This is a genomic window from Mariniphaga sediminis, assembly GCF_003573545.1.
Classification (GTDB): domain Bacteria; phylum Bacteroidota; class Bacteroidia; order Bacteroidales; family Prolixibacteraceae; genus Mariniphaga; species Mariniphaga sediminis.
This window is the reverse complement of record NZ_QWET01000002.1, coordinates 1-57671: the sequence shown is the minus strand read 5'-3', so window position 1 is coordinate 57671 and position 57671 is coordinate 1. Positions and strand designations below refer to the sequence as shown.

Here is a 57671-nt window from a genome sequence, read left to right as displayed (position 1 = left end):
TCAAAACGGCTCAGTATAAAAATTTCCCTGCATTGTGGTGGAAGTTTTTCGATTTGAAGGTTTATCTGTTCTTCCAGTTCTTTGGCCAAAATATTTCCAACGGGATAATCGGGAGAAAGTGGCTGCCTGATTTTCAGTTCGACTACCGTTATATCCTCCACCAAAAGTGTCTTGTTTTTTCTTTTTTCCCTTTCCAGGTAGTTGATGCAGGCGTTGTGTACCGACCTGAAAAGGTAACCCGACATGGAAGTTTTTATGGAAATTTTTTCCCGGTTTTGCCAAAAATCGAGGAAAAAATCTTTTACAATGTCCTCGGCTGTCTCCAGTTGTTTGGTGTAGTCGAATGCGTAAGTACACAATCGGGGATAGTAGGTTTTAAATACCAGTTCAAAGGATTTGTGGTTTCCCTTCTTTAATGAGTCGACCAATGTTTTCTCCAGTACATTCATAAGTATAGTTAAGCCTGCTACAATGAATGACGAAGTTAGGGTAAGTCGCCAATAAATCCAATGATGATTTCGATATTTTTTTTTCGAATAGTAGCTATTTGTCTCAGTTTTAGATGGGTGGGTTACTTCTTCTGTTTTTTGTTTTTTACAAGCTCCTCACGCACCATGGTGTGGCCACATTCCGGGCATTTAATTTCGGTACATTTTATTCCCTGTTTATGGGGGATTTTGTGCCCGCATTTCACGCAAAGACAATAACCGCCGGGGCCATAGGCTCCCCCCTTATTCCTGCCCCTGTGGCCGCCAGTTCCCATTCCTTTTCCCGGTGTCATTTTAAATGTTTTTGTTTGTTTTTTTAGACTATTTGTCTGCAATAAATGTCAAATTTTAACTAAAAAAACTTTTCGGCTTCTCAATATTGAGAGGCCTGAAAAGTGATGAGTTTCCATAATTTCAGGAAGCAAAACCCACTTGTTCAATCTTCATTCTTGGCTTTGCGGATTTTTTTCAATTCCTTTTCAATTCTCATTAGTTGGTCTTTTAATACCCACACTTCATTTTGGAGCAATGTTTCGTCTGAGCTGTTCTGACAAAGATTTTTGGGATAGTTCCAATAAGGATTTCTCCATCTGAATCTAAAACCTCGTCTGCCAACACGTCCGGACCCACTGTGGAATCCACGCCTGAAATTTCTGGATTTACTCTCTGAAATGTCATGGGTACTTCCGGTGCATCTGCCAAGCTGCTTCCCTGTCATCCGGCCTGCACCCATTGGTCCTGTTCTGTTTAATCCTGGCATAATAACCTCCATTTTTAATTAATACACTACAAATATAATGAACTTATGTTTGAAACAAAAGGCTTTTTGCTTGAATTTGAAAATGTTTTTGGAAAAGGCGTAAGTTTCCCATCTCCGGTATCGTTTTTTTTTGTCAAAAGAACCGGTTACGGAAGTTAATTTCAGCGAGTGCGTTGGATAAACAAAAAATTCACCCGTTGATTATGGCTCAGCGGGTGAATCCATTGGGTATTTTATTCGAATTGCACCTTCCCAAAGAACTCGGGGCGATGGTAATCCGGATTTTCAGTTTTGATGGGGTTCCACGTAACATAATGCATCACAGCTGTTTCTTCTCCGCATTTGTAAAAATTGGCTTCTGCATTCAATCCTTTAAAGGTTTTCAGGTTGCTGTAAGCAAAAGATTCAATCGGAATCCGAATCATCATTTCCCATTCAAAGTTTCCTGATTTGTCATTGAACGGAGCGCTTCCCAGCGACGATTTAATATCAATCTTTTCAATAATTTTTGGATCGACAAATTTCCGGTTGCCTCTTCCCGGGCCATAGCCAAGGTGGATGGTGCCAATACAGCTAAACTCGAAATTGTAATAATTTTTCTCTCCGGGCGAAATGAAAAATTCCACACAACTGTCTTTGTAAACATCACCGTTAGTGCGGGTTTCCCTGGCCCTGATGTGTTTTTCTTTTACATAGTATTTTAGCCAGATTTCATCTCCTGTGTGCCCTATCCGAAAATTGACTTTCGGCATATAACTAAAATCTTTCCAGTTTAAAATCTGAATAGGATTGGAAACACAATGCTTCTCCAGTAAATGTTCTGCTTCAGAGAAACTAACCGACTTCTGAGTTTTAATTTCTTTTACGAAAAGCTGATTCATATTTATTAAGTTTTGTAAACGGTAAATGTAAGTAATTTTTAAGAACCTCCTGCATCTTTAACGTCACTCTAACAGGATAAATGCAGTAAAACCATTGAGAGACATCACTGCAATTTTTCCTGTTTTTGCTGACAATATTTATAGAAGAAGGGCGGGCTTTCCAGGCAAAATTTATTAATCGAATTGATTTTAATATCATTTTGTCTTTTATTTTTATTCGTATATTTATTGAACCCGTATGTTTTACATGCGGACAGAAAAGAGAAAAAATGCTGGAAATTACAGTCATATGTTTTACCGCCTTTTTTACTGCCATACTTACCTTTTTTTCCGGGTTTGGATTGGGAACCATTTTAATGCCTGTATTCGCCCTGTTTTTTCCGGTGGAGATTGCCATTGCCTTAACCGGCGTCGTACATTTTGCCAATAATATTTTCAAAATGGGCCTGGTAGGGAAAATGGCCAGCAGGCCGGTTCTAATCAGGTTTGGTATTCCGGCTGTTATGGCATCTTTTATTGGAGCATGGCTGTTACTAAAAATAACCGGTTTACCTTCTGTTTATGAATATGAGCTTTGGGGTAGAATGTTTCAGATAACACCGGTGAAGCTAATCATTGCCGTTCTTTTGTTGTTCTTTTCCGTGTCTGAAATTTTGCCGGCGATGCAAAAGATCCAGATGGGAGGTAACAGGTTGATTTTTGGCGGTTTGTTGAGTGGTTTTTTCGGGGGGCTGGCAGGTGTTCAGGGGGCTTTGCGGAGTGCTTTTCTTATAAAAAGCGGGCTTTCCAAAGAAGCATTTATTGCCACCGGGGTAATTATTGCGTCGTTGGTTGACATTACAAGGTTGTCGGTTTATGCTTCGCGATTTACGACTTCCGGCTTGTCTGAGAATTTGACATTGCTTGTTTCTGCAACTCTTGCTGCCATTGCCGGCGCTTTTGCCGGGAGCAGGCTGCTCAAAAAAGTAACTTTCCGGTTCGTTCAGGTTTTAGTGGCTGTAATGCTTACTTTTATTTCCATTGGTTTGGGTGCAGGACTCATTTAAAATGAGGGTATTATGAATTCAATAAAAAAGATTGGAGCGTGGCTTTGGAGTTCGGACAATGACAACCGATCGATGATTCCGCGTATTATAGTGGGGCTGGTTTTCCTCTCCGAAGGCATTCAGAAGTTTCTTTATCCTGAAATGGTAGGAGTAGGCCGCTTTGAAAATATCGGTTTCGAAAACCCGGAATTCTGGGCATATTTTGTTGCAAGCTTCGAGGTTGTTTGCGGAGTATTCATACTAACCGGACTGCTGACAAGGCTCGCAACTATTCCGTTGTTAACAATTATGGCAACAGCCCTGATTACAACAAAAATCCCCATTCTGCTGAATGAAGGATTCTGGTTTATGGCCCATGCTGCCCGTACGGATTTTGCCATGGCCATGTTGCTTATTTTTCTGCTGGTAAACGGGCCGGGGAAGTTTTCAGCAGATTACAAATTTTTTCATTTTCCCTTTTCCGGTACATAAAATGCTCTGGAAGAATCTTTCTTTTCTAAGTATTTTATGTTCTTTACTCGTGTCTGATACTCAGTCTGGTTACTTTTATGCCTGCTAACTTCCCCGTTTTTTTACGTCATTTCCTGCTATGAATTTTGCCCTTGTTCAGGCAGGATTTTGGCTATGGCCCGTTTTTCTGGTTACCCTGTTACTTTCAGATTATAACCTGGATTTTTAGTTTAACAGGTGTTTATAGTTGCCGTTGAGTAAATTGGGCAGGTAATTGGCAATTAATCCCAATGCTTTTTCGTCATCTATTTTTTGGGGAGTAATAACTTCCTGTCTTTTTACTTCGTCAGCATTCAGGACGGCGTCGTTAATTTCGGTGGGAACAGTGCTCCATGTTTTCTTTATGGGCCTGACGCCAAATCCTTTTTGTGAACAGCCGTAGCATACTTCAAAAAAAGATGTAGTGGCTATGTAAACAACTCCTTTGGCAGTACTACGCTTTACTACAGTAACCGGTTTGTCAGAGCCCTCATAGGTCAGGTTCCAAACTTTTTCAACTGATTTATCAGGCGTTACATTTTCAACGGCCTCTATCTCATAGTTTATAATTTTAGTGCTAAAATCAATGGCATTGGCAAGAGCCGGGAGAAAGAGGCAACAAAGGACGAACAAACTCAATACATTTAATTTTTTCATGGTTTCCAATTTTAATTAAAAAAATAGTTTTTGTTATTCTGAACATAGAATGAGACGACCGGATTGGAAAATCGTTACAAAAAAATCTTGATTTTATTAAAAAAAGCATATTTTTCCGGTTTTGATCTGTAATGAAGAAATTATGAAGTTTGCTGAGCTTATAAACCGCCGTTATTCCGTCAGGAGTTATAAAGACACGCCTGTAGATGATAAAAAAATACTGCAAATACTGGAGGCAGCCAGACTGGCGCCATCGGCTGTAAATTTTCAACCATGGCATTTTATTGTGATAAAAAAAACGGAGAATTTGGTCAAATTACATAATGCTTATCAACGCGACTGGTTTAAAACAGCGCCGGTTGTTATCTTGGCCTGTGCCGATCATTCGCAATCGTGGAAAAGGAGTATTGACGGGAAAGATTCAGCAGAAATTGACGTTGCCATTGCCATTGACCACCTGACCCTTCAGGCAGCCGAACTGGGATTGGGGACCTGCTGGGTGTGCAATTTTGATACGCAGCGCAGTGCGGAGGCATTGAAACTTCCGGGTTATATTGTGCCGGTAGCTATGATACCGTTAGGTTATCCGGAAGAAGAAAAAATTCCTCCCAAGAAACGTAAACAGTTGGAAGAAATCGTTCATTGGGAAGAATTTAAGCAGCATTATTCGTAGCGCTTTTCCATGTAGGTTGTCCCAAAGGCTGGGAAAATTCTACACATTCAATTTAGAATTGCCGGCAGGTTTTACCGGTGAAATTTTTCTGAGATAAATTTTAGTCCGTCGTATAGCCCTGTGCGCCAGTATTCCCATCGGTGAGCACCGTCGCGTACACGGTATTCATGAGGAATACCCAGGTTGCGCATTTTTACATGAAGAGCCGAATTGCCTTTGTAAAGAAAATCATCGTCGCCACAGTCAATGTAAAACCGGATGGATTTTAGTTTGTCTGCATCCACGGTTTCCAGCAGGTGCAGCGGACTGTAAGATTTCCAGTAATCGGTCACTTTGCCGTCAGTCGGTTTCGGACCAAAAATATTTCCGAAATAACGCTCGTATGCACTACCGGTTAGTATTTCTTCATCGGTAAATGTGCCGGCGCTGAGAGCAACGCATGACGAAAACAGGTCAGGGTGTCGCATGGAAAGCAAGAGAGCGCCGTTTCCTCCCATGGAAAGTCCGGCAATGGCCCTGAATTCCTTTTTGCTGCGAATGCGGTATTCTTTTTCAATATGTGGTATAAATTCTTCGGTAAACATGTCTTCCCACGGATCATCGCCGTTGTGGCTGTTCACGTACCACGAAACTTTCCCATCAGGCATTACAATAATGCAGGGAGGAAAATCGCCGTTTTCAATTCCCCGATCGGCAATGGAATTTGCTTCGCCAAACTGAATCCAGCCTGTTTCATCGTCGGAATACCCGTGTAACAGATAGAGCACAGGGTAGCTCCTTTGTGAAATATCGTAGTCGGGTGGAAGGTAAACAGAGTATTCTACAGGATAACTCACCTTTTGGCTTTCAAATACCAGGGATTCAAGAACTTTTCCGGTTTGTGCAAAAAGTGAAACGGCCACAAAAGAAGCGGCCAAAAGTAAAACTATCTTCTTCATTTTGTCATATAATTTTGATTTACAGCAAAACTATTCAAATTAATTATACCGATGGACGATTTTTCCAAATTATCCGGAATGTTGCATCTGTTACAAAATTTGGTTTTTACTTTATTTAGATTTGGAAGAAACCAATATTGAAACTTACACCATGAATATCAGGGGAAACAGCAGAAGAGGCCTGACTGGCAGTACAGTTGGATTTTTTTTCGGATTTGCAGCGGTTGCTTTATACGGACCAACAGCTGTCAAGTTTAAGGAAGCGATGGATTTAACACCCGCATTGGTAGGCCTGCTAATTGCAATTCCGGCACTTTCGGGCTCTCTGTTGCGTATTCCTTTTGGCGCTTCGGTAGATACCAACGGAGGGAAAAAATCATTTCTGATTCTTATGCTGCTCAGTGTTATAGGGCTGGGCGGCGTTACCCTGCTGTTATTTACTTCTTATCCCGATGGCATGAAAGGCATGTACGGCCTTGTATTGACTTTTGGCTTTTTAAGTGGCTGCGGAATTGCCACCTTTTCAGTAGGTATCGGGCAAACTTCTTACTGGTTTCCCCGAAATAAGCAGGGTATGGCGCTGGGTATCTTTGGCGGTCTCGGAAACCTTGCCCCAGGAATTTTTTCTTTGGTATTGCCCGTATTTTTGACATACTACGGATTTATTTCCGCTTACTTTGCATGGTTTCTCTTCTTGCTTGTGGGGACTATCCTTTACGGGATTGTCGGTGTAAATGCTTATTATTTTCAATATCGAAAAGCCGGGGTTCCGGAGGCTAAAGCGATAGAAAAGGCCCGGGAAAAAGGGCAGGAGATTTTTCCTGCAGGCAGTATAAAAGACAGCCTTCTCCTTTCTGCAAAAGTTAAAAATACCTGGGCGCTTGTGGCTTTGTATTTTACCACTTTTGGCGGGTTTATTGCTTTGACGGCATGGTTCCCGACCTATTGGGCCGAATTCCAGGGTTTCAATTCGGTAAAGGCAGGATTATATACAGCAGTTTTTTCCATTCTCGCTTCGGTGTTGCGTGTTCCCGGCGGGTCTGTAGCCGACAGGTTTGGGGGAGAGAAGGTGGCCCTGCTCGCAATAACTGCCATTCTGATTTCCACGGCAGCACTTTCCATTTCACATTCTGTCCCGGGCAGTGTCTTTGCTGTGCTATTGCTGGCTGCCGGTATGGGATTTGCCAACGCTGCAATATTTAAACTGGTACCGGTTTATGTGCCGAATGCAGTGGGCGGCGCTGCCGGCTGGATTGGCGGACTGGGGGCTTTTGGCGGATTTGCCCTGCCTCCTGTTATGGGAACCATTGCAGGAGCATTTGGCGCAGTTGGTTATGCCCGGGGCTTTCTGGTTTTTGTTATCCTGGCCTTAATAAATGTGCTCATCCTGGCTTTTTTGCTGAGGGCCAGAAATAGCAGGCTGGTAGAAAAAATTCGCTGAGTCTACTTGTTTATAAATCAAATTAAACAGAATGAGTTTTTTAAATGGATAAAAAGGTCTTAATGGTGTTTGGGATTTAATTTCTACATTTGCTTTCGAAGATTCTGCTAAATACTAAACAAGGTGACATAACAGGATGTTTAGGGATATTGTTTGTAGGGGTATAAAATCGTTTTTAAATGAAATCAATAGGTATTATTGGAGGATTGGGGCCGGAAGCCACCGTCGATTATTATAAGGAGATTATTAGTCAGATCAATACGTTAAACGGGAACGGAAGTCTGAACTACCCGGAAATTATTGTGTACAGTGTTAATATGGCCACCTTTATCGGTCGGCTGGAAAAAAAAGATTACACAGGAGCGGCGGGTTATATTGTCGAATGTATTTCAAAGTTGGAATTGGCAGGAGCTGATTTTGCGGTCATTAGCGCCAATACTCCCCATTTATTTTTTGACGAAATCAGAGAAAAGGTGACTATTCCGCTTATCAGTATTGTAGAGGCCTGCAAAACAAGGGCAAAGCAAACCGGACTAAAACGCTGCGGATTGTTTGGTACCAAGTTTACCATGAATGCCTCTTTCTTTTCCGATGTTTTTGGCCGCGACAATATTGAGGTTATTTCGCCGGATTCAGATGATATTAACCGGATTAACGAATTGCTTTTTACCGAACTTGAAATAGGAATTTTTAAGGAGAGCACCCAAACTGAATTGCTAGGGATTGTTCAGAAAATGATTGACAAACATGGTATCGATTCGCTAATTCAGGGCTGTACCGAATTTCCCATTATGTTTACAGAAGAAAAATACCTGGGAATTCCATTCCTCAATACAACCCGGATCCATGTTGACGAGATGGTAAAAAAATCGATGTCGAGCTGATTGCTTTTACAACGAACGGAATAAGGATTCGCAAAGGAAGTAACAGGCTCATGAATAATATTTTCAGAAATAAATTCGCTGTCCTGTCTATTATGTCATTTTTAGGCATTATTGTTTGGTTGCTCGCAGGAATAGTCAGAAAAGGCAAGGAAGAAACGGCCACTGTCGCGGAAACGCGGGAGTCCCGTTTTGTGGGTAGCGCTGCTTGTAAAGAATGCCATGAACTGGAATATGAGGCCTGGAAAAAATCCGATCATTATAAGGCAATGCAGGTTGCAGGCGAGGAAACCGTGCTGGGAGACTTTAATAATGTACGGTTCGAAAGCAAAGGTTTCACCAACAGGATGTTTAAAAAGGACAGCACTTTTTATATGGTAATGGAAAACCGGGAAGGAGTGCCCGATACCTTCGAGGTGAAATATACTTTCGGACATTATCCCTTGCAGCAATATATCATTGAATTTCCGGATGGGCGGTACCAGTGTACGCATGTTGCCTGGGACAGCCGCGATAATAAGTGGTTCGATTTATATCCGGAACTGGAGATTCACCACAGCGAGTGGTTGCATTGGACCGGCGGGGCACAAAACTGGAATAACATGTGTGCCGATTGTCATTCTACCAACCTGCAAAAAAATTATACGGATGCAACCGGAAGTTATCAAACTACCTGGGATGAAATAAATGTGTCGTGCGAATCGTGTCATGGCCCTGGCAGTGAACATGTTAGACTTTCCAAATTGTATCCCGATTCCAGCGAGGTTTTCGGAACGGTCTATTTAGGCCGAAACTCACAACAGCAGGAGCAAATGCAGTTTTGCGCCCGTTGCCATTCGAGGAGGTCGCAGCTGACCAACCGTTTTCATCACGACGAGCATTGGACGGATCAATACAGTCCTGATATTTTGCGGCCCGGCTTATATTTTGCCGATGGGCAGATACTGGATGAGGTATATGTTTGGGGCTCCTTCGTGCAAAGTAAAATGCACCGGGAAGGCGTGCGGTGTACCGATTGTCATGATCCGCATACATATGAACGAAAACTTCCCGGAAACCAGCTTTGCTACCAGTGCCACGACTTCCGGGTGTATGATAACCGGTCCCATCATTTTCATGAACCGGGGAGTGAAGGCGCCCAGTGTGAAAGTTGCCATATGCCGGGGCGTCATTATATGGTAAACGATTACCGGCCCGATCATAGTTTTCGTGTTCCCCGCCCCGATTTGAGCGTAAAATATGACATGCCCAATGCCTGCAATACGTGTCATGATGATCAGTCGGCACAATGGGCATCGGATTGGGTAAATGAATGGTATGGTAAAGAGCGGGAATTTCATTTTTCGGAAGTGCTGCTGCGGGCTGCCAACCATGAATCCTCCCCGGAGGAAATTGCACACCTTGTGAGCATTGATACAGTTCCGGACATTGCCAAGGCCACGGCAGTGTATTATCTGGAGAATTACGGAGGACCACAGGCACAACAAGTGCTGCTGAACTCCCTCAACCATCCGTCTTTTTTAGTTCGGCGCACGGCAATAGAAGGATTGGGCATGTACAACCCGGAGGAAAACAAAGAGCATTTTATCCATATGCTATCCGATACGGCACGGGTGGTGCGCCTGGCAGCATTTAATGCCTTGGCTGGAATGGATATTTCTTCTTCGCCTGCAGAAATTATTACCCAGTACAATAAAGTAAACGAAGAGTTTTTTAGTAACCACCGGAACAATGCCGATTTTCCGGGGGAGAAAATGCACATGGCACAGTATTATCACCGTTCGGGGCAAACCGGGCTGGCGCAGCAATATTATGAGGAAACCCTGAAAAAGGATAATTATCAGAATATGGCCCGGATGAATCTGGCCATTATCTACAATTCCCAAAATCAAAATCAGCGGGCTGCTGCTTTGCTTAAAAAAGTAGTGGAACAGGAGCCGGATTATGATCACGCTTATTATTCCCTGGGGTTGTTATATGCAGAAATGAACAAAGCAGATTCTGCCGTTTTCTATTTGAAGGAATGTACGCAGGTGAACCATCAAAATGCGGCGGCCTATTACAATTTGGGGCTTTTGTACCAACAGCAAAGTGAAAAGCAGAAGGCTGAAAATACCTTCCTTGAAGGATTAAAAAATAATCCGGGCAACGAAAGGTTGTTGTACGCCATTTCCCATTTTTATGTGCAGGAACAAAAGAGGGAACAGGCAAAAAGATATGCCCGGGAACTGGTCCGGTTATTCCCGGGAAGGCAGGAGTATATTCAGCTGTTACAAATGGCAGAAGGACAGTGAGCTGAATGGTTTGTGATTGTCCCGGATGATGGTTTATTCAGATACTGTACCAGTGTTACATAACATTCTTTTGTATTGAATCAGCCTATTGAAAGCATCAAGCATTTTTAGTTGTTTAATTCCACTATCGTGTACAATTTATAATAACTCTACAGTACTTTCATATAAGATATACCATATTACAGGAATCCGCTTATGATTGCCATGTTTTTTTGAACTGAATTTAAGTTGGATTAATAATTTGGTTTTTACTTCAATCATCTTTCTGAAGTTGCAGGAGCGCCTGAAGGAGGATGCCTATTTGATCGGAGTTTTCGTAAGTAGTTTTGTCAGGGTGACCGACAAAAAGTTTGCCTCTCCAGAGGTATCGAACAGCTTCATCTGCCACTTCAATCGCCAATCTATTCCAAGCATTCTCACGAGTCAGTCTGTACATAGCAGAACAAAACTTAATCATACGACCGTAATGATCGGCGAAAAGGCCGTAGGGAGCCTGATAGACGTAACCACCCTTCCTGTAATCCTCAACGAATTGTTTATTAAAATTCCCCTGGGGAACATAGCGTGTGTGGCTTATACCACGTTCGTTTTTATAGGTTTCTCTGGAAAAGGGTTGAATGGCATCGCGGAGGGCAAACCAGTCTTCGAATCCTGCATAGCGTCCCTCCCATGCCCGGGTTAGGACAATGCCGAATCGTTGTGCAGTTGGCAGATAAGCATCGCGATCCACATGCTCTGCAGCCCAGGCATAAAGCTGTGCAGTAAAAAGGGGCATCTCATGCCAGCCGGCATCGGGTAACCAGGAGGCCAGATACCCTTCCGGTTCGTCTTTGCCATCGACAAAGTCGCGTAATGCATCGGCACGCACTGGCTTGCCATCAAGAGTAAGATGCGCATAGAATAGTTCCTTATCGGAATCATAGCCATATTGTGCATAACCGTCAAGTATTGTGCGCCCCATGGAGATCATCTCCTTGTCACCGAGTTGTTGCCCGATTTCGATAAGGTTCCTGACAAATGGCATAACCGTCGTTGTAAAATCCCTAGTGTCGTACCGATCAACTCCTTGCCCGTATTGCCCTCCTGAACCGGAAATCAGACCCGTTTGCGGATTGAGTCGTTGCCAATGGTATCCGGCTACTTTCTTGCACCAGTCATGGTATTTCTGCTCACCTGTTTGTATGGCAGCATATGCCCAGGCACTCATAAGGGTGCCGTCACACCATGAAAAGGACCATCCATGTTGTTTGTCGGAATGCCGATTAGTTTCCCCGGTAGTTTTGTCAACTACATGACATTCCCATATTCGGTCAGCATAAGCACGCGCCTTATCGGGATCGGCAGCCCACCATAATTCCCAATCCATAGGCCAAAACCACAGTTCATGGTGGTCGCCATCCTGATCATTTGCTCTGTCTGTATAAAAATTCCATGAAATGTGTCCCCCAAGAGCCGGGAAGCCGCGTCGGTCGACGGCGTAATTTAGGTTGAAACGAAGTGCATCAAGTACAGCGTTGCGGTATTTCGGATCTCCTGTAAATTGGGTCATCAGATCCATCGCACGGAAAGTATATTGATCGTAGAAATGATTGGAAGACCCCGGAGCTCGACGGGACATACGCCCTGCATCAACACGTACAGAAACAGAAGGTGCTGTGGGCGGTTCCTGGGGGCATTCCAGCGTATCCTGGGTTAAAATGGCGGCAAACATGGGGGAATGCTTATCCCCATAACGATCACGACCATATTCAATAAGGGTATCTAATGCAGTACGTACTAACTGCTGGTAATCATTTGCTTGCATCTCTGTGGATTTGCGTAAATGGCTATCAGCCCGATGCATCGCAAGGAAATCTCCCGGAACTATGGTTATGCCAGAAGCTACAGCTCCGGTAGTCTTTAAAAAACCTCTCCTTAGCATATAGATATTATTTTATAGTTACTTCTTTCGTCAGCTAAATATAATCATTTCGTATTCATTGAAACAAATTTGCATTGAATCAGCCTATTGACAGCATCAGGCATTTTTAGCTGCTTAATTCCGATAACGGGTAAAAAGTATAAAAAATTTTGCTAATATTGACAAAAGGATTTTTTTGTCCGCTTTAAAGTTGTATTTTTACAATATTCAACTAACAAGATTTTTTGAGTGCTATGAAAAACCAATATGCTACACTAGCCCTGTTGATGCTTTTTTCTATCCATGCTTCATTGTATGCTCAGGAAAGTGGAGAAGACTTGTTTAAAGCGACATGTGTTACCTGTCATACTATTGGAGGCGGGCGCCTGATCGGCCCTGATTTAAGCGGAGTGAATGACAAAAGGGAGCAGGAATGGCTGTTCCGGTTTATTCGTTCTTCCCAAAAACTTATTAAGGAAAATGACCTGGTAGCTGTGGAACTCTTCAAGGAATACAGCGGGATTCCAATGCCCGATAATGATTTAAACGATGCTGAAATTATCAGTATTCTTGATTATATAAAAGAAACTGGTCTGGGAACTTCTGATGTTACAGAGGAATCAGTTGCAAAGCCTGACCTGGATACAACTAAAAAGACAGCCACCGTGACTTTTTCTGCTGATATGCTGAAAAAAGGAAACGCGCTTTTTTATGGTCATGAAAGCTTTGCGAATGGAGCGCCTTCCTGTATCGCCTGCCACAATATACAGGATGAGTCCATTATTGGCGGAGGAAAGTTAAGTTTCGACCTTACCGGTTCCTATGGCAGGTTGGGGGAGGCCGGAGTTCTGGCAATTCTTAAAAACCCGCCTTTCCCCGCCATGAATGTGGCCTTGCAGAATAAAAACCTGACTGACGAAGAAATGGAGGCAGTAACAGCCATGCTCCATTTTGTAAACGAACGTTATGCGGATGATCCGTCTCGTTCTGCTGGAGGAGTAATCTATGCCATTATAAGTTTGGTAATCGCCCTGTTTTTACTCATTCATATCTATATTCTTTACGACAACCGGAAAGTGCCTTCGTAATATCGGGTAGTAATCCATTGTAAAATCAAAAAAAACAAAATATATGAGTTGGATAAAAGATATGATTTCTCCCAAAGCGCGGAAATGGGAGGAGTTTTACCGTAACCGCTGGCAGCACGATAAAGTAGTTCGAAGTACCCACGGCGTAAATTGTACGGGCGGTTGCAGTTGGAATATTCATGTAAAAGACGGCATAGTGGTTTGGGAGTCGCAGGCACTGGACTATCCGTTGCTCGAAAATTCCCTGCCTCACTACGAACCACGGGGTTGCCAGCGGGGTATCTCTTTTTCATGGTATCTGTACAGTCCGGTACGCGTGAAATACCCGATGATAAGGGGCGCCTTAATTGATATTTTCAGGGAAGAAAAAGAAAAGACAGGAGATGCCTTGCTTGCCTGGCAAAATATTCAACAGGATCCGCAGAAAAGAAAGCGCTACCAGAAAGCCCGTGGAAAAGGCGGTTTTCGTCGTATCTCATGGGACGAAGCGTTGGAAATTATTGGCGCGGCAAACATTTATACTGCTAAAAAATATGGACCCGACAGGGTGGTGGGCTTTTCACCCATACCAGCCATGTCAATGATGAGTTTTGCAGCCGGTTCCCGTTTTTTGCAACTGTTTGGTGGCGTAAACCTGAGCTTTTACGACTGGTATTGTGACCTGCCTAACTCGTTTCCTGAAACCTGGGGTGAACAAACCGACGTTTGCGAAAGCGCTGATTGGTACAATTCCAAATTTATTGCGGTGATGGGGGCCAACCTGGGGATGACGCGTACGCCCGACGTTCACTTTTTTTCCGAATCAAGGCACAACGGTACCAAAACAGTGGTATTTTCTCCGGATTTTAATATGGTCGCAAAATATGCCGATCAATGGGTTCCGGTACACGCCGGGCAGGACGGTTCTTTTTGGATGGCCGTAACACACGTTATTCTGAAAGAAGCACATTTTGAGCAGAAGGTTCCTTACTTTATCGAATACACAAAAAAATATACTGACGCTCCGTTTTTGGTGGAGCTGAACAGGGAAGGGGAAAATTATGTTCCGGGAAAGCTGTTGCGGGCGAATATTTTAGAGAAATATGAAACGGCAGAAAATGGAGACTGGAAGTTTCTGAATATCGATGAAAAGAGCGGGGAGTTTGTTTGCCCGTCGGGAAGTTCGGGGCACCGCTGGCAGGAAAAAAAGGGAAAATGGAACATCCGGTTCAGGGATGGTGAAACCGGGGATGAATACAATCCGCTGCTCAGTCTGATAGAACAAAACGATGAAATCTTGCAGGTGGATATTACCCGTTTTGATAAGAATGAAAAAATAAAAAGAGGGGTTCCCGTGCGTTACGTAACAACGGCAGCCGGGAAGGTGGCATTTACCACCGTTTATGATCTGATGATGGCCCAGTACGGGGTCAGCAGGGGGCTTGAGGGTGATTATCCGGCAGATTACGAAGATTCCGGTTCGGTTTATACGCCGGCATGGCAGGAAATATATTCGGGAATCAGTGCAGGAACGGTAATCCGGTTTGCCCGTGAGTGGTACCGCACCGCGCAGGCTACCAACGGAAAATGTATGGTTATCATTGGCGCAGGGATCAATCACTGGTATCACAGTAATTTGATTTACCGGTCGGCTACCATGTCGCTGATTCTTACCGGCTGTATCGGGGTAAATGGTGGCGGAATGAACCACTATGTGGGGCAGGAAAAGCTGGCACCTGTTGATTCGTGGGGTACCATCATGTCGGGTAAAGACTGGAAGATTCCGGCCCGGTTTCAGCAGGCTCCCATCTGGCATTACATCCATTCCGATCAGTGGCGGTACGATGGCAACCAGGCCGACTACAATGCAGTCCCCAAAAATGAATTTTCTTCGCAGCATTCTGCCGATCTTATTGCCAAATCGGTAAGAAACGGATGGATGCCGTTTTTCCCCCAATACAATAAAAATCCGTTTGACATTGTAAAGGAGGCAAAAAAGGCAGGCGCTTCGGGGAGCAAAGAAATTCAGCAGTATATAATTGAAAAACTGAAATCAGGAGATTTAAAGTATTCGGTCAATCATCCGGATGAAGAGGTGAATTTTCCAAGGGTATGGTATATCTGGAGGGGAAATGCCCTGATGTCAAGTGCAAAAGGGCATGAATATTTTTTGAAACATTACCTGGGAACCCACCATAATGAAATTGCCGACGAAGTAGCAAAAGAGTTTGTGAAGGAGATTGAATGGAAAGAGGATGCCCCGGAGGGAAAAATGGATTTGGTGGTGGATTTAAATTTCAGAATGGATACGTCTGCATTATATTCCGATATCGTCCTGCCGGCTGCTTCCTGGTATGAAAAAGCAGACCTGAACAGTACCGACATGCACTCCTTTATTCATCCTCTTTCTGCGGCTATTCCGCCAGTCTGGGAATCTAAACCCGACTGGGTTATTTTTCGGGAAATTGCGCGGGTAACCAGTGAACTGGCTAAAGTGCATTTGCCGGAACCACAACTGGATGTGGTGAATTTACCCATTGCGCACGATTCGAAGGGGGAAATTTCGCAGAGGGAAATAAAAGACTGGTTCGCCGGGGAGTGCGAGCCGGAACCCGGAAAAACCATGCACAATATGGTGACAGTTGAAAGAGATTATACAAAGCTTTACGACCGGTTTATAAGTTTGGGTGACAACGTAAAAAACGGAGTGGGTGCACACGGCACTTCTTTTCAGTGCGACGATTTTTATGAGGGGCTGCTCTCCGATAAAAAACATACTCATACGGTTGACGGCAAATCTTACCCTTCCATCAAAGAGGATGTGGAAGCCATTGATGCGTTGTTGCAACTTTCATCCTTAACGAACGGAAAGCTGAGCGAACGAGCGTTTGTGAGTGCAGAACAAAATACGGGCGTTGATTTGAGTAACCTTCGTCCGAAAAATAATGAGTCTTCGGTACGGTACAAAGACTTACTTTCTCAACCGCGAAGGCTGCTCAATTCTCCTATTTGGTCGGGTTTAATGGATAATGGCAGGGCTTATTCGGCCTTTACTCTGAATGTGGAATACCTTGTTCCGTGGAGAACCCTTACCGGGCGGCAACATTTTTACCTTGACCACGAGGGGTACATTCATTTTGGTGAAAACCTGCCAACATACAAACCTTCGCCGCGCCCTGAATTGTATGGCGATTTACGCAAATCGGTGAATGAAGGCAGGGCCAAACTGCTGAATGTGCTGACCCCTCACGGGAAATGGCACATTCACTCCACTTACGGAGACACATTGCGCATGCTTACCCTTTCGCGGGGAATGGAACCCTGCTGGCTCAGCGAAAAAGATGCAAAAGAGCTTGGGATAAAGGACAACGACTGGGTGGAAGTGCTGAACGACAATGGCGTGTATTGTACACGCGCCTGTGTAAGTTCCCGCATTCCTTCGGGAATATGTATCGTTTACCATTCGCCCGAACGGACTTATTCGGTACCTAAATCGCCCAGCCGCGGAAACAGAAGGGCTGGCGGTCATAACAGCCTTACAAGGGTGCACCTGAAACCCAACCTGTTGGTGGGTGGTTACGGTCAGTTCACCTTCCACATGAATTACTGGGGGCCTGTGGGGGTTAACCGGGATACTTTTGTTTTTGTGCAGAAAATGAATCAGGTGAATTTTTAAATCGATAAAACGACAATTATGGATATACGATCGCAGATTTCAATGGTCTTTCACCTCGATAAGTGTATTGGGTGCCACACCTGTTCCATTGCCTGTAAAAATACATGGACCGACAGAAAAGGAGCCGAATACATGTGGTGGAACAATGTGGAAACCAAACCGGGGACCGGCTATCCGGGGAAATGGGAAGATCAGGAAGCTTACAAAGGCGGATGGGAAAAAAATGGAGATTCGTTAAAATTGAAAGGAGTGGGGAAAGTGAAAGGATTAAAAAAAATGTTTCATAATACCCACATGCCTACCATGGATAATTACTATGAGCCATGGACTTATCAGTATGAAAAATTGTTTGATTCTCCGGAAGGAGACGACCAGCCAACAGCAGAGCCGGTTTCACTGGTAACCGGTGAAAAAATGACGCCGAAAGCAGGGCCCAACTGGGACGACGATTTGGGAGGATCGCCAGAATATGCCCGAAACGATGTAAACCTGAAAGATTTGTCACCGGCAGAAAGGGAAACCATGTTCCAGTTGGAACGGATGGTAATGTTTTACCTGCCGCGTATTTGCAACCACTGCCTAAATCCGGCCTGTGTTGCCGCATGTCCTTCCGGCGCTATTTACAAAAGGGGGGAAGACGGGATTGTACTTGTTAATCAGGAGCGCTGCAGGGCCTGGAGAATGTGTGTTACAGCATGTCCTTACAAGAAGGTTTATTTTAACTGGCACACCGGTAAATCAGAAAAGTGCATTCTCTGTTATCCACGGCTCGAAACCGGGCAGGCACCGGCCTGCATGCACTCGTGTGTGGGACGTATCCGGTACCTTGGTGTCATGCTTTATGACGCCGACCGCCTGAAAGAGGTGGCTTCCTGCGATGAAAAAGATCTCGTAAAAAAACAGCTTGATTTGTATCTCGATCCGAACGATCCCGAAGTGATTGCCGCTGCAAAAACATGCGGAATTCCGGATTCTACCATTGAAGCGGCGCAAAAATCCCCGGTTTGGAAGTATGTGAAAGAGTGGGGGGTGGCTTTGCCCCTTCACCCTGAGTTTCGCACGTTGCCCAGTTTGTTTTACGTAATGCCATTGTTGCCGGCCATGGCGCAAATCAACGATGACAATAATTACCACAATGTGGGATCGGCACTTTGGGATGACATGGACAACCCGCGCCTTCCGTTAAAATACCTTGCCAGCCTTTTCAGTGCGGGAGATACCACTATCATTGGAAATATTCTGAAAAAGCTGATGAGCGTTCGGCAGTACCGCCGGGCAGTTACCGTAGGGGATATCAGTTGGGATGATGTGGATAAAATTATGCTGGAATCGGGTTTGACGCCTGATGTGGCAGAAGATATTTACCGGTTAACCTCTTTGGCCAGGCTGGAAGAACGTTTTGTTATTCCTCCGGCGCATCGTGAAGAAGCCATTGAAATGATGGAAGAAACCCATATTCATAAGGGGAGTACAGGGTTCGGATTTATGAAAAAACCAAAACGAGGATTGTAAAATGAAGGATTTAACACATTATACAGACCTGGCTGCCATTTTCAGGTATCCCACTCCGAAAAGGGAATCCTTCATTGGAGTGTGGCGGAAAATTATCTGGAATGGGCTGACTGAACAGGGACCTAAACTTGAAATGTTTATTACGCATGTTCAGGAGAAAACCATCGCCGCCCAGCAGGAATATTACATCAGCACCTTTGACGTACAGGCAGTTTGTTATCTGGATATCGGCTACGTACTTTACGGAGAAGATTATAACCGGGGTATATTTCTGGCCAACATGAAAAAAGAACAGGAGAACGCAGGGAATGACTGCGGAAGTGAACTTCCGGATCACCTGCCCAATATGCTCACTTTGTTGCCCAAACTCGGGGATCAAAACCTGGCTGAAGAACTAGTCGTTTCAATAATGATTCCGGCGCTTGAAAAGATGATTGAGTCGTTTCAGGCTACCGATAATGTGTATAAAGGAATGCTGGAAGTACTTCTGAATGTGATGAAAAATGACTATCCTGCTTCTGAATTTGAACGGTTTAATTTCAGTTCGCAGGAAAAGGCCAGGAGTTTTGAATGCCTGCCACAATGGAGGAATATTAAATAGCCTTTGTAGTTAATAGTTATAAAGAACGATGTTATGAACGGAGTTTTCTTTTTTATTGTATTGCCTTACCTTGCAACGCTTTCCTTGCTTTTAGGCAGTATTTACAGGTACCGTTTTTCCGGATACCAGGTTTCCTCTCTTTCCAGCCAGTTTCTTGAAAGTAAACAACTGTATTTCGGGAGCAGGCCGTTTCACTGGGGACTGATTTTTCTTTTTTTCGGCCACCTGGCAGCATTTCTTACGCCACGCGCTGTGTTAGCCTGGAACCAGGTACCCCTGCGCCTGTATATTCTGGAATTTACCGCTTTTGCTTTTGGGTTTATTGTTTTGGCCGGACTCATTTTGTTGATTTTAAGGCGCATCAAAACAAAAAGGCTCCGCGTTGTAACAACCTGGATGGATATTTTTGTTTATATTATCCTTTTGACTCAGGTGGTTACAGGGCTTTGGACTGCCTTCTTTTTCAGGTGGGGGTCGTCGTGGTTTGCCCTGGTGTTAACTCCTTACCTGCGGTCTGTTTTTAAACTCAATCCTGAAATAGCGGCTGTATCCCAACTTCCGGTGGCGGTTCAGATTCACATTATTTCGGCCTTTATTTTAATCGGAATGATTCCGTTTACCCGTTTTATGCACTTTCTGGTTTATCCGTTTACCTACCTTTGGAGGCCATACCAGCAGGTAATCTGGAACTACCGAAATACCAAAAATTAAACAGGGAATTGCTCATGCTGCTCGATCAATTTGGAAGAATCCATAACTATTTGCGTATTTCACTCACCGATAACTGTAATTTCAGGTGCAGCTATTGTATGCCCCTGGGGAAAATAGATTTTCTTTCGGGCGAAAAATTGATGCAGCCGCATGAAATAGAGAATATTGCAAAAGTTTTTGTCCGGCTTGGGGTAACAAAAATACGCCTGACCGGAGGAGAACCTCTGGTCAGGAATGGAGTGGAGGAGATCATCCGGCTGCTTGCACCCCTGCCCGTGGAGCTGACGCTTACCACCAACGGCGCAAGAGTGCGCAATTTTATCGGACTTTTTAAGGAGGCGGGTATCCGTTCCGTAAATGTCAGTCTGGATTCACTAAACCCGGATACTTTTATACGCATTGCACAACGGGACACCTTCCGGCAGGTGTGGGAAAACATTCTGCTCCTGCTTGAGAACAACATCCGGGTAAAATTGAACACAGTGGCAATATCCGGTGTTATCGAAAAGGAATTGTTCAATTTTATTGATTTGACCCGTAGGCTGCCACTACACGTCAGGTTCATTGAATTTATGCCTTTCGCCGGTAACCATTGGAACAGCGGAAAGGTGATTACTGCCGGGCAAATGCTGAAAATGGCAGAACAGCATTATGATTTGGTGAAGCTGAAAGATGAACCGCATGCTACGGCAAAAAAATACAAGGTAATTGGTTTTGAAGGCACCATTGCCTTTATTACGACAATGAGTAAGCATTTTTGCGGGGAATGCAACCGCATCAGGCTGACGGCCGACGGGAAAGTGAAAAATTGCATTTTCGGAAAAGAAGAAGTTGATATTCTGAAAGAGTATCGTGCCGGACGGCCAATTGAGCCACTTATACGGGAGTCGATTCGCGGGAAGCACAAAATAATGGGAGGTCAATTTATGAACGGATACAAAAAAGTTGATCCTGAAACCATTAAAAACCGAAGTATGATTCGAATTGGAGGATAAAAAAATGAAGACCGGATTTCACACAATAAAAATGTTCGGAATACTAGCAGAAAAAACCGGGCAGCATGTTTTGACTGTTCCGCTCATGGCTGATACGGACCAGCTCACTGCCTGGCTGTTTGAGAGATATCCGCAACTGGAAGGAATAAAATTTACATTAGCTGTTAATAAACAGCTCATTCATAATAATACACCTTTGGATGAAGGAGTAGAAGTAGCTTTGCTTCCTCCTTACTCCGGCGGGTAAAAAAATAGAAATGGGACGCTTCGAACGACAGATAATTTTACCTGAACTGGGCAGGGAAGGGCAGCAAAAACTGCAATCGGCCAGAGTGCTTGTGGTGGGGGCCGGAGGTTTGGGATGCCCGGCTCTCCTTTACCTGGCGGCGGCTGGTGTTGGAAGTATTGGCATTGCCGACGGCGACCGTGTGGCCATTTCCAATCTTAACAGGCAGGTACTCTTTGGCCTGAACGATGTTGGAAATCCCAAAGCATCTGTTGCCAAACATTACATCAATGAACGTTATCCGGATATACAGGTTGAAGCGTATGATCGTTACTTTTTGGCAAAAGACCTGGTTGAGATACTGCCCGGTTATGACCTTCTGATTGACGCCTCCGATAATTTTGCTACCCGGTATATGCTGAATGATGCTGCAGCGCTGTTCGAAAAACCACTTGTTTATGGCGCCGTTTACAAGTACGAGGGGCAGGTTGCCCTGTTTTGTGCCGGCGAGGGAAGTGCCAATTACCGGGATTTGTACCCGCTTATGCCGGAGCCCGGTGAAGTTCCGGGTTGTGCCGAGGCGGGGGTGATTGGGGTTTTATCCGGAATTATTGGAACCATGCAGGCTGCCGAGGCCGTTAAATGGATAACAGGAATTGGTAAAACTCTGGTCAACAAAGTACTTTTTTATAACCTTGCGGAGCAGTCTTTTTATGACATTGGACTGACTTCCAGTGATGAGGCACAAAAGAGACGGCCCGCCACAACAGAAGCATTTTTAAAAACAGATTATGCGTTTGAATGTGTTTCAGGAATTGATATTGGGTGGAATGCGGCCATGTTAATGGCAGAACAAAAGCCATCGGTTTTTATCGATATCCGTGAATTGTATGAAATGCCCCGGTGGACAAATACCGAATGCCTGGAGATTCCTTTTTCTCAATTAATACAAAAGAAAAATTCAGTATTCGATAGTAAGTCGATCTTTTTGTTTTGCCAGCATGGAATTCGCAGTCAGCCGGCAGCGGTGGAATTACGGAAAGTGTTAAAAAGAGACAATGTGTATTCAGTAACGGGTGGTGTGAAACATCCTGATTCACCTGTTAAATAATGGTTTATATGGAAAGGAAGCCCAAAAATATTTTTATACAGGGAGCAATTCCTGCGGAGAAAATAACTGAATCGGTTCAAAAACATGCCACCCAGACAGATATTGGCGCCCATGCCATTTTTCTGGGACAGGTGCGGGCCGATACAAAAGACGAAGGTGTGGTAACTGCCATTGAGTACACTGCTTATGAAGAGATGGCTTTGGAAAAAGTATTTGACATCAGGGAGGCCGTTTTTGCAAAATACCCGGTTACATGTGTGCATATTTACCATAGCCTGGGACAGGTGGATGCGGGCGAAATATGCTTTTTTGTTTTTACCTCGGCGCCGCATCGCCGGGAGGCCATTGATGCCTGCAACGAAATTGTGGAAAGGATAAAAGCTGAAGTTCCGGTTTGGGGCCGTGAGTTGCTCGGTAATGATAAACATGTTTGGAAAAAGAATACCTGAAATATGAAGATTACTACGCTTTTAACGGGAAAAATTGGCCTGCTGGGACAGGAAGGTGTGCCCAGCGGTATTAAAAAGAAGGCAACGCTAAAAAAAGAAAAAGTATCGGTTTTAGGGCTGGTTAACGACGAGCAAGCCGATAAAAAACATCATGGAGGCCGGGATAAGGCCATTCATCATTATGCATTCGAACACTACAATTACTGGAAAAATGTTCCGGATATCTCCTTGCCGGGTATGTTGCGAGAGGGCGGGTTTGGCGAAAATATATCTACCATGGGAATGGATGAATCTACCATTTGTATTGGCGATAAATACAGGGTGGGATCTGTTGTGCTGGAAGTCAGCCAGGCCCGGCAACCGTGCTGGAAACTGAACCTCCGGTTTGGTCATCCGAATATGTCGCGCATGGTACAGGACAGTCTTCGGACAGGCTGGTACTACCGTGTGCTGGAAGAAGGCTGGATACAGGCAGGGGATCATTTTACCCTGTTGGATCGAACCTGTCCTGAATGGCCTTTAAAAAGGCTGCTGCACCTTTTGTATATCGATATGAAAAACGAACGGTTGCTGGAAGAAATGACTCATATTGGTCCGCTAAGCGAAGCATGGAAAAAGACAGTTCGTCAAAGACTGGAAACAGGAGAAATAGAAGATTGGAATCACCGGCTTTATAATAAATCACCCAAAATTTAAACGATGAAAAGAATTTTACAATCCGGCCTATTTGTGGCTTTTTTTATTCTAACAATACCTGCTGTATCGCAGTTGCCGTCTAACTGGACAAAACTTCCCGGAGGGACTGGGAAATCACTCCGGGATGTGGTGGCTTTCTCCCCTGATACATTGTTTGCCCTTGATGAAGAGGGGAATATTCTTTCTACTTTCGATGGTGGAAACGCCTGGAAAACGCGTAACCCCCAGACGGGGAAAGAGATAAAAATTAATGCATTGCGCATAAACAGTAGTGCCCGGACCATTATTGCAGTGGGAGATACCAATGCCGTTTTTCGGAGTACAAACATGGGGGAAAGCTGGGAGTCAACCTATGCCGGCTCCGCAGATGCTCCGGTTTCGTTTTATGCCATAACCGGGGACGGAGCAAATTACGATGAAAATATCGTTTTTGCAGTGGGTCAAAACGCAACCATTCTAAAATCCTCGAATGATGGCATTGAATGGGAAAAAATTGAAATGGATGCAGGAGTTACCCAGAGTTTTAAATTTGTTACCTTCCTGAATCCCGACACCGGATTTGTTGCCAGTGTTAAAGGAATGCTCAGAACTTTTGACGGAGGCCAGACCTGGGACTTGGTAGCAACAGGAGACAGTATTAGTGCCGTAAAATCCAAAAGGAAATTTAAAGCAGGCAAAGCGTTGGCCGATGAGGTAAAGTTGGTTGGGAATGATGGCGGAGGCATACAAACTTCCACAAATTATGGCGCCACCTGGGCTAAAGACAGCATTGAAAATTCATGTGCCCTGCTGGCAACCGGCGGTGTTATTTTTGACAAGGAGCAATGCGAAAACCTGCATAAAGGAATGCTTGTGTCAGGAGGTGTTGGTGAAAAAGGAAACATGCTGTTTATGCTTTCCGGAAGTACATTTCAGGGCGTGTTACAACCCAAATGGGAGAATGTTGAGCTGGAAGGTATTTTGATGGTGATGCGCCGGATGGATGACAAGACAATAATTGCAGAAACCCTTACAGAGAGTAACGGCAGATTTGATTTGGACATTCCGGCATCGGTAAGCGGAGATGTGGAGGTTGTTGCCAGGCAAGCCTGGGATCAAGATTGGTGCCCCCGGACTTTGCCATTCGACTTCGACACAACTCTGGAGCCTATGGAAGAGTGCGATGAATCTACTCTTCCTCTGCGAATTATTAGTCCGGAATCAGTTGTATTAAACGACCTGGCTTTTAACAATGACAGCTGGATTACTGTTGGAAATAACGGAGTTGTTTTGCGCAGCACTGATCCCGATGACGACGGAGACGGACTTCCTACGGTTTGGGTTGAAGAAAACAGCCGTACAAATGAAGACTTGTTTGCAGCCACGGCACGTGGAATTGAAAAATCGGATATCAGGAGGGGTTTTTATGCAGCAGGAAATGCAGGAACCATAGTTGCATCACAGACACCGGAGTTTGAGTTGGTTGCCCCAACCAAAACCGATTCGCTTTGTGCCGGAACTGAGATCACAATCAGTTGGAATGGCGGAGACCCGACATGGAATGTAGTTGTTTCGATTATTGATGTCAATTCCTGGGCAGTGGCTGCCGTTGTAAACCCAAATACCCTGAACGACGGGAATGAAACCTGGAATATTCCCCCCAATTTCGCTCCGGGGCTATATCAGGCTTACGTTCAGGAAGTAAACTATATTACATGGGCTTATGGTGATGTTTTTACGATAAAGAGCTGTCCCAACCAACCGGGGTGCATCACGGAATGTGAAAACAACCTTGTTCAAAACCACAATTTTAATGTTGATGCAACATACGGCCCCATGCCAATTGGCGCCACGGCAGACTGGGTGCGTTCATGGTCGAAAACCATGTTTATAAATGGGTACCACGGGGAATCTCCCGATGTTAGCGCTTCAACTTGTGATGCCACTGATACTGTAAGTATTGGTATGTGGGGGAATCATGCCATTGGTGAATCCATGGAGCAGGTGCTCAGTGTTCCCTTCAGCCCGGGCAAAGCATACGCTGTTTCATTTACTGCACGCTGGATGCCCTCTTTTAACAGGCCCTATCCCGTACAGTTTGAATTTAAAGCATCCACCGCTCCGCTCACAAGCCCCGGCGATGGGACACTTATTGGAATCTCTGATCCGATAACGACTCCCGGACAGTGGGTTACTCTCTCCCTGCCCGAGTGGGTTGCACCCGCTTCAAACCATGTGTCGGGCATCTACACCATGCTTACCGTAGGGCCAACGAACCAATCTTCAGCAATACACCCCGATTCCACGTCGTACGGTCAAATCGGAACAATTTGTATTACGGAAAAAGATCCTACAAATGCACATTCTCTTTCAAATCAGGATTGTGAGCTGGGGCAAAGTTTCCCAAATCCGTTTGAAAATTCAACCGTAATTGAATACTCTTTGTCCCGAGCAGAAAAGGTGACCCTTAAGATATATGATTTGTATGGGAAGGAAATAGAAACGTTGGTAGATAAGGTGGTTGAATCCGGGACTCATCGGGCAGAATGGAATGCAACCGGATTGCCTGCCGGGATTTATCTGTACCGGATTCAGGCAGGTAATTTTGCCGACACAAAACGAACTATTCTGGTTGAATGATGGTGTATGAAACAAGGTGACTTTGTCGATATGTATTGTCATTTATGCATACTTGTTTTCATTGCACGGAGTTTTTATTTACAGGCTAATTGGTTTTTTTGCTGCAAAAAGTGGGTGCGAAAACCTTTTAATGGATTGTCCTGAAATGTATAAAAAGGTATTGACAGTTTGTGGATTATAAACTACATTTGAGTCGGTTAAAATAATTTAGTACGAAGTGATGGCAGTATTTGCCCGGATATTTACAACGAGGTTATTTTCATTACGCATTTACTGCTTTTTACTTTTGAATAGAATGGGATTAAGTGAGTCAAATCAATAAAAAAGATAGTTTCAAATTTTAAATAATCTGATTATGGCAATAACAAAAGTTTGGATTGAAGAAGGATGCACCGCCTGTGGACTTTGCGAGGAAATTTGTCCTGAAGTTTTCAAAATGGAAGATGAAGCAACGGTTATTGAAGGAGTAAACTACTCTGATTACGAGGAAGCAATTCAGGAGGCAGCCGAAAATTGCCCCGTCGAAGTTATTAAGTTCGAATAATTATTTTGTACAAGTCAGGATTGAGTTGTTTTTTCCCTGTCTGATGACAATAAATCGTCAAGAGGGTGAAGTATATTTTTGTAATTGCGGCATTTAACGCGCTGTTTTTTGCAGCATTGCTGATTCAGAAAAAATCGAAATCTTTTCACGATAAGATCCTTTTTTTCTGGTTGTTGTATTTAGGTTTCTACACCGGAGTTTATGCCCTTTTTTCAACTCTGTTGTTCACAGCATATCCGCTGTTGTCGGCAGCATTTATCTCTTTGCTCATGCTGCACGGGCCATTTCTTTATTTGTATATTCGGTCGTTAATTAACCAAACACCTAAATTTTCATACATGGACCTTTGGCATTTTGTGCCGTTTGTCCTGTTTAATTTTTTTTTTGATTGTTGTCTCATTTTTACCTGAAATCGCGGTAACAATAAGACTTGATCATGTTTCAGGAGAATATGGAGCTTCCGGTTTGTTTCATTTATTTCTGATAGCGACTGCTTTGTCAGGTCCGGTATATTTTGGTCTTTCACTTTTTTTGTTTAAGAAGCTGGATGTGAATATAGCCAATAACTTTTCATCCATTGAGCACATTAATCTTGACTGGTTACGAAAGCTTGTTTACACTTTTGGGGTAGTATGGACAATTTTGATGGCTGCTGCTGCAATCCATCATATTTTTCACTTGTTTTCCTGGGTTTTTTGTACCGACGGATTATCTCTGTCACTGTCGGTTTTTATTATTCTGATTGGCTATTTCGGGTTGAAGCAGAAAGAGATTTTTTCCGGTTATGGGAAAGACCAGTTTGTAACGGAGGGGCGTTCGTACAGTAAGTATGCAGGGTCAATGCTGAAAGAGACCGATGCTGAAATATATGCTCAAAAGCTGAAAACTTTCATGGTAGAAAAAAAGCCATTCCTGGATCCCAATTTAAATTTACCAGAACTGGCAAATGAATTGAACATTCCTTCGCATTATGTATCGCAGGTGATAAATAAAAATATTGGACAAAACTTTTTTGATTTTATTAATCGGTACCGGGTTGAAGAGGTGAAAGCCAAAATTATCGATCCGGAGTACCAGAAATATTCTGTTCTGGGAATTGCTTACGAAGCCGGGTTCAATTCAAAATCGGCTTTTAACAGGGTTTTTAAAAATATTACCGGACAAACTCCTTCCTCATATAAAAAGCAGCATTCCCGGTAAACACCACATTTTTTTTTTGAAAAAAGAGTACTGGTTTATAAAGTAGGTCGCACACATTGCCCGCTTCTTCTATGTTTGTTCTGACAATTTTGAGTATTCAACATTAAAAATTTTAAAGATGAAAACTAAAGGAGAAGGGAAAAAAACTGAGATGGTAGAATGCGTGAAAAGAGCAAAATTTTCAGTTGCGTTTGCCTCATTGTTTATGCTTGCCATATTGGCTGGCAACACGGCTTTGGGACATTGCGATTCGTACGATGGACCGGTAATTACGGATGCAAAAGAAGCACTGGAAGCGAACAATCCAAAACTTGTTTTTAAATGGATTTCCAGGGAACAGGAAAGTGAGATAGCCTCGCTCTTCAAAAAAACAATTGCTTTAAAAAGCGGGGATCAGGAAATTTATGAGGTTGTAGAGAATTACTTTTTTGAGACGCTTGTTCGTCTTCATCGCGAAACGGAAGGGGCTCCTTACACCGGTCTAAAGGCGCCTGGAACCACAAAAAAGATTATTCAAATGAGTGATAATGCTGTACTCAAAGGGGATGTTGATGACTTGATTACCCGATTAAACAGCCATGTTGCTAATGTTATTCGCGAAAAATATGATAAAGTTGTTGCATTAAATCAGCAGAAAAATGAGTCGGTTAAAGCAGGGCGGGATTATGTTGCCGCTTATGTTGATTATACCCATACTCTTGAGGCTGTTCACAGCATTGTTGAGCATGGAAACGATTTGCACGGAGCACATTAGATAAATGAAAAGTATACTGAATTATCCTTGTTGCTATAGGCAGTAAGGATAATTTTACCGGAAGGATTTGGATAAAAAATATTCAAAAATTTGGAAGTTAGTAAACATTAACTAACTTTGTTTCGTTATTAGTATTGAATAAAAATGAAAGTGGGTAGCAAAATGAGTTTTTTCCCTCCGCCTGAAAATTCCAATGAGCTTTTCAATGCAGAGATTGCGGGCAGCGAACGTCTTCGTGCGCTTATTTTAATTGGAATGCTGGGGCTTGAGGCCATTTTGTTGATGGTAATTTATTTCTTTTACAGCAACCGGTATCTTTCACTTTTCAACTCCCATATTGCCATTTATGCCATCCTTATTTTTGCGGTGCTGATTATTATTTACGAATCGGTAGTGCACTATTTCATCAGGAAAAAAGTGCGGGTGTTTTTTCACCACCGTAATGTGTTTGGTTACCTCAACGCTTTTTCGGAAATAACCCTGCTTACGTTGCTGTTCATTTTTATTGTCGAACATTCAGGACAAATTGTTATACTTCAGGCTCCGGCCACGCTTACCTACTTTTTGTTCATCGTACTTTCCACCTTGCGGCTTGATTTTCGACTTTCATTTTTTACCGGGGCGCTGGCAGCGTTTGAATTTGTAGCGGTTTCGGTTTATTACTCCACGGTTTTTAGTACTCAGCCTACCGACTATTTTCATCCTGATTTAACCGGGATGCAATACCTCGGACAGGGAATAATCCTGCTTATTTCGGGAATTGCCGCAGGGTTTGTGGCCGATGTAATTAAAAAGAAAATCAGGGTTTCCTGGGAACATATCAAAGAGAAGAATGAAGTTATCGACCTTTTTGGACAGCAAATTTCACCGCAAATTGCCGGCAGTATTCTTCAAAAGAAAGACGAACTCTCGGGTACCCGGAAAAATGTATGTGTGATGTTTCTTGACATCCGAAACTTTACACCTTTTGTGGAAGGGCATTCACCCGAGGAGGTGGTAGCCTACCTGAACAGCCTGTTTCATTTTATGATCGACAGCGTGCAGCGTAACAATGGTGTTATCAACCAGTTTTTGGGTGATGGATTTATGGCCACTTTCGGAGCTCCGGTTTCGGAGGGTAATGTGGCACAAAATGCCGTGTTGGCATCCATTGATATACTGCAAAAAGTCAGGCAGGAAAACAAGGCTGGAAACATTCCGGATACTAAAATTGGAATTGGCCTGCACTATGGCGAAGCAGTTATCGGAAATATTGGTTCAGCGGTACGCAAACAGTACTCCATTACCGGAAATGTGGTAATAATGGCTTCGCGTATTGAACAATTGAACAAGCGCTGGCATTCGCAGCTAATCATTTCCGGTGAAATTTTCAGGGAGCTTGAAGAGGGAATAAAAGCTGTGTTTATGCCCCGGGAACCGGTTCGGGTGAAAGGAATCCGCCTACCGGTTTTATTGTATGTTTTTAATGAAAAATGTAAAAACCAGGAACAAGAAAAGAACAGGATGTGAGATCTTAATGAATTGAGAATAATCAGAACTCATGTGAATTCCCTGTCTGTGCCAGGCAGGTATTTGTCTCCATAAAAAATAAAACGGATGAAAATTAATGAAACAATGATTGGTGATGCCGAAAAGCTTATCACCAGCCTCCTGGAAAGAGAGACTCCTGACGGGTATGCTTACCATATGCTGAACCATACGCAGGATGTAGTAAAAAATGCCGTTTTTATCGGTACACAGGAAAAACTTCCGGTAGAGGAAATGAACATTTTACAGGTAGCGGCATGGTTTCACGATGTGGGTTATTTGAAAAGATACAAGGGTCATGAAAAGGAAAGCGCAAAAATAGCGGCTAAATTTCTTGAACGCCATAATGTGGATGAGAATATTTGTTCAGTCGTTGTGGAAAGTATTCTGGCCACAGCTTTTCCCCAGAAGCCTGAAAGTCGGGTGGCTAAAGTGCTTTGTGATGCCGACTTTATGCATCTGTCCCGGGAGAATTATTTAGAGCAGGCAGAAAAACTCCGGCAGGAACAAAAGAATGCAGGTATTCGCAATATTAAAAAAGCCGATTTTGACATGGAATCGGTTCAGTTATTTGAAGCGCATGACTGGAACACCATTTTTTGTAAAGAGAACCTGGATGAACCAAAGCAAAAGAATCTTGAATTGCTTAAAGAACGTATTGCCAGGCGGAATACCAGGGCAAAAATGAAAGCTGCAAAGTCAAAAAGTTACTCACGTGGGGTGGATTCCATGTTTAAACTAACTGCCCGAAACCAGATAAATCTTAGCCACATTGCCGATAATAAATCCAACATTCTTATTTCGCTGAACGGCATCATCATTTCGCTGGCCCTGGCAACTCTGGTGAGCAGGTTTAAACAGGAACCGGCAATTGTTGCCCCTACTATTATTTTTATCCTGTTCAGTTTGTCTACCATTGTTCTGGCTATCCTTTCCACCCGTCCCAATATTTCATCAGGGAAGTTTACACGGGAAGATATCAGGCAACAGAAGGTGAACCTACTTTTTTTCGGGAATTTCTACAACATGGATTTGCCAGAGTACGAATGGGCGATTGGCGAGATGATTAACGATGATCCCTACCTCTATGCTACCCTTACCAAGGATCAATATTCGCTGGGAAAGGTGCTGGCAAGAAAATACCGGTTGCTGAGCTGGGCGTATAGTGTATTTATGGTGGGGCTTGTAATTACTGTGAGTGCATTTTTGTATGTGTTTATCTGAATAGTCAAATGAGAGGGGGTAAAAAATATTGGTTTCTTTTGCTTTTGCTGTACCAGGGGAGTTTCATTTATGCTCAGGAAGAAAAAGTATTCAACGTTTTTGTTTCCGGAAATACTTTCGGGGTAAATACAGAAAATGACCTTTTAAAACAGTGGAAAAGGCAGATTGGAATGCAGGAAGGTTATGCCGTTTTGCTGGCAGGCAATGCCGTAGATCCCCAAACCGGTCAAATTTCCCATGAATTATTGCCCGATAAGAATCAACCCTTACTGATTGCTCCCGGTAAAGCAGAATGGGCAGGTGGCTCCCGTGAAGGCAAGGACTTTATTAAAAAATGGAATGAATTATTACCTGAAGAATGGGACAATCCGGTTTTTTCACCAGAAGTAGCTTGTCCCGGCCCATTTGAAGTAGTGCTTTCCAATCACCTTGTCATTATTCTGATTGACACCTGGTGGTGGGTGCATAAATACGACCGTCGCTTTAGTAAATGTGGAATCGAAACCCATCGTGATGTGCTTGTTCTGATAGAGGATGCCATCCGCCGGCATTATTCCGGTAAGCATGTAGTAATAGCCGGCCACCATTCCCTGAAAAGTTATGGAAATACCAGTGGTTATTTTTCGGTTGGGCAGTGGTTCGCGCATTTGCCTTACACTTTTTACCGAAAATTTCCAGGTACCCGTTACGACAACCAGCATCCCGACTTTAAGGATTTTAGGAATGGGTTACTTTCAATTTTGAGGAAATACCCGGATGTAGCCTATGTTTCTGCAGGAGAAGCCAATATGCAGTATTTTCTGCAGGACAATTCCCATTTTATAATTTCAGGTTCCTGGCAAAAAGGGGAGCATGTGCGAAAGAATTTACCCGGGTTTGGTTCAGCGGAAAAAGGTTTTGCGCAACTCTCTTTCTCTCCGGAAGGTGCATGTTCTCTTACTTTTTTTAATTCTAACAAAGCGATTTTTAGTAAAGTTATTTATGAAAAAGATTTTACCGGAAGCATACATGGTTCTGCTGTTAAAGTGCAGTTGCGAGACAGCGTGATTGCGGTTGCCAGTGAAAAATATAATATTTCGAAGCGGAGGTACACCTGGTTGGGTGAAAATTACCGGGATGTGTGGGCTACTCCGGTGAAGGTACCGGTATTTGATATCGGTGAAAAAAAAGGAGGACTGAAAATTGTAAAACGGGGTGGAGGACAGCAAACCTTTTCATTGCGGTTGGAAGACAAAGGTGGTAGGGAGTATGTACTCCGATCCATCGAAAAAAATGTGGAAGGTGCTGTTCCTGAGGAGCTGAATAAAACCTTTGCCCTGGATTTAGTGCAGGATCAGATTTCGGCGTCTAATCCTTACGCAGCTCCGGTGGTGGCTTCGCTGGCAGAATATGCGGGAGTCTTTCATACGAATCCGGAACTGGTATACGTGCCCGATGACACACGGTTTGGTATTTACCGGCATGATGTGGCCGGGAAATTGTTTTTGTTCGAGGAACGCCCCGATGGAGACCTCAGCGATGTGGTAAGTTTCGGGTATTCGGATAACATTATTTCCACTGCAAAAGTGATGGAAAAAATCACTGCTTCCTCCATTCATTTGGTTGATGAAGATGCGGTGCTGCGCGCCCGTCTGTTTGACATGGTAATAAATGACTGGGATCGTCACGAAGATCAGTGGCGATGGGCCGGTTTTGAAACAAATGGACAAACGGTTTATAAACCCGTTCCGCGTGACCGTGACCAGGCATTTTTTGTCAATGATGGTGTTATTCCATGGATTGCTGCGCGACGGTGGCTGATTCCTAAAATACAGGGGTTTACTGAATATACGGAGAATATGGACGGACAATCATTCAACGCCCGTTATTTTGATCGTTTCTTTCTTACACAAAGTAGTTGGGAAGCCTGGCTTCGGCAAATCGATTCGCTGCAGGTTTTGTTGTCTCCTCAAAAAATAAATGAGGCCATGCACTCTTTTCCCCGCGAAGTTTATCCATTATGTGGGGCTGAAACGGCCCGTATCCTGAGAGCCCGGATTGAAAACCTGGAATCCATGGCCCGCAAGCTTTACCTGTCGCTGGCAAAGGAAGTCAGCATTACCGGAACATCGGAGTCTGATTATTTCGAAATCCTGACGCTTTCAGACACGCTTTTTCAGATTTCAGGATATACGCGTAAAGAGAACGGGCAGAAAGGCCGTAGATTTTATCACCGTAAATTTTATGGGGCTGAGACCGGAAAAATTCACCTTTATGGGTTGGGCGGAGATGACCAGTTTGAAATGAATGGAAATTATTCTTTAAAAACGGAAATAAATATCATTGGCGGGAAGGATAAAGACCAGATCATTTCAGGGGAAGTGCTAAATTCTAAGAAAATTTCAGTTTACGATAAAAAGAGTACCAGGATTTCACCCATACTTCATAGAAGACTGAAAAACCAGTACGCTCCCAAAGCATTGGAATACGACAGGGAACATTTTGAATACAATATGGTTTATCCGGGGATATTTTCCGGCTACAACCCCGATGACGGCATTTTTATGGGAGGCGGCCCGGTTTTTACCAAATACTCAAGGTACCGGCAGCAACGGTACGAATTTTTGGGAAATTATGCCTTGGCAAGCAGCGCCTTTAATATTCATTTCCGCACGCAGCAAAACTTTCCGTTACGGCGCGTGGAAATAAATTTGAGTACATATTATAATTCTCCGGAATATGCCGGAAACTACTTTGGTATGGGAAACGAAACGGAATGGGAGGTTTCGCGCTCTGATAAAGAGTATTATCGCCTACGTATGCGTCGTTTATTAGCGGAGATTGATTTTGTGAAGAAGCTGGATGAAGACCAGCGTCATAAAGCAGGTCCGGGAGTGTTTTACCATTTTATCGATCCAGAGCAAACCACCGGACGTTTTATTGCCCGGCCCGAAAGTGGATTGGCGGCAGAAGACCTGGCAGCCCATGCATACCTCGGTGCTCATTTCAACTATGAATGGAATACATTGGCGGACATGGAACGGAAAACCGAGGAGGAGTTTGCGGGCAGCAACATCTTTCCTTCCCGGGGAATGTACCTGAAAACCAGGGGAAGTTATTTTTCCGGACTCAATAAAAGCGCAAAAAATTTTGTGAAACTTTCCGGCGACTGGATGAATTACTTCAGCTTCTCACAGCGGCCACGTGTGGTATATGCCATCCGGGTTGGTGGTGAAAAATTGTTTGGGGATTATACTTTCCATGAAGCAGCCACATTGGGGCGAACGGATAATTTGCGCGGGTATAGGGAAAATCGTTTTTATGGGGATGCATCGCTTTACCTGAATGCGGAAGTGCGCATCCGGATGAAGCATTTTCAAACCTACCTGCTCAACGGCACGGCGGGGGTACTGCTTTTTAACGATGTGGGCAGGGTTTGGCTTGAAGGGGAGAATTCAAAAAAATGGCACAACGGAACCGGCCTGGGGTTATGGTTTTCTCCCTTCGATATGGCCGTAGGAAGTGTTTCGTATGCCGCCAGTTCCGATGACAGGCTGTTTGTTTTTTCTGTGAATTACCAGTTTTAAATATAATGACGAAAATTATTTTTGCCCTATTATTACTTACAGGAACAACCCTCCGGGGAAATCCTAAAATTTATCTTATCCGACATGCTGCAGTTGATTTGAAAAAACCGGGCTGGGGAACCTCAAAAAAAACGATGGAATACAAAGAAACATACAATGTTGCTGGTATAAAGGCATTTGATCCGGACAAGGTGCTGCGGAGAATAAAGAATCATGAAAGTTTGGATACGGTATTTTGCAGCCCGCAGTCCCGGGCGTTGAAAACGGGTGAAATACTTTTTGGCCAACATGCAGTATTAAAAGCTGACAGTGTATTGACCGAACTTGATTACCCGGTGATACCGGTACCTGTTTTGCAATTTCCCGTAAAAGGGTGGCTTTTTGTTTCTCGAATTTCCTGGATGGCTGGTATAAATCCGGGAGAAAAAAATGGCTACAGGGAACGTTTGAAAGAGCTGAATGTTTTTACGGATGAACTGGTAAAATTTGCCCTCCAAAATGATTTGGCTGTGGTGGTAGCCCATGGGGTATTAAACCGCGAACTGATAAGAATATTGAAAGTGCGCGGATGGAAATATTGTAGGAAAGGAAAAGAAGGGTTGGGAAACCTTTCTGTGAATTGTTTGGAAAAATTTTAAAACTATTGGCAGTTAGTAATTATAAACTAATTTTGAATCGTAAAATAGGAGATTATGCATACTGAACGGCAACAGGAAATAATTGAAACGGCCCTCGAATTAATCAATGAAAAGGGTATTCAGGGATTAACCATTAAAAACCTGTCGAAAAAACTGGGCATTACCGAGCCGGCCATTTACCGGCATTTCGAAAATAAAATACAGATTTTAATTGCTGTGCTCGACATGCTGAAAAGTAATACCAGCAAGATATTTGAATCAGAAAGGAATTCAAGTGAACCAGCCGTGGATAAAATAGGACGTTTGTTTGAGAAACATTTTCACTCGTTTGCCCAAAAACCGTCGCTGGCCTCGGTAATATTTTCAGAAGAAATTTTCCGGAATGAAGAAAAGCTTATAAGTAAAATTTCAGAAGTAATTGAGCACAACAACCAGACATTGCTCGCCATTTTAAAAGAAGGGCAGCAGAAAGATGAGATCAGGACTGATATTGATGCAGGCCACCTGGTTGTTTTCATAATGGGTACCCTGCGGCTTTTTGTAAAAAAATGGCAGTTTGCCGGTTTTGCATTCAACCTGGAAAAGGAAGGAACCCAATTAGTTCAGGCAGTTAAACTCTTAATTTCTAAAAAATAACGGTAAAAATTATTAATTTAATTGTTTGTTAGTAAACATTAACTAACTTTGTGTGTTTCTTGAAAACGAATGAAATGTATTTTTTGTATAAAAGAAGTTAGTGAGTATTAATTAACATTGAAAGACATGGATATAAAAACAGAAAAACGGGCAATTGAATCAAGTGGAAGATTTCCCGCTGAAAACCGACCACCGGCATTCAGCTTCAGAAAGCTTTCAGACCAATCAGGGGCGCTGGGGTTCGATATTTTCACCCTGGCCAGGAATGAGGAGCAAATTTTAGAACAGCTTTTATTGCAGCTGGAAAAAGAGTTGAAAGAAATTGTGGATGAAACTGCCTCCGCACAGGACGCTCCTGCTGCAGAGTTTGAAATGCTTTTCAGGCATTTGTATCAGTTATTTAAACAAAAACCGTATTACCTTACCGTGATTTTCGATAAAGATTTGCATCGGAAATACAACGGCGCTGAAAAAATTATATCGCGCATTAAAGGAGTGGCCAAAGGTTATCTTACCAGGTTAATCGATCGGGGGAAAGCACAAAATATTTTTATAATCCATGCGGAAACCAAAATTCTGGTTCGAAAAATCCTTAACAGTTTTCAGGTATTAATGAATGATATGCAACTGGCCGAAAAGATGATTCGCGATCTCCGGAAATACCAATCAATCGCAGATTAATTTATTTAATATGAGTCGAATATCTATTATTTTAAGTACTGTTTTTATCTTGTTTGTTTATCCGTTGGTGCTTTATTCTCAGCCGGTTAATGTGGGTATTGTTGCCGATGCATGGGGGAAAGAATTTGAATTACTATCCCGACAGGTAAAAACCGAAATTGAAGCCCTTGCCAATGCAGGGGAAGGGGCTATTTTTAAAGAACTGAGTGCGAACTGGCAGCCATCAAGAGCCACAGAAAGCCTGCAGGACTTTTTACAAGATCCGGAGGTGGATGTAGTGGTTACACTGGGATTTCTTTCTTCCGAAGCGGCGGCCAGGCTTCCCGTTTATTCCAAGCCGGTAATTGCCGCTACTGTTTTAGACCCGGAGTTGCAAGAGCTGCCGGCGCAATCCGGTAAAAATTCGGATATGCTGCATTTTTCGTGGATTGAATCGTTTATCCAGCTGAAAAAAGACATGCATTCTTTTGCCCGTATTTTTGAATTCAGTAACCTTGCAGTTATTATTCCCCACGCCCTCTATTCCGAATTTCGTGTTATAGATACTTATTTAACGGGTAATGAAAATTCATTTACTGTTTCATTTATACCGGTTGAGAAAAATGAGAACCCGCTGGAGCAATTACCGGTTGGAACCGATGCGGCCATGGTTTTTCCTTTAATTCAGCATTCTGATACGGCCATAACGGAGATTTTTTCCGGTTTGAATGAACAGGGTATTCCTTCTTTATCAGTAACCGGATCAACTTACCTCGAACGTGGCGCCACCATAACTTTCACTCCTTCGCGTGCTTTTCAGCAGGTAGCCCGGCAGGTGGCCGTAAGGGTTGTAAAGGCCACTGAAGAAAACAGCCTGTATGATGTTTTGGCCGTGACAGATAAACCAGAGCGGAATCCAATTATAAACATGGAAGGTTTGCGGTTAACGGGCCATTTCCCCCAATGGGATGAACTTGACAATGCCATTTTGCTGAATGTGTCTAAAATACCGGGGGAAGAATTAACCTTGCACAAGGCCATTGCCCTGGCATTGGAAAACAACCTTCAGGGAAAAATAACCGACCAGGACTTGCGGATAGCTGAAAAGGACATTCGTATTGCCCAAGCCAATATTTTGCCGCAGATAGAAGCTTCAGGAACCGCTGTTCAATTGAGTGAGAATTTGGTGGAATCTGCTATGGGACAGAAAGGGGAGTTTACCATTACTGGCTCTGTGTCGTTGAAGCAGATAATTTATTCTGAAGCGGCCTATGCAAACATTGCCCTGAAGAAATTGATGGCCGAAAATGCAAAACAGAGCAACAGGCAAACAATACTTGATATTGTACTCAATGTTTCGGAGGCCTATATTTCATTGTTGTTTGCCAAAAACAACCTTCAAATAAAAAATGAAAACATAGGTGCCACACTCCAAAATCTGGAACTGTCCAAAGCAAAAGAGAAAAGCGGTGAGGGCAGTGTTTCGGATGTCAATCGATGGATCAGTGAACTGAACATTGGTAAGATGGATTTAAATGATGCTGAAGCACGGTATAAGGCAGCCATGTATCGGTTAAACGAACAGCTTGATCAGCCTGTGGGGAATAGCATTGCCACCCCTGATTCGGTGGATGTCAGTAAAACCATTTTACAACATCAGCATATTCTGGATTTTTATTTCAGCAATCCGTTATTGTCCGAAAAATATGCGGATTTTCTCATGAACGAAATGATGGCTTATTCTCCTGAATTGGAACAACTGGCAACTGCCGGAGAGATAGTTGACCGGCAAAAACTAATGAAGATCCGGCAAATGTATTTGCCGGAAGTGGCACTTGTAGGGAGCGCCGATCAGGCATTTGTCCGGGAAGGGGTTATTCGTAATCCCCAACTACCCGTTCCTCCGCCACCAGACGATATTACCTGGAATCTGGGCCTTCGCGTGAGTATTCCCATTTTTGAGGGGGGCAGAAAAAAAAATGAAATACAAAAGGCAGCTATTGAGCAGGAGAAGATTGCATGGCAAAAAGAAGATTTGCTGAATAAGCTGGAAATGGGGATCCGCTCCAATGTGCAATTCCTTCAGACCTCATACCGTGAAATGGAACTGGCCGAAAACGCAGCCCGTGCTGCCAAAGAAAACTTTCATGCCACTCAGGACGCCTATGCACAGGGAATGGCCAATGTAGCGCAGCTTACCGATGCGCAAAGTGTGATGATACAAACCCGGCAGATGGCGTTGGGGGCACGTTACCAGTACGTTCTGGATTATGTTAATACAGAACGGCTTCAAGGTAATTTTTCCTTTTTGGAGGATGACTCCGAAAGGGTACAGTATGCCAATCGACTATTAAATTATTTAACTCAAGAATAAAAAAAGAACTATGAAAATAAAGATACAAATATTCGTTTTAGGTGCCCTGCTGCTGTCCGGTTGCGGAAGGAAAGAAGAAAAGAAAGAAGCTATTCGTCCGGTTTTTTACCAGGAAGCAGGGAAGGATATTAACCAAAACGTACGATCGTTTTCGGGGGTAACCCGGGCAGCTACAGAGGCAAAACTGAGTTTCAAGGTGGGCGGTTTGATCAAGCAGGTAACTGTTGACATGGGCGATACGGTGAAACGCGGAACTTTGCTGGCCCGTCTGGATACTACCGACTATCGCATCAGTTACAATAAAGCAGAGGCTTCCCTTAAAAGCGCAAAAGCCCAGTTGGCCGCTGCCAGGTCGGCTTTTTTGCGGGTTGAAAATCTGTATGTGAACAATAATGTTTCCCTGAGCGATTATGAAAAAGCAAAAACGCAGTTTGAGTCGGCTGAAAGTATGGTGAAAACTGCCCGGTCTCAACTCGACGCTGCACGAAATCAACTGGAGTATACGTTTTTGAGAGCGCCTTTTGATGGGGTGATTTCTTCCGTAATGGCAAAAGAAAACGAAATGACCGGTTCGGGGCATCCTGTTGTGGTGCTGGCTGCAGTAAACAGCCTGGAGGTAAAAACAGCTGTGCCGGAAAACCTCATCAGCCAAATCAAGCGAGGCCAGGAGGTAACAGTACAGTTTGGGGCATTTCCTGAAAAAGTTTTTCAGGGGATTATTACTGAAGTAAGTCCCGGTATCCCCAATGCCTCAGCCTATCCGGTTATTGTTCGTTTAGCTGAACCCAGTGTCCGTTTATTCCCGGGAATGACCGGTACCGTGGAGATTTCCCTGCATGAAGAGAAGCAATCAGGGTATGGGATAGTCATTGCCTCCGACGCCGTTGGTCATGACCAAACGGGCGATTTTGTGTATGTGGCAACCAAAATCAATGAGGAAGAGATTTATGTTGCTGAAAAACGAAAGGTTAGACTGGGGGAATTGCAAGCCGGTGGGTACGAAGTATTAGATGGGTTGAGAAGCAGGGAGATAGTGATAACTGCAGGCCTGAGCTTTTTATATGATGGCCGGAAGGTGAAACTACTTGGTGAGGAAAAATAGAACCGTCATTTTTTGATTAGTTTATTATGAATCTTACAAAAGTTACATTAAATAACAGCCGGATAACCCTCATCGCCATTCTGGTGGTGGCCATTATCGGAATCGGCAACTACTTTGAGTTGGAACGCGACAGCATGCCTCCCTATACGGTTCGGATAGCCAGCGTAGTTACGCAATTCCCCGGTGCCGACCCGCAAAAGGTGGAAGCGTTGGTTACAGAGCCGCTGGAAGAGATTATTCGCGAAGTGGCGGAGGTGAAGACCATTACCAGTGAATCACGGCCCGGGTTGTCGGTAATTACGGTTGAACTGGTTACTACTGTAGATGGAAAAGAGTTGCAGTCTGTATGGACTACCCTGCGCAACAAGGTGGAAGATTTAAAACCGGTTCTTCCGCAGGGTATTTTTGGCCCGGTAGTGAAAGACGAGGACATTGGAACCGTATTTGGAATAATCCTTGGTGTCACAGGTGATGGTGTTTCATATAACAAACTGGAAGACTATGCAAAAGATGTGCGCGATGAGCTTTTGCTGCTTCCGGATGCGGCCAAAATTAAATACGGGGGTGTACAGGAAGAGCGTATTTTTATTGAGTTTGACGATAAACAATTGGCTCATTACGGACTGGATGCTATGAAACTTCGGAATATTGTTTCGGCTACAAACATCCTTTATCCGGGGGGTGAAATTAACATGGGCCGCCAGCGTATTGTGCTGGAGCCATCGGGGAGTTTTGAAACCATTGCAGACCTTCAAAAGATATTGATCCCAACTTCTGCCGGGACTTCGGTTTATCTGGAAGATATTACCAGCCGTATTTACCGCGATTACATCACTCCTCGTCAAAAACTGGTAAAAATTAACGGTAAGCCGGCTGTTGCCCTGTTCATTTCACTAAAGGACGGGGCCAATATTGTGCGGTTGGGTGAAGAGGTTGACGAGGCGTTGGTCCGGATAAACAGCAACCTGCCACTGGGGGTAGAAGTGGTGCGATCGGCTTCGCAGGATCAGGTGGTGCACGGGCAGGTGAACGACTTTCTGGTAAACCTGGCGCAAAGTATCCTCATTGTTTTGGCAGTAATGCTTCTGTTCCTGGGGTTTCGCACGGGTTCACTGGTAGCACTTCTTATCCCAATGGTCATTCTTACTTCTTTTTTCTTTCTTGAAATTCTCCATCTTGGGTTTAACAAGGTTTCGCTGGCAGCACTTATCATTTCATTGGGGCTGCTGGTGGATAACGGTATTGTGATTTCCGAATCTATAATGGTTAGTATGAAACGGGGGCTTTCGGCATTTGAAGCAAGTGTCTATTCCGGGAAAATTTTACTTATTCCATTACTTATTTCTTCCCTTACCACTTCCGCGGCCTTTTTGCCTTTTGCCCTGGCTCGTACCCCAATGGGTGAAATCTCTTCACAATTGTTCTGGGTGGTAAGTACAACTTTACTGGCTTCCTGGTTCCTTGCCTTTACCTTTATTCCACTACTTGCTGTGCTTATTGTTAAAATAAAAGTCCGAAATGAGGAGAAGAAGGAGAATTTTATCGACCGGAATATGCAGAAACTGAATTTGTGGTACAACAGATTACTTTTCCGGGTTTTGAAGAAACCATTTCTTTTTCTGGGGTTCATTTTGGTATTGTTTGTTGTAGCGGTGTCCCTGGTGCAGTTTCTGCCTTTTAAGCTGGTTCCTGACAGCGATCGGAACCTGGTTACCGTGGATATCAAGTTTCCTTCAGGTACGCAGATGGAATATACCGAACAAGCGGTGAACAGTATTGGTGATTATATTCTGGAAAACCTTATTGTCAACTCTGAAACAGGAAAACAAAATCCTGGTGTGCTGGATTTCTCTTCATTTATTGGCGAAGGGCCTGAACCTTACGATCTGGGTTATTTTAAAAATGAGGCCAACTCCAGCTACGCCCACATGTTGCTCAATACCACCGGTGACAGAGACAACGATTACATTATTGCCAAAGTGGATAGTTTTTGCTTTTACCATATCCCCGATGCCGATATTCGCGTGAACCGGCTAACAGGTGCCGGTGCCTCCGGAACGCCTGTGGAGATCCGGATATCAGGAAGCAATCCTGAAACGCTGGCAGCAATTTCTGAAAAAGTGAAAGAGAAGCTGGTAACCATCGAAGGGGCCAAAAATATTACCGATAACTGGGGACCGAAAATTAAAAAGCTGGTGGTGAGTATCGATCCCGATAAAGCACAACGCTCCGGCTTAACCAACATGGAAATTGCTTTGGCGCTGAACGCCGGATTGTCGGGCATGAAAATAGGCGATTTCTTTGAGGCTGATGAACAGATTCCCATTTTTCTGAAAAATGAAAACAGCGACGAGCACGACATTGAAACAGTGCAGGCATTCAATATCTATTCCCCGGCCAGAAATCAGAATGTGCCGCTTTCGCAGGTGGCCAATGTAGAAGTTGACTGGCAATTTGGTAAAGTGATAAGGAAAGACTTAAAAAGAACCATGACCGTGGGAGCTTATCTGGAACCCGGCTACAATGCTTCTGACATTTTTGAGGCCATTGGACCGTGGATGGATGAGCAGAAAACGACATGGGACTTGGGTTACGAGTATGAACTGGGAGGTGAAGATGAAGACAAAGCCGAGAACCTGGGGGCTATTTTTGCCAATCTGCCTCTGGCGTTTTTTATTATTGTGCTGCTGTTGGTGCTTCAGTTTAATTCCATTCGTAAAGCTACCATCATTGTACTTTCCATTCCGTTGGGAATGATTGGAGTGGTGGCCGGGTGGTTTATCGGCGGTTCTTTTGTGAGTTTTTTCGGGGTGCTGGGAGTGATTGCCCTCGCCGGGATAGTGGTGAACAACTCCATTATTCTTATCGATAGGATTGATGTGGAAATTACAGAAAAACCTGATGTGGACAGACGCGATGCTATTTTAAAAGCGGCCAACAATCGGTTCAGACCGGTAATACTCACCACGCTTACCACTTCTATGGGAATGTTGCCGTTGTGGTTTTCAGGTGATTTACTGTGGGAGCCACTTACGCTGGCCATTATCTTCGGGCTATTCTTTGCAACCATGATTACCCTGCTTTTTGTGCCGGTTCTTTATCGTCTCTTCTTTAAGGTGCCATTCAATGGTTATAAACTTAACCTGAAAATGCTGAATAGTAACGAATAAGAGAAAATACATGTAATTATCTATTAGGATTTATTAAAAAAGTATATTAAAAATGAGAAACATAATTTTGATTGTTGGGTTACTGTGGGGTGTTTTTCTTTTTTCTTCGTTCTCCCTCCCGGAAAAAGGAAAATATTCGCTGACCATTGAAGCAGACAATTTGCGAAACTCGAAAGGTATTGTGCAATTTGCATTGTATAATAGTCCAAACTCATTTCCTGATGAAAATTATAAGAATTATTACCGAAAACTGACAGCAAAAATTGAGGACGGATTTTCTTTCGTAACTTTTGAAAACCTGCCCTCCGGAAAATATGCGGTTCATATTTTGCACGACGAAGATGAGAATGGAAAAATAAAGAAGGGCTTAATGTTACCCAAAGAAGGTGTTGGGTTTTCCAACTATGAATCCATTGGGATATTTAATAATCCCAATTTCACTGATGCCGGAATTATTTTGAAATCAGATACGACAATTCGGGTAAATGTTATTTATATGTAATTCCCATAAACGAGAAAGTGTTTTTCTATAAAAATGGTGAATCAGATTCTTGGCATGGTGATTTTGCAACCCACCTTATTCGAGTTCTATACTTATCGTTTTTTTAAGATATTTCAAAATGATGCTAAATTGTAGCAACTGTACTTCAGCTACCAGTTAAGTATTATTCGTTTTAGGATGACAACAGAAAAGGAACAAATGCTTTTGAATGACAACTGAAGAGAAGATATTAAATGTTGCACGAAAAAAATTTGTGTTATACGGATATTATGGAACAACTATTCGTGAGATTGCTTTTGATGCAGAAGTAAATAAAGGGACCATTCATTACTATTTCAGGTCAAAAGATAAGCTTTATGGACAGGTAGTAAGCAGTATCGCTGAGTTGTTACTCCAAAACAATATTAAAGAGCATCAGGAGATTTTTTTGTTTATTGTTAAAGAGTTACAGAATAACAGGACACGTTTTTTAAACGCTTTAAATGTTATCCCAAATTTAAACTGGAGTGATTATCTGATTACCCTTATTAAAAATACACTGGCTGAAATATCTCCCGATGAATTTGTGAACGTTTTAAAATGATGTTTTTCAGTCCGGTTTGGCGCGTTTGCTGATTTTTTTGCCCTGCCAGGTATCCCGTTCTTTTAGCCGTTTTTCTACTTTGGCCACAAACTCAAAATTTTTTAAACCCCATTTGGGGGCGATGAGCATTCCGGGAGGAGCCTGGCTGATGAACCGTTCTACTATAATTTTAGGATTGAGCAGTTCGAGGTAATCCACCACCAGTTCAATATATTCATCTGCAGTGAAAAGTTGGAACTGTTCCGGGGTCTGGAGGTACTGTTTTTCCAAAACCGTTTCTTTGTGGATTTGTAACTGATGAAGCTTCAGATTTTTGACGGGAAGCTGTGAAATAACCCGGGCCTGATCCAGCCAGTCGGAGCGGGTCTCGCCAGGTAATCCTAAAATGAGGTGTGCGCAGTTGTTAATGCTTCTTTGGGACGTTTGTTCCAGTGCCCAAACCGAATCGGCAAAGGTGTGTCCGCGGTTTATTTTTTCCAGCGACTGGTTGAGGTGAGACTCCAGACCAAACTCTACCATTACATAAACCTTCTGGCTTAATTCTGCCAGGTAATCCAGCAGGGCTTCGTCTACTGCATCGGGTCGCGTAGAAATTACCAGTCCCACTATTTTGGGATGTTGTAGTGCTTCTTCGTAAAGAGGAATCAGGTTTTCCAACGGGGCCCAGGTACTGGTGTAGGCCTGGAAATAAGCAAGAAAACGCATCGATTTGTACTTTTTTTCGAAAAACCGGATACCTTGCTGTACCTGGTGGCTTACAGAATTTTCAAGATTGCAGTAGGTGGGTTTAAAGGTTTTATTGTTACAGTAAGTGCAGCCTCCGCGTCCTTTTGTCCCATCGCGGTTGGGACACGTAAAACCGGCATCCACCGACACCTTTTGTACCCGTTCCGAAAACAGACTTCGAAAGTACGTTGGGAAATCATTGTATCGTTTTGTGTGGCCCCAAGTATATGTTTGTTGCTTCATTATCTCAATATTGAAAAACAAAATTACTGAAAATTCGGCGGTCGTCATTTACTTTTCCTAAACCATACGGTTTGCCCGCGTATATATTAAAAATTTAAAAGCCTTCGTTTCTTGTCATTTTCGTATATGTTGAAAAATATTACGAGTTTGTGTCGAAACAATGTCCGTTAAAGTTTTTTATACTAAATCTTATTTTTATTTTTAAAAATGGATTCAAAACAGAAAAATATGTTTTCTCAAAAAGATAAAGTTCAAATACAACAACGTGGTAGCCGGCTTGAGGTGGTGGAAGGTCAGATTGAAAATTTCAGAAAGGGATTTCCTTTTCTGAAGATTGATGACGCTGCAACTACCGGGAACGGGATAATACAACTTGATGAAAAAGGGATCGCTGAAAGCGGTGAACGATTTGAGCAGGGGATGGCTGCTGGAATCGAACCACTCAAATTCGTTCCGGCATCGGGTGCCGCCAGCCGTATGTTCAAAGCATTGTTCGAAGCGCTGGAAGATTGTAAAAAAACAGATAACCCCGATGAAACACTCATAAAAAACGCTTCTGCAAGGCAGTTTCTCGTGAACAAGGAAAAATTTGCATTTTTTTCTGACTTAGAGAAAGTTGCCGGTAAAAATGATGAGAAGAAAAACTGCAGAAGCTGGATTGAATATTTATTGAATGAAAAAGGATTGAATTACGGCTCCCTGCCCAAAGGGTTACTTAAATTTCATAAGTACGCTGAAGGAGAACGCACCCCGTTTGAAGAACATCTGGTTGAAGGAGCGCATTATGCGAAAGACAATCAAAATGTGGTGAGGCTTCATTTTACCGTTTCACCGGAACATTTACAGGCATTTCAAGAGATTCTGGAGCGAGTAAAAGAAACGTATGAAAAGGAGTTGAACGTCACTTTCGATGTGTCGTTCAGCCAGCAGAAGCCTTCTACTGATACCATTGCGGTAGACCTGAATAATGAACCGTTTCGTGAACCCGATGGCAGCTTGCTGTTTCGTCCGGGCGGGCATGGCGCCCTTATTGAGAACCTGAATGATTTGGATGCCGACATTATTTTTATCAAAAATATTGATAACGTGGTTCCCGACCATTTAAAGGAACCCACTATTGTTTACAAAAAAGCATTGGCAGGTGTGTTGCTGAAGTTTCAGGAAATAATTTTCAGGTATCAAAAACGACTGAACGAAAGGGATGCGGTGGCTCTCGAAAGTGCTTTTTTGGCAGAGGCTGCCAACTTTTTGGAAAATACATTGAATGTAAAGCCTCCGGAGAATCAGTATTATACTGAAAAAGAGGAATTGTATTATTACCTGAAAGAAAAATATAATCGCCCGCTACGGGTGTGTGGAATGGTCAAAAATGAGGGAGAAGCCGGCGGCGGTCCGTTTTTTTCCCAAAACCCTGATGGCACCACTTCCCTGCAAATAGTGGAAAGTTCACAGATTGACCCGGAAAGTGTGCAGCAGCAGAACATTTTGCAGAATGCCACCCATTTTAATCCGGTCGATTTGGTTTGTGGTGTTAAAAATTACAAGGGTGAAAAATATAACCTGACAGAATTTACCGATCCTGCAACCGGTTTTATTTCCAAAAAATCGAAAGACGGAAAGGAGTTGAAGGCACAGGAATTACCTGGCCTTTGGAATGGAGCCATGAGCAACTGGAACACCCTTTTTGTGGAGGTTCCTGTTGAAACGTTCAATCCGGTGAAGACCGTGAACGATTTGTTAAGGGAACAACACCTTTAAAAAGGAGAGGTTTCTTTATTCGGTGTGAATTGTTAATTTCGCAGTTTCATTTTTGAGATTGAATGAATAAAGAAGAACGACATTATTTCGGTGAAGAGAACATTAATGAAGCGCTTAGCCGTTTCAAACGGTCGCTTGCCTCGGGCCGGAAGAGTTATTTTGATGTTTCTGAATTTGAAGGTATTGTGGAATACCTGCTGGACGAAGGAGATATTAATACTTCGGAGATTGCAGCCCGGCAGGGAATTCAGATTCACCCCGGAGCTGTTCCGCTTCAACTTAAATATGCCCAGGTTTTACTGAGCAAAGGAAAATACCAGAATGCACTCAAATATCTTGATTTGGCCGAGCAGGTTGAGTTGACTAATCCGGATGTTCACCTGATGAAAGGTTCGGCCTGGCTGGTGCTGGGTGAAGAGCGGGAGGCAGAAAGATCATTCAGAAAAGCATTGAAATATTCCGGCGTGGAGAAGGATGATATTCTTTATCATATTGGCGCCGCCTATGTGCAGTCTGGCGACATTAAAAAGGCCATTCAATATTTCGAACGTTCTCTGAAGCTGAATCCTGAGAATGAGATGGCATTGTATGATTTAGGCTTCTTTAGCGATCAGGAAGGAGAATATCAAAAGAGTATTGATTATTATAATCGTTACCTCGATATTGACCCATTTAACTTTTCCATTTGGTTCAATCTGGGGATTTCGTACAATAAAGCCGGGGAATTTGAAAAGGCTGTTGAGGCGTATGAATTTGCGATGGCTTTAAACGAGGATTTTGACCAGTCGCTTTTTAACATTGGGAATGCCTATGCCAATGCAGGAAAGTATGAGGAGGCGATAAAAAAATATACAGAGTACCTGGAATTCGATCCTGAAAATGATGATGCCTGGTGTTACATTGGAGAGTGTTATCTCAACCTGGATGACCATGATCAGGCAGAACACTATTATCAGAAAGCAATAAAGCTGAACGAAGAAAACGATACTGCCTGGTTTGGTGTGGGATTGATTAAGTGGGTGGAAAAGAAATGGAAAGAAAGTATTGGTTTTATAAAAAAAGCCCTGGATATTGATGACTCCAATACTGAATACTGGATCACGCTGGCTAAAGTTTACAATGACAATAACCGACCGATAGAAGCGGAAAAGGCATTGGTAAAAGCCGCTGATTTGGAAGCAGGGAATACTGAAGTATGGCTAACCTGGGTAGATATTTTTCTGAAGTTTGGAGAACTGGAGAATGCCCTCAGGGTATTGGAATCAGGGCTGGAAAAAAGTGACGATTCCCTTCTTAAATACCGTATGGTGAGTCTTCTGTTGGAAAGTAAGCGTGAAAAAGAAGCCTTTGCAATGCTGGAAGTTGCCATGGAGCAAGAGTTTACCCAAATAAAATATTTGTTTGACGTGTATCCCAAAGCCTTGAAGAATAAACGTCTGCGAAAGATTGTAGATGATTTCGAGGAAGCAAATGAATAGTTATTCAGAAGACTGAGTTAGCTCCAAAAACCACTGGATTGAAAACAACCCTGCGGGAATAATTCCATCAATATGATCCGTTTCAGGAATCGGTACCAGTTGTACCCGGTCCGTACTAACTCCTTTTGTTAAAAAGCTCTGGTAAATATTAGTCGCCACATCCATCGGTACAAAACTATCGGCAGTACCATGTATAATACGCGTTGGGATGCTTGTATTCCAGGCTTCTATACTATTGTCTGAGAGAGTAGACAGAATGGAGGAGTAAGACGTATCGGTTTTATAATTCTGACGGTAATTTGCGGTGAAAAGTTCACTAACGCTGGTGGTGAGTTCTGCATTTATCTCTTCACCACTTTTTGTGCCATCGTATAAAACCGGGATTAAAGTATTGTAGGGTGAGTTAAAAACCTCATCAATGGGCGTGGTTATGGCTTCCAGGTTGGTGTAACTATCAAACATATAACCAAAGAAGTAAGGCATCGGGTAGGTTTCCCTGTTCAGGATGTATTCGTTTATAAAATTTAAATCGTAAGGGCCTCCGGCGGGGGCGCTTGCCTTCAGGTTAAATTCTCCTGAAAATTCATTCTCAATGGCTTTTTGCACCTGCATGGTAGCCCATCCACCCTGTGAGTAGCCGGTAAGATACAGCTCTTCGTTCAGTGAAAAACCCTTCAGTGTGGCCAGTTCCTCTACAGCCCTTAACATATCGAGTACTACCTGAACGGTTGATTCTTTGTGAAGGTAAGGATGAAACATGTTGTCGGACGAGCCAAACCCCAGATAATCGGGCATGGAAACAACAAAGCCGGTGGAGGCGACAAATTCAAGTAACAGGTACAATTCATTATTGTTTGGATTTACAGATGGGGCATTTGCATGCAGGGTATTGGTGCCATTTTGATAACTGATACTGGGAAAGAATTCTTCCCCGATAGGAACAGAAACAATACCGGAAGCTAAAACCGGCTCCCCCTTAAAAGACGTTTTATACTGTATTTTATAAACCTTGAATCCATATTTTGCTCTCTCCTTCAGGAATTCCAAATCCGGATATTTTGAAATAAAAGCGTTTAAACTTGCCTCTATTACAATAGGGGTATATGTTTTGACAAGTTCATAGTCAGTAAGATATATCGTTTCGGGCTGGTCGTCGTCGTCATTAAAAAGATTGTGGCAAGACGAAAAACCAAGTATTAACAAGATGATGAAAACTCCGTGAACAAGTTTCTTAACTTTTATTTTCATGACTAATTTTTTTCAAACTTACACAAAATTTCTCCAAAATGTCAGACTTTGCGAAATCTAAATTTAAGTTCAACTTTAGACAAGTATAATATAAAAATTCTACTTTTGTTTACGCTAAAACCGTTTAATTTACCTTGGCAGAACAATCAAAATACGATAATAATCAATTAACTGAACGGATAAAATCAGATGATATCGGTGCTTTTAAAAGTCTTTATGATTTATATAGCCGGCAACTTTTGAATTTTATATTACAATACCTGAAAGAGACAGGTGAGGCCGAAGAGATTCTTCAGGATGTTTTTTTGAGCGTTTGGGAAAGCCGTAAAAGTCTGCAAGTGGATAAATCGGTAAAAAGTTATCTTTTCCGGATAGCGGTAAATAAAGTTTATAACCATCTGAAAAGGAGAGTGGTTGAGCGTAAGTATCAGTATTACCTCTCGAATAATGAACATACTTCTGAAAACAATATTGAGGATAAAATCTATTTTAGTGAACTGAAAGAAACAATCGATCAAATCCTTGGCCAGCTTCCTGTGCAGCAGCGTAGAATTTTTCGTTTGAGTAGGTTGGAAGGCATGTCGCATGACGAAATTGCAAAAAAGTTCAACATTTCTGTGCGGACAGTAGAAAATCAAATATACAGGGCTGGTAAATTTGTGAAGAGTAAACTGAACGGTGATTCTCTTATCCTTTTTTTTATCGTTTATACGACTGTTAAACAATAAAGATCCATTTTATTCTTCATGCATGTCATATCTGAAATGACGTATTCTTTACAATCTATTCCCTTGGTTAAAGTATTGTGAGTGAGTGTTTTGATAGTGAGAGGCGAATTTTTTTATATTTTTTGTGAGTAGTTTGTCCGGGTTTGTTGTATTACCACTATAAAGAAATGATATATGACATTTCAGGAGTTTAAATATTTAGTAGAAAAGATTGAAAAAAATCAATACACCCTGTCTGATTTAAGGAAACTGGATGGGAAGTTAAAAGATAAGAAGCAGGTGACAGAATGGATGACCGGGGAATTAAACGGTTTATCTGATAGCGACTCCCTGAATATTCAATATGAAGAATTGTATGATAAGATCCGAAATAAGATCAACACCCGAAGTAGTAGCAACTCACCACAAAGTATAATGCCTTTTAGAAAATTGTTACGGGTTGCTGCGGTATTGGTTGTTGTTTTCTTATTCGGAGGATTGGCCTCTTTTTTTATTTTCAGACAGCCCCCGGAAAAAGAACCCATAAAACAATATTGTGAGGTGGTAGCTCCGTATGGTGCCCGATCGGAGATTGTTTTACCTGATGGGACCAAAGTTTGGTTAAACGCGGGCAGTAAGTTACGCTATTCGACTGATTTTAATGTTTCAAACCGAGACCTGACTCTTTCCGGCGAAGGTTTCTTTGATGTAAGTAAGAATGTGAAAATGCCTTTTGTGGTAAATGCCCTGGACATGAAAATAACGGCCTTGGGGACACAGTTTAATGTGAAAGCTTACGAAGATGATGAAACGATAGAAACCACTTTGGTCGAGGGAAAAGTGATGTTGGAAAGCGAAGCCAGTAGGTATAAATATTCTGAAAATATTTATCTGACCCCCAATCAAAAGGCCGTGCTGATTAAGGGAGGAAAAGAACTGAGGGTGGAAGATACTTCTGATAAACCTATGGTGGATAATAAAAAGAAAGAAGAGATAACCCCCTCTGCCAAATTAATAATACAGGAAAAAATTGATCCGTTGCCTGATATTTCATGGAAGAATAACAAGTTGGTTTTTGTTGCAGAAGAACTTTCAGAAATATTGATAAAATTAGAACGAAAGTATAATGTAAGGTTTCATTGTGAATCAACTAAGATTCGGAATTACAAATTTACCGGAACACTGGAGGATGAAACGCTGCAACAGGTATTGGATGCCATAAAAATATCTGCCCCTTTTGATTACAGTTTTAAAGGAACCGAGGTGACACTTTCCGTCAATGTGGAAAGAATGAAAGAATACGAAAAACAATTACGAAAATGAGAGTAAAAGTCTAACTAAAAAATTGAAGCCTATGTAAAAAAACAAAAAAGGGAAACAAATCTGCCGGTCTGTTTCCCCTGTGATGTGATTCAACTTTATTAATGCCAGTCTGTCAAAAAATTATGGCATTAAATGTCAAACCATTAACAGTTCAAATTTATGAAAAAAAAATTAATTAATGATGCCTTGCCTGTACACGGAGGGTTGAGAAAAATTTTATTGGTTATGAGATTAACTGTCTTTTTATGTTTTTCTTTTATAATGGGCTTAAATGCCTCAGTTTATTCTCAGGATACACAGTTGAAACTGGAACTTGAACTTAAAGGCAAAACAATTCGTGATGCTTTTGAGCTAATAGAAGTCAACAGTAGATTCCGGTTTTTTTATAATACCGATCTTAAAGATGTCAACAGAACCATTGATTTCTCTACAAAAAATTCAAACATCGAATCGGTGTTGGACAGATTATTTGTCGATTCAAATATTTCGTATGAAATACTTGGAGGCAATTTAATTGTTCTGAAAGTGAATGCACAACAACCCGGTTCAATAGTTAAAGGCCAGGTTGTGGATGAAGGTGGATTAGCTCTTCCTGGTGTAACGGTGCTTGTAAAAGGCACCACCCAGGGAACGGTAACCAATGCCGACGGAGAATACTCCCTGACCAACATCCCGGATAATGCAACCCTGGTGTTTTCTTTTGTGGGAATGGAGACGCAGGAGGTTGCTACTGAGGGAAGAAATACGATTACAGTTGTGATGGAAGAAGGGTCAATTGGAATTGAAGAGGTGGTTGCTGTGGGGTATGGGAGTGTAAGAAAGTCAGACCTTACAGGTTCAGTAACTCAAATTAAAGGAACTGAATTAGATGCTTTTGTGGCATCTAATCCGATGCTCACTTTATCCGGAAGGGCTGCTGGTGTTTATGTTAAGCAAAGTACCGGGCATCCGGGTGAAAATGTACATGTTAGAATTAGGGGATCCAATTCAATACGGGGAAGTAATGAACCTTTGTATGTTATTGATGGTGTCCCATCTGACCCATACCTATTAAACAATTCTGATATTGAGAGTATGGAAATACTAAAAGATGCGTCATCCACTGCAATTTACGGTTCTCGGGGAGCAAATGGAGTAATATTGATTAAAACAAAGAGTGGCCAGGCAGGACGTACAAAAGTAAATATAGAATCAAGGTATTCCTTTCAGCAACTTCGGAAGAAGATAGATTTACTTAATGTTAAAGAATATGCTCAGCTATATAATGTATTGGTTGATAATTCTCCGAATTCTGATTGGCGTTTCACAGATGAAATGATTGCAAGTTACGGCGAGGGGACAGACTGGCAAGACTTAATGTTTAGAACTGCCCCCATGCAAAACCATACTTTATCATTTAATGGAGGAAACGAAAAAACTCAGTTTAGTTTATCGGGTAGCATATTTGATCAGCAAGGGATTATTGAATATAGTTCATATTCACGGTATTCAACCCGTATAAATTTTCATCATAAAATAAATGAGCGATTTAATGTCGATTTTTCAACGATACTCTCAAGAACTGATCAGACATTACAAAGTTCGGGAGGTGGTCGCTTAGGTGGGTCATTAATTGCGGCAATTGTTACAGCCCCACCATTTATCAAACCTTATGATGAGAATGGCGAACCAACTATATTTTATGAAGTATACCCAATAAATAGTCCGGCTATGGGAAACCCGTTGCTTTATACAAAACTGACGCAAGGGGGAACGGTAAAAAATGATATTAATACCAGCGGTATTTTATCATACGAATTTATTGATGGTCTAGTCCTAAAAGTTCACGGCGGTTTCATTTCCCGGGATAGCAGAACCGATACGTATCAGTCGATTGAATATACCGACGGGGGAAGTGCATCTGTTTCAGTAGTGAATTATACCAGTGTCCTTAATGAAAATACACTTAATTATAATCGGAAGTTTGGTGAAAAACATACTTTTGATTTTCTGATAGGACAGACCTATCAAAATTTTATCAATAAAGGTTTAGGTGGAGGTGGCAAGGATATGCTGAGTGATATTACCAGTACCTATAACTTGGGAACTTCCGGAACTCCTGGTATTCCATCATCCAGTTACAGAAAGTCAGTCATTATGTCCTACCTGGGAAGGATTAATTATAATTATGATAATATACTATTGTTAACGGCTAGTTTTAGGGCTGATGGGGCATCGAAATACAGTCCTGGAAATAAATGGGGGTATTTCCCCTCGGGAGCTATTGCCTGGAGAATGAAAGAAAAGACACTAAAGGATGTGGATTTTATTTCTGATTTAAAGGTGAGAGCTAGCTGGGGAAGGACAGGAAGCCAAGCGATTGACGAGTACTCTACGTTAAATGTACTTAATCCTGGGTATACCATATTTGGTGGCGATATTCGTACAGTAACCCTTGCACCCGGCACTACATTACCCTACAACTTAAAATGGGAAACTACGGATCAGCTGGACTTTGGTTTTGATGCAATGTTTGGAAATGGGAAGTTCAGATTTATGGCTGATTATTATAAAAAGGATACCAAAGATCTGCTGAGTATAGTATCTCTTCCATCGTCTACGGGCTTTACTTCTTCGATGCAAAATATTGGATCTGTCCGAAACCAGGGATTAGAGCTTTCTGTGGATGCGGATATACTAAAAAGAAATATGTTTAGTTGGACCTTTTCCGGAAATATCGCATTTAACAAAAATGAAGTAGTAGAGCTTTATAAAGGAGAAGATATTATAACGGGTAACTATAATTTTAGTGCGCAATTTAAAGACGATATAGTTATATTAAGGGAAGGAGAACCATTAGGTACCTTCTTTGGATACGTAGAAGATGGGTATAACCCAGGTGCATCGGGAGCCCTTTCAACAATTAAGTATAAGGACTTGAATAATGACGGCCTTATTAATGTTGACGACAAGGTGGTGGTAGGGGATCCAAATCCTGATTTTATATTCGGATTTAACACGTTTATAGAATATAAATCGTTCTCTTTAAGTGCTTATTTTCAAGGGGCCTATGGCAATGAAATCGCAAATGTTAGTAGTATAGGTATATATGAGTTGCCCTACCAGGTTAATACCCGTAAAGATTGGTTAACTAATTATGCCACACCTGAAAATCCAAATGCTAAATATCCTGCGCCTGAACAAACAAATCTTGAGATGAAGTTTTCTGATAGATTTATTGAGGATGGTTCTTACTTGAGACTTCAGCATCTCGAACTGGGGTATACCCTACAGGATACTAAAAGAAGTGCTTATTTCTTTGTTAGTGGACAAAATATTTTCACATTAACAAATTATTCATGGTGGGATCCTGAGGTCAATTCAAGAGGTGGAGATGATATTGTCCAGGGAGTAGATCATAATACATATCCATTGGCAAAATCTTATACCATAGGTGTTAGATTGTCATTTTAATTATTCTTTAAAATAAAATATTATGAAAGCTTATATTGTTTGTTTTATTTTAGTAATGATAAGTCTTGTCTCTTGTAAGGATGAATTACTTGAAAAACCTTATATTATTACCCAAGAGAATTTTTATAATACAAAGATTGAGGCTGAGGCAGGTATTGCGGCCATCTTTCCAAATTTGAGAAGTGCTTTTAGCAATGTGTATTTATTAACAACTGAAGCATCGACAGATGTATTTATAGCCAGAGATTCCTGGGGACAAATTAGTTTGTTTGAGGGTTTAGATGGTGGAAACCGAAGTGCAACCGAAGGCTTTTGGAAGCATTTTTACAGAAGTATTCGCAATGCAAATATTATGATTCATTCTTTGCCCGAGGCAAGTGGATTAAGTGAAGATGAAAAAAACCGATATATTGCAGAAGCAAGGTTTTTACGTGCATTTGCTTATTTTCATCTTGTTCGGTGTTGGGGAGGAGTGCCCCTGAGAGTTGAAGATAATATGGATGCTATTCATATACCAAGAAGTTCTGCTCAGGATGTGTATCAGTTGATTATAGATGATTTACTTTTTGCAGAAAATAATTTACCTGACTCTCCCCCGGTTGCCGGAAGAGGATCTAAATGGACAGCAAAAGCAGTATTGGCTGATGTTTATTTCATGTTACATGATAATACGTCAGCGAGAAATAAAGCAGAAGAGATTATTCAATCCGGAGAATTCGCTTTGGTTGAGGTACGTGATTCTATGGATTTTTATAATGTTTTTGGTAAGGATGCAAGTGGTAAAACGCAGGAAGAAATTTTCTATATCAAGTATTCTCAGCAAGGTAGCTGGAGCTGGCCACGATATTTAGTGCGTAATAAAGCTGAAGAAGGGGGATCCCTGAAGGATGGAGGATATTGGATTGCAGCAGGAAGACCATGGATGCCTTTTTATACCAACTGGGATGAAAATGATTTGCGTAAGGCATGGAACACAAGGGTTGTTGATATTCCTGCAAGGGGAACTCAGGTTCTAGTTTCTAAATTTAGAGATCTGGAATATTCGAATGGTAGAATGGATTATCCGTTGTATCGTTATGCTGACATTTTATTGCTTTTTGCTGAGGCAGATTGTTTAGTGCAGAATGGTCCAACAGCAGAAGGAATGGAAGCTTTGAATATGGTGCGCAGGAGAGCTTATGGCTATGAAACACAAAGTGCATCTCCGGTTGATTTTCTATTGACTGATTACGATAAAGAACAATTTCTTGACTTGGTTTTATACGAAAGAGGGAAAGAAACCTATGCTGAAGGGAAACGTTGGTTTGATTTACTGAGATCAGGAAAATTTCAGGAGATAATAAAAGAATCATACGACATAGATGTACAAGAAAGGCATTTGTTGTGGCCTATTCCGAATGCAGAAATAAATTTTAATGATGGCATTAGTGCTAGTGATAATAATCCTGGATTTTAATGTGAGACTCGTCTGAAAATTAAATTAGAATAAAAAATAAATGGGATATCCAGAGTTCTCCTATTGGAGAATATGAGGGTATCCCATTAAAAAGATTTAAGGATAGTACTATGTTTTGTAGCAAAGCTTAATAATATACTTTACTGATTGTAACTTAAACTAATTTAGTTGACTGGGTTAGCATGTTATATAACTCAAAAAAATGATAGCACACAAATTAAAGAACCTTTTTGGTTCGTGTGTGGGAGTATCGAATATAAAGGAAAGATATAAGGAATATTGTTTTTTTTTAGTGTGGGAGGTATGATTTGTTCAGTGCATTGAAATTCCAGTTCAGGTTGGTCGTTTTTAATTAAAAGAAATAGTAATGAGTAAGTTAATTGGTTATTCGTTGGTGGGTTGTGTTTTTGTGTTTGGTTTTTATCTAAAAGTTACTGCAGGAAATTTGTTCCCATTTAATACGGATGAAGAAGAGGAGGCCAGACAAGAGATTATTTCACTTTTCAACGGCAAGGATTTATCGGGCTGGTACACCTATTTAGAGGGCCGTGGCCGGGATTCAGATCCGAAAGGGGTATTTACTGTATCTGATGGCATAATCCGGATATCGGGAGAAGAGTGGGGCAGCCTCACCACCGGGAAGGAATATGCCAATTATCACCTGACGCTGGAATTTAAGTGGGGGGAG

The 57671-nt window shown here is 42.5% G+C and carries 47 protein-coding genes (1 of these 47 running past the window's edge); 38 read left to right on the top strand and 9 right to left on the bottom strand.

The annotated features are described in order from the left end of the window. The 4 genes from D1164_RS02590 to D1164_RS02575 all read right to left on the bottom strand — a co-directional run. Window positions 1-449, bottom strand: the 5' portion of a protein-coding gene (locus D1164_RS02590; protein WP_119348386.1) for an RNA polymerase sigma-70 factor. 139 nt of this gene lie to the left of the window's left edge; 449 of the gene's 588 nt are visible here — the first part of the coding sequence; it begins with the start codon at window positions 447-449; its stop codon lies beyond the left edge, outside the window. Between the two features lie 122 nt (window positions 450-571). After that, entirely contained in the window at window positions 572-781 is a 210-nt protein-coding gene (locus tag D1164_RS02585) for an SIR2 family NAD-dependent protein deacylase (protein WP_119348695.1), read from the bottom strand. Between the two features lie 143 nt (window positions 782-924). Next, the gene (locus D1164_RS02580) at window positions 925-1248 is read right to left on the bottom strand and encodes a DUF5320 domain-containing protein (RefSeq protein WP_147371995.1); all 324 of its coding nucleotides are present in this window, start codon (window positions 1246-1248) and stop codon (window positions 925-927) included. Window positions 1249-1481: 233 nt separating this feature from the next. After that, window positions 1482-2129, bottom strand: coding sequence for a carbohydrate-binding family 9-like protein (locus D1164_RS02575; protein WP_119348384.1), 648 nt, complete (start codon window positions 2127-2129; stop codon window positions 1482-1484). Window positions 2130-2398: 269 nt separating this feature from the next. Here D1164_RS02575 and D1164_RS02570 point away from each other — a divergent pair, with 269 nt between their 5' ends. Continuing rightward, window positions 2399-3175, top strand: coding sequence for a sulfite exporter TauE/SafE family protein (locus D1164_RS02570; protein ID WP_241558244.1), 777 nt, complete (start codon window positions 2399-2401; stop codon window positions 3173-3175). Window positions 3176-3187: 12 nt separating this feature from the next. Next, the gene (locus tag D1164_RS02565) at window positions 3188-3646 is read left to right on the top strand and encodes a DoxX family protein (RefSeq protein ID WP_119348383.1); all 459 of its coding nucleotides are present in this window, start codon (window positions 3188-3190) and stop codon (window positions 3644-3646) included. Window positions 3647-3850: 204 nt separating this feature from the next. Here D1164_RS02565 and D1164_RS02560 read toward each other — a convergent pair whose 3' ends face one another. After that, window positions 3851-4321, bottom strand: coding sequence for a hypothetical protein (locus tag D1164_RS02560; protein ID WP_119348382.1), 471 nt, complete (start codon window positions 4319-4321; stop codon window positions 3851-3853). A 142-nt stretch (window positions 4322-4463) separates the two neighbouring features. On the opposite strand from D1164_RS02560, the gene D1164_RS02555 reads away from it, so the two are divergent. Further along, entirely contained in the window at window positions 4464-4994 is a 531-nt protein-coding gene (locus tag D1164_RS02555) for a nitroreductase family protein (RefSeq protein ID WP_119348381.1), read from the top strand. A 71-nt stretch (window positions 4995-5065) separates the two neighbouring features. Here D1164_RS02555 and D1164_RS02550 read toward each other — a convergent pair whose 3' ends face one another. Beyond that, window positions 5066-5932, bottom strand: coding sequence for an alpha/beta hydrolase (locus tag D1164_RS02550; protein WP_119348380.1), 867 nt, complete (start codon window positions 5930-5932; stop codon window positions 5066-5068). 151 nt (window positions 5933-6083) lie between these two features. Between D1164_RS02550 and D1164_RS02545 the strand changes: the two genes are divergently transcribed. The 3 genes from D1164_RS02545 to D1164_RS02535 all read left to right on the top strand — a co-directional run bounded on the left by D1164_RS02545 (window position 6084) and on the right by D1164_RS02535 (window position 10548). After that, on the top strand, window positions 6084-7373 hold the full coding sequence (locus D1164_RS02545; RefSeq protein ID WP_119348693.1) for an MFS transporter: 1290 nt from the start codon (window positions 6084-6086) through the stop codon (window positions 7371-7373). Window positions 7374-7552: 179 nt separating this feature from the next. After that, window positions 7553-8257 carry an aspartate/glutamate racemase family protein gene (locus tag D1164_RS02540; protein ID WP_119348379.1) on the top strand — a complete coding sequence of 235 codons (705 nt, stop codon included), beginning with the start codon at window positions 7553-7555 and terminating at the stop codon, window positions 8255-8257. Window positions 8258-8349: 92 nt separating this feature from the next. Further along, window positions 8350-10548: a multiheme c-type cytochrome gene (locus D1164_RS02535; protein ID WP_172594317.1), complete on the top strand. Its 2199-nt coding sequence runs from the start codon at window positions 8350-8352 to the stop codon at window positions 10546-10548. Window positions 10549-10801: 253 nt separating this feature from the next. Here D1164_RS02535 and D1164_RS02530 read toward each other — a convergent pair whose 3' ends face one another. Further along, on the bottom strand, window positions 10802-12469 hold the full coding sequence (locus D1164_RS02530) for a glycoside hydrolase family 88 protein (protein ID WP_119348377.1): 1668 nt from the start codon (window positions 12467-12469) through the stop codon (window positions 10802-10804). A gap of 233 nt (window positions 12470-12702) precedes the next feature. Here D1164_RS02530 and D1164_RS02525 point away from each other — a divergent pair, with 233 nt between their 5' ends. The 25 genes from D1164_RS02525 to D1164_RS02405 all read left to right on the top strand — a co-directional run bounded on the left by D1164_RS02525 (window position 12703) and on the right by D1164_RS02405 (window position 44591). Continuing rightward, window positions 12703-13536 (top strand): c-type cytochrome, encoded by an 834-nt coding sequence (locus tag D1164_RS02525; protein ID WP_119348376.1) that lies wholly within the window; start codon window positions 12703-12705, stop codon window positions 13534-13536. A gap of 43 nt (window positions 13537-13579) precedes the next feature. Then, window positions 13580-17191 carry a nitrate reductase subunit alpha gene (locus D1164_RS02520; RefSeq protein WP_119348375.1) on the top strand — a complete coding sequence of 1204 codons (3612 nt, stop codon included), beginning with the start codon at window positions 13580-13582 and terminating at the stop codon, window positions 17189-17191. Between the two features lie 18 nt (window positions 17192-17209). Next, window positions 17210-18703, top strand: a complete 1494-nt coding sequence (gene narH / locus D1164_RS02515) for a nitrate reductase subunit beta (RefSeq protein WP_119348374.1) — start codon at window positions 17210-17212, stop codon at window positions 18701-18703. Window position 18704: 1 nt separating this feature from the next. Continuing rightward, window positions 18705-19304, top strand: coding sequence for a hypothetical protein (locus D1164_RS02510; RefSeq protein ID WP_119348373.1), 600 nt, complete (start codon window positions 18705-18707; stop codon window positions 19302-19304). A 33-nt stretch (window positions 19305-19337) separates the two neighbouring features. Then, on the top strand, window positions 19338-20015 hold the full coding sequence (gene narI, locus D1164_RS02505) for a respiratory nitrate reductase subunit gamma (protein ID WP_119348372.1): 678 nt from the start codon (window positions 19338-19340) through the stop codon (window positions 20013-20015). Between the two features lie 14 nt (window positions 20016-20029). Continuing rightward, on the top strand, window positions 20030-21010 hold the full coding sequence (gene moaA, locus D1164_RS02500; protein ID WP_119348371.1) for a GTP 3',8-cyclase MoaA: 981 nt from the start codon (window positions 20030-20032) through the stop codon (window positions 21008-21010). A gap of 31 nt (window positions 21011-21041) precedes the next feature. Further along, the gene (locus D1164_RS02495; protein ID WP_172594316.1) at window positions 21042-21257 is read left to right on the top strand and encodes a MoaD/ThiS family protein; all 216 of its coding nucleotides are present in this window, start codon (window positions 21042-21044) and stop codon (window positions 21255-21257) included. A 10-nt stretch (window positions 21258-21267) separates the two neighbouring features. Then, complete coding sequence (locus D1164_RS02490; RefSeq protein ID WP_119348369.1) at window positions 21268-22347, top strand: HesA/MoeB/ThiF family protein; 1080 nt, start codon at window positions 21268-21270, stop codon at window positions 22345-22347. Between the two features lie 8 nt (window positions 22348-22355). After that, entirely contained in the window at window positions 22356-22796 is a 441-nt protein-coding gene (locus D1164_RS02485) for a molybdenum cofactor biosynthesis protein MoaE (protein ID WP_119348692.1), read from the top strand. Window positions 22797-22799: 3 nt separating this feature from the next. Beyond that, a complete protein-coding gene (locus D1164_RS02480) occupies window positions 22800-23492 on the top strand; it encodes an MOSC domain-containing protein (protein ID WP_119348368.1) in 693 nt (230 codons plus the stop codon). Window positions 23493-23495: 3 nt separating this feature from the next. After that, window positions 23496-26111, top strand: coding sequence for a YCF48-related protein (locus tag D1164_RS02475; protein WP_119348367.1), 2616 nt, complete (start codon window positions 23496-23498; stop codon window positions 26109-26111). A gap of 355 nt (window positions 26112-26466) precedes the next feature. Beyond that, window positions 26467-26655, top strand: a complete 189-nt coding sequence (locus D1164_RS02470; RefSeq protein ID WP_119348366.1) for a ferredoxin — start codon at window positions 26467-26469, stop codon at window positions 26653-26655. Between the two features lie 384 nt (window positions 26656-27039). Further along, the gene (locus D1164_RS02465) at window positions 27040-27855 is read left to right on the top strand and encodes a helix-turn-helix domain-containing protein (RefSeq protein ID WP_241558243.1); all 816 of its coding nucleotides are present in this window, start codon (window positions 27040-27042) and stop codon (window positions 27853-27855) included. A gap of 118 nt (window positions 27856-27973) precedes the next feature. Further along, window positions 27974-28609 carry a DUF6448 family protein gene (locus tag D1164_RS02460; protein WP_206610901.1) on the top strand — a complete coding sequence of 212 codons (636 nt, stop codon included), beginning with the start codon at window positions 27974-27976 and terminating at the stop codon, window positions 28607-28609. Between the two features lie 144 nt (window positions 28610-28753). Further along, window positions 28754-30118 carry an adenylate/guanylate cyclase domain-containing protein gene (locus D1164_RS02455; protein ID WP_119348365.1) on the top strand — a complete coding sequence of 455 codons (1365 nt, stop codon included), beginning with the start codon at window positions 28754-28756 and terminating at the stop codon, window positions 30116-30118. 87 nt (window positions 30119-30205) lie between these two features. Beyond that, window positions 30206-31360 carry a Pycsar system effector family protein gene (locus D1164_RS02450; RefSeq protein WP_119348364.1) on the top strand — a complete coding sequence of 385 codons (1155 nt, stop codon included), beginning with the start codon at window positions 30206-30208 and terminating at the stop codon, window positions 31358-31360. Between the two features lie 8 nt (window positions 31361-31368). Further along, window positions 31369-34926 (top strand): BamA/TamA family outer membrane protein, encoded by a 3558-nt coding sequence (locus tag D1164_RS02445; protein ID WP_119348363.1) that lies wholly within the window; start codon window positions 31369-31371, stop codon window positions 34924-34926. A gap of 5 nt (window positions 34927-34931) precedes the next feature. Further along, window positions 34932-35564, top strand: coding sequence for a phosphoglycerate mutase family protein (locus tag D1164_RS02440; protein ID WP_119348362.1), 633 nt, complete (start codon window positions 34932-34934; stop codon window positions 35562-35564). Between the two features lie 54 nt (window positions 35565-35618). Then, window positions 35619-36200 carry a TetR/AcrR family transcriptional regulator gene (locus tag D1164_RS02435; RefSeq protein WP_119348361.1) on the top strand — a complete coding sequence of 194 codons (582 nt, stop codon included), beginning with the start codon at window positions 35619-35621 and terminating at the stop codon, window positions 36198-36200. A gap of 126 nt (window positions 36201-36326) precedes the next feature. After that, window positions 36327-36881 carry a hypothetical protein gene (locus tag D1164_RS02430; RefSeq protein ID WP_147371991.1) on the top strand — a complete coding sequence of 185 codons (555 nt, stop codon included), beginning with the start codon at window positions 36327-36329 and terminating at the stop codon, window positions 36879-36881. Window positions 36882-36891: 10 nt separating this feature from the next. After that, complete coding sequence (locus D1164_RS02425; protein WP_119348359.1) at window positions 36892-39234, top strand: TolC family protein; 2343 nt, start codon at window positions 36892-36894, stop codon at window positions 39232-39234. Between the two features lie 10 nt (window positions 39235-39244). After that, window positions 39245-40336 (top strand): efflux RND transporter periplasmic adaptor subunit, encoded by a 1092-nt coding sequence (locus tag D1164_RS02420; RefSeq protein ID WP_119348358.1) that lies wholly within the window; start codon window positions 39245-39247, stop codon window positions 40334-40336. A gap of 26 nt (window positions 40337-40362) precedes the next feature. Then, a complete protein-coding gene (locus D1164_RS02415; protein ID WP_119348357.1) occupies window positions 40363-43506 on the top strand; it encodes an efflux RND transporter permease subunit in 3144 nt (1047 codons plus the stop codon). Between the two features lie 52 nt (window positions 43507-43558). Next, on the top strand, window positions 43559-44008 hold the full coding sequence (locus D1164_RS02410; protein WP_206610900.1) for a DUF2141 domain-containing protein: 450 nt from the start codon (window positions 43559-43561) through the stop codon (window positions 44006-44008). A 208-nt stretch (window positions 44009-44216) separates the two neighbouring features. After that, the gene (locus tag D1164_RS02405; RefSeq protein WP_119348356.1) at window positions 44217-44591 is read left to right on the top strand and encodes a TetR/AcrR family transcriptional regulator; all 375 of its coding nucleotides are present in this window, start codon (window positions 44217-44219) and stop codon (window positions 44589-44591) included. Between the two features lie 6 nt (window positions 44592-44597). Here the strand turns inward: D1164_RS02405 and D1164_RS02400 are convergent, their stop codons facing one another. After that, window positions 44598-45560 (bottom strand): TIGR01212 family radical SAM protein, encoded by a 963-nt coding sequence (locus D1164_RS02400; RefSeq protein ID WP_119348355.1) that lies wholly within the window; start codon window positions 45558-45560, stop codon window positions 44598-44600. A 207-nt stretch (window positions 45561-45767) separates the two neighbouring features. On the opposite strand from D1164_RS02400, the gene D1164_RS02395 reads away from it, so the two are divergent. Further along, window positions 45768-47318: a DUF4301 family protein gene (locus tag D1164_RS02395; RefSeq protein WP_241558242.1), complete on the top strand. Its 1551-nt coding sequence runs from the start codon at window positions 45768-45770 to the stop codon at window positions 47316-47318. A gap of 62 nt (window positions 47319-47380) precedes the next feature. Further along, entirely contained in the window at window positions 47381-48796 is a 1416-nt protein-coding gene (locus tag D1164_RS02390) for a tetratricopeptide repeat protein (RefSeq protein ID WP_119348354.1), read from the top strand. Here the strand turns inward: D1164_RS02390 and D1164_RS02385 are convergent, their stop codons facing one another. After that, window positions 48797-50044 carry an alpha/beta hydrolase family protein gene (locus D1164_RS02385; protein WP_119348353.1) on the bottom strand — a complete coding sequence of 416 codons (1248 nt, stop codon included), beginning with the start codon at window positions 50042-50044 and terminating at the stop codon, window positions 48797-48799. It abuts the gene before it with no gap. A gap of 134 nt (window positions 50045-50178) precedes the next feature. On the opposite strand from D1164_RS02385, the gene D1164_RS02380 reads away from it, so the two are divergent. From D1164_RS02380 to D1164_RS02360, 5 genes are all read left to right on the top strand, one after another. Next, window positions 50179-50772 carry an RNA polymerase sigma-70 factor gene (locus D1164_RS02380; protein WP_119348352.1) on the top strand — a complete coding sequence of 198 codons (594 nt, stop codon included), beginning with the start codon at window positions 50179-50181 and terminating at the stop codon, window positions 50770-50772. 174 nt (window positions 50773-50946) lie between these two features. Continuing rightward, on the top strand, window positions 50947-52074 hold the full coding sequence (locus D1164_RS02375) for a FecR family protein (RefSeq protein ID WP_119348351.1): 1128 nt from the start codon (window positions 50947-50949) through the stop codon (window positions 52072-52074). A 159-nt stretch (window positions 52075-52233) separates the two neighbouring features. Then, window positions 52234-55527, top strand: coding sequence for a TonB-dependent receptor (locus tag D1164_RS02370; RefSeq protein WP_119348350.1), 3294 nt, complete (start codon window positions 52234-52236; stop codon window positions 55525-55527). A 22-nt stretch (window positions 55528-55549) separates the two neighbouring features. After that, window positions 55550-56983: a RagB/SusD family nutrient uptake outer membrane protein gene (locus D1164_RS02365; protein WP_119348349.1), complete on the top strand. Its 1434-nt coding sequence runs from the start codon at window positions 55550-55552 to the stop codon at window positions 56981-56983. A 367-nt stretch (window positions 56984-57350) separates the two neighbouring features. Next, the coding region (locus D1164_RS02360; RefSeq protein ID WP_119348348.1) for a 3-keto-disaccharide hydrolase at window positions 57351-57671 on the top strand (321 nt) is incomplete at its 3' end.

Bases quoted from the DNA above. Each gene is read 5' to 3' on its own strand.
- moaA (WP_119348371.1), top strand. From the start codon at position 20,030: ATGCTGCTCGATCAATTTGGAAGAATCCATAACTATTTGCGTATTTCA.
- D1164_RS02485 (WP_119348692.1), top strand. From the start codon at position 22,356: ATGGAAAGGAAGCCCAAAAATATTTTTATACAGGGAGCAATTCCTGCG.
- D1164_RS02375 (WP_119348351.1), top strand. From the start codon at position 50,947: ATGACATTTCAGGAGTTTAAATATTTAGTAGAAAAGATTGAAAAAAAT.
- D1164_RS02365 (WP_119348349.1), top strand. From the start codon at position 55,550: ATGAAAGCTTATATTGTTTGTTTTATTTTAGTAATGATAAGTCTTGTC.
- narH (WP_119348374.1), top strand. From the start codon at position 17,210: ATGGATATACGATCGCAGATTTCAATGGTCTTTCACCTCGATAAGTGT.
- D1164_RS02560 (WP_119348382.1), bottom strand. From the start codon at position 4,321: ATGAAAAAATTAAATGTATTGAGTTTGTTCGTCCTTTGTTGCCTCTTT.
- D1164_RS02550 (WP_119348380.1), bottom strand. From the start codon at position 5,932: ATGAAGAAGATAGTTTTACTTTTGGCCGCTTCTTTTGTGGCCGTTTCA.
- D1164_RS02520 (WP_119348375.1), top strand. From the start codon at position 13,580: ATGAGTTGGATAAAAGATATGATTTCTCCCAAAGCGCGGAAATGGGAG.
- D1164_RS02400 (WP_119348355.1), bottom strand. From the start codon at position 45,560: ATGAAGCAACAAACATATACTTGGGGCCACACAAAACGATACAATGAT.
- D1164_RS02405 (WP_119348356.1), top strand. From the start codon at position 44,217: ATGACAACTGAAGAGAAGATATTAAATGTTGCACGAAAAAAATTTGTG.
- D1164_RS02450 (WP_119348364.1), top strand. From the start codon at position 30,206: ATGAAAATTAATGAAACAATGATTGGTGATGCCGAAAAGCTTATCACC.
- D1164_RS02570 (WP_241558244.1), top strand. From the start codon at position 2,399: ATGCTGGAAATTACAGTCATATGTTTTACCGCCTTTTTTACTGCCATA.
- D1164_RS02565 (WP_119348383.1), top strand. From the start codon at position 3,188: ATGAATTCAATAAAAAAGATTGGAGCGTGGCTTTGGAGTTCGGACAAT.
- D1164_RS02555 (WP_119348381.1), top strand. From the start codon at position 4,464: ATGAAGTTTGCTGAGCTTATAAACCGCCGTTATTCCGTCAGGAGTTAT.
- D1164_RS02580 (WP_147371995.1), bottom strand. From the start codon at position 1,248: ATGCCAGGATTAAACAGAACAGGACCAATGGGTGCAGGCCGGATGACA.
- D1164_RS02585 (WP_119348695.1), bottom strand. From the start codon at position 781: ATGACACCGGGAAAAGGAATGGGAACTGGCGGCCACAGGGGCAGGAAT.
- D1164_RS02385 (WP_119348353.1), bottom strand. From the start codon at position 50,044: ATGAAAATAAAAGTTAAGAAACTTGTTCACGGAGTTTTCATCATCTTG.
- D1164_RS02430 (WP_147371991.1), top strand. From the start codon at position 36,327: ATGGATATAAAAACAGAAAAACGGGCAATTGAATCAAGTGGAAGATTT.
- D1164_RS02480 (WP_119348368.1), top strand. From the start codon at position 22,800: ATGAAGATTACTACGCTTTTAACGGGAAAAATTGGCCTGCTGGGACAG.
- D1164_RS02420 (WP_119348358.1), top strand. From the start codon at position 39,245: ATGAAAATAAAGATACAAATATTCGTTTTAGGTGCCCTGCTGCTGTCC.
- D1164_RS02470 (WP_119348366.1), top strand. From the start codon at position 26,467: ATGGCAATAACAAAAGTTTGGATTGAAGAAGGATGCACCGCCTGTGGA.
- D1164_RS02525 (WP_119348376.1), top strand. From the start codon at position 12,703: ATGAAAAACCAATATGCTACACTAGCCCTGTTGATGCTTTTTTCTATC.
- D1164_RS02455 (WP_119348365.1), top strand. From the start codon at position 28,754: ATGAAAGTGGGTAGCAAAATGAGTTTTTTCCCTCCGCCTGAAAATTCC.
- D1164_RS02445 (WP_119348363.1), top strand. From the start codon at position 31,369: ATGAGAGGGGGTAAAAAATATTGGTTTCTTTTGCTTTTGCTGTACCAG.
- D1164_RS02415 (WP_119348357.1), top strand. From the start codon at position 40,363: ATGAATCTTACAAAAGTTACATTAAATAACAGCCGGATAACCCTCATC.
- D1164_RS02390 (WP_119348354.1), top strand. From the start codon at position 47,381: ATGAATAAAGAAGAACGACATTATTTCGGTGAAGAGAACATTAATGAA.
- D1164_RS02510 (WP_119348373.1), top strand. From the start codon at position 18,705: ATGAAGGATTTAACACATTATACAGACCTGGCTGCCATTTTCAGGTAT.
- D1164_RS02575 (WP_119348384.1), bottom strand. From the start codon at position 2,129: ATGAATCAGCTTTTCGTAAAAGAAATTAAAACTCAGAAGTCGGTTAGT.
- D1164_RS02395 (WP_241558242.1), top strand. From the start codon at position 45,768: ATGGATTCAAAACAGAAAAATATGTTTTCTCAAAAAGATAAAGTTCAA.
- D1164_RS02475 (WP_119348367.1), top strand. From the start codon at position 23,496: ATGAAAAGAATTTTACAATCCGGCCTATTTGTGGCTTTTTTTATTCTA.
- D1164_RS02440 (WP_119348362.1), top strand. From the start codon at position 34,932: ATGACGAAAATTATTTTTGCCCTATTATTACTTACAGGAACAACCCTC.
- D1164_RS02495 (WP_172594316.1), top strand. From the start codon at position 21,042: ATGTTCGGAATACTAGCAGAAAAAACCGGGCAGCATGTTTTGACTGTT.
- D1164_RS02460 (WP_206610901.1), top strand. From the start codon at position 27,974: ATGAAAACTAAAGGAGAAGGGAAAAAAACTGAGATGGTAGAATGCGTG.
- D1164_RS02530 (WP_119348377.1), bottom strand. From the start codon at position 12,469: ATGCTAAGGAGAGGTTTTTTAAAGACTACCGGAGCTGTAGCTTCTGGC.
- D1164_RS02540 (WP_119348379.1), top strand. From the start codon at position 7,553: ATGAAATCAATAGGTATTATTGGAGGATTGGGGCCGGAAGCCACCGTC.
- D1164_RS02535 (WP_172594317.1), top strand. From the start codon at position 8,350: ATGTCATTTTTAGGCATTATTGTTTGGTTGCTCGCAGGAATAGTCAGA.
- D1164_RS02370 (WP_119348350.1), top strand. From the start codon at position 52,234: ATGAAAAAAAAATTAATTAATGATGCCTTGCCTGTACACGGAGGGTTG.
- D1164_RS02490 (WP_119348369.1), top strand. From the start codon at position 21,268: ATGGGACGCTTCGAACGACAGATAATTTTACCTGAACTGGGCAGGGAA.
- D1164_RS02435 (WP_119348361.1), top strand. From the start codon at position 35,619: ATGCATACTGAACGGCAACAGGAAATAATTGAAACGGCCCTCGAATTA.
- D1164_RS02545 (WP_119348693.1), top strand. From the start codon at position 6,084: ATGAATATCAGGGGAAACAGCAGAAGAGGCCTGACTGGCAGTACAGTT.
- D1164_RS02410 (WP_206610900.1), top strand. From the start codon at position 43,559: ATGAGAAACATAATTTTGATTGTTGGGTTACTGTGGGGTGTTTTTCTT.
- narI (WP_119348372.1), top strand. From the start codon at position 19,338: ATGAACGGAGTTTTCTTTTTTATTGTATTGCCTTACCTTGCAACGCTT.
- D1164_RS02425 (WP_119348359.1), top strand. From the start codon at position 36,892: ATGAGTCGAATATCTATTATTTTAAGTACTGTTTTTATCTTGTTTGTT.